This is a genomic window from Streptomyces sp. PA03-6a, assembly GCF_033792765.1.
Taxonomy (GTDB): domain Bacteria; phylum Actinomycetota; class Actinomycetes; order Streptomycetales; family Streptomycetaceae; genus Actinacidiphila.
This window is the reverse complement of record NZ_JARAVK010000037.1, coordinates 1-49,614: the sequence shown is the minus strand read 5'-3', so window position 1 is coordinate 49,614 and position 49,614 is coordinate 1. Positions and strand designations below refer to the sequence as shown.

The window sequence follows — 49,614 nt, the reverse complement described above, 5'->3', positions numbered from 1 at the left end:
CAGCCCGCCCACCCGACGAAGCCGCCGACGGAGCTCAGGTTGACGATCCGTCCGGAACGCCGGGCCCGCATGACGGGCAGGACGGCACGGGTCACGGTCAGCAGTCCGAAGACGTTGGTGTCGAACACCGCGCGCGCCTCGGCGTCGCTGGTCTCCTCCACCGCGCCGAGCAGGCCCCTGCCCGCGTTGTTGACGAGGACGTCGATGGTGCCGAAGCGCTCGACCGCCGCCTGGACGGCGGCCCGGGCCTGCTCCTCGTCGTTCACGTCGAGCGGTACGGCCAGCAGCCGGTCCGCGTGGGCCGCGAGGGCCTCCTCCACGGCACGGGGGGTACGGGCGGTGGCCACGACGTTGTCGCCCCGCTCGAGGGCCTGCCGGGCGATTTCCAGGCCGAACCCGCGGGATGCGCCGGTGATGAACCACGTCGTCATGGTGATGTGCTCCTCATGATCACTGGGGGTCGTTCTGTCGACGTGTCCCAGCGTGTGCCCGCGGCGAAGGGCGGGCCAGAGAAGGATCAACCGTAGGCGACGGCTTCCTGGGACCGGCAGTACCAGCCAGTTCCGGTCACGGGCGCACGGCGGCGGGGCTCGCCGACCAGGTGGCCAGGAAGCGCAGGGCCTCGTGGGCGGGGGTGCCGGGCTGCGCGGTGTAGACGAAGACGGTCTGGTCCGGGTCGTCGCCCACGACGAGGCTCTGGAAGTCCAGCGTCATGGTGCCGGCCACCGGGTGCCGGAAGGTCTTCTGCCCCGCGGCCCGGGTCCGCACCCGGTGGTCCGACCACCAGCGGCGGAAGTCGGCGTCGGCCTCGGAGAGTTCCTGCACCAGCGCCTTCAGCCGCGGGTCCTGCGGGTCGCGCGCCGCGCCCATGCGGAGGTAGGCGACGCACTCGCGGGCGACGGTCCGCCAGTCCACGTAGAGCTCGCGGAAGGCCGGGTCCAGAAACGCCATGCGCACCAGGTTGCGTTGCGGCTCCGGAACGGCGGCGAAGTCGGCGATCAGCGCCGCGCCCAGCGGGTTCCAGCCCAGGACGTCCAGCCGGTGGCTCAGCAGCAGGGCCGGGTACTCCTGCAGCCCGTCGAGCAGGGTCTGCGTCTGCGGCCGGATGCGCGGCGGCGCGGAGGCGGACGGTTCGGCGCCGGCCGCGGCGACCCGCAGCAGGTAGTCGCGCTCGTCGGGCCGCAGGCGCAGCGCCCGCGCGAGCGACTCCAGCACCGCCGTCGAGACGTGCACCGTACGCCCCTGCTCCAGGCGCACCACGTAGTCCACGCTCACGTTGGCCAGCTGCGCCAGCTCCTCCCGGCGGAGTCCCGGCACCCGGCGGTGCCGCCCGTCGTCCGGCAGGCCCACGTCTCCGGGGTTCACCCGGGAACGGCACGCCCGCAGGAAGTCACCCAGCGTGGTGTTCGAAGCGTTCCGCTGACTCATACGTCGATTATCGACGCTGCGCGTCCATACCGGGATGTCCGCCGGCCGCAGGCCTGCGTGCGGAGTCCCGGGCGGGTCCAGTCTCAGGCCGTGTCCGCGCGGCCCCGGCGAACAGCACCGCGACGTCCTCCCGCCCGGAGCGCCCGGCGACGGCTCGGACCCGGTCCGGCGCCCGACCGTGACGGCGCAGCCGGTGCCGGAGCGGCACCGGCTGCGCACGGTGGTCAGAAGGTCAGGCTCCAGCGGTCGAGGTAGCCGGGGTCGACGGTGAAGATGCCGGGGGTGTTGTCCGTGACCCGCAGCTTCCAGGTGCCGTTGGCGGGGACCGCCGAGGCGTCCACGGTGTACGTGGCGTGCACCTCGCCCTCGCCGGTGTCCCAGTACCAGGGCTTCACCGGGATCTCCGTACCGTTCTCGGCGACCAGGGTGACGATCTGGCCGCCGACCCACGGGTGGACGAGGTCGATCGTCACCTTGAGGTCGCTGGACGCCTTGCCCTTGCGGCCGGTCACGATCAGCGGCGACTCGATCGTCTTCCAGTTGGGGATGTCGTAGCGGGCGGGGTTGACGAAGAAGCGCCCGCCGGAGGCCAGGACGGGCCAGTCGATTCGCACCGTGCGCTTGGCCTTGTGCTGCGCGGTGTTCTCGACGGTGATGGCCGTCTTGTAGGTGCCGGCCTTCTTCGGCGTGCCGCTGATCAGGCCGGTGCGCGCGTTGATGGACAGGCCCTTGGGCAGCTTGTGCGCGGAGTAGACCAGCCGCCCGGGGCTGGAGCCCACCGCCTCGATCTGACGGGTCATCGGCTGACCGACGGCCACGGGGCGGGTGGAGGGGGTCACGATGGCGATGTGGTTGACGTAGCGGGCGCCGACGTTGACCGCCGCCCAGGCGTTGCCGACGGCCTCGTAGGTGTCGCTGCCCTGCCCGAACAGGTCGGCGGCCGCCTGGAGGGTGGCGCTGCGGGCGCCGGCGTAGTCGGTGCTGCTGGTCATGTAGGTCGTCAGCGCCCGGTACCAGATGTCGGTCGCGTTGTCCCGGCCGATGCCGGCGACCGGCAGGCCGTCGAAGGTGGGGCTGTCGTAGGCGACGCCGTTGATGGTCTTCTTCCCGCTGCCCTCGGAGAGGAGGTAGAAGAAGTGGTTCGCCGGGCCGGAGCTGTGGTGGACGTCCTCCTTCTTGAGCTGCGGCGTCCAGTAGTCCAGCGACGTGCCCTTGACGGGGTCGGCGTCCTTGGACGGCTGGTCCATGTAGCGCAGCGGCTTGCCGGTGCCGCGGACGTCGGCGAGTTCGCCCATCATGTAGTCGGGGACGTCGGCGGGGTTGTCGGCGGCGAACTCCACGGCCGTGGCCATGATGTCGCTGGTCGCCTCGTTGAGGCCGCCGGACTCCCCGATGTAGGTGAGGTTGGCGGTGGCGAAGGTGACGCCGTGCGTCATCTCATGGGCGGCGATGTCGAGTTCGGTGAGCGGGTGCTCGTTGCCGCGGCCGTCGCCGTACGTCATGCAGAAGCAGCCGTCGTCCCAGAAGGCGTTGGCGTACGAGTCGCCGTAGTGGACGCGGGAGAACGCCCCGACACCGTTGTCGGCGATGCCGTTGCGGCCGAAGCGCCCCTTGTAGAAGTCCCAGGTCTCGCGCTGGCCGTAGGCGGCGTCCACGGCGGCGGTCTGGCGGTCGGCGACCGTCCCGTCGCCCCAGACGTCGTCGTCGTCGGTGAGCAGGTTGCCGATCCCGCCGACGCCGGTCAGGTCGTACGTCTTGTGCCCGCCTCGCTCGGTGTCGGTCAGCTCGTAGACGCCGCCATTGTTCACGGTGCCGATCTGCACCTGCCCGCTGTACTGGCTGTTGCCGGTGCCCGAGCGGATCTCCTCGACGCTCTGGAGCTCCTTGCCGGTCGCGGCGTCGGTGACGACGTTCAGCCGGCTCGGGGTCCCGTCCTGCTGGGTGCCGGTGACGGAGGACTGCCAGGCGAGCGTGGGCTTGCCGTCGCCGAGGAAGACGACCAGACGAGGGGCGCCGTCCGCCGCCGGGTCCTGGGTCCGCTCGCTCTTGGCGGCGGAGAGGGCGGACTTCTTCGCCTTCGCGGCGCTGACGGCGGCCTTCGTCGTCGGCACCGTGACCCGGGCCGGCGACGCCTTGCTGACGGTGCGTGCGCCCGCCCGCTCGTGGACCACCAGGTCGCCGCCGACGACCGGGAGCCCGGCGTAGGTGCGCTCGTAACGGGTGTGCACCGTGCCGTCGGCGTCCTTGATGACGTCCTTGGGTATCAGCGCTTCCTTGTCGCCCAGTTGGAGGGCGCGGGCGGTGGTGCTGCGCCCGTCGGACGCGGCCTTGAGCAGCTGCTTGCGCTGCGCGGCGGAAAGGGCGACGGAGCGCGCCCCGGGCCGGGACTCCGCGACGATCTTGCGCGGTGCCGTCCCGTCGCCCTCGGGCACGGCGGCGGCGCCGGTGGCCGGGAGGAGGGGGGTCAGCAGAGCGGCCAGGGTCACGGCGGCGGTCGCCGCGACGCGGCCGCGTGCTCCGCGCGCACGGCGGGTGGGAGAGGGATTCGGCGGTGAACTGGCGCCCGTGACAGCGGGATGGTTCGTCACTCGTGGAGCTCCTTGTGCCCGGCCGCGTGAACGGCCGTTGGGGACGGGAACATTGGAGGCCCTTGATGCCTCCGCGAGGTGACGTGCGAGTGATGCCCGCACGACCTGGGGGATCGTTTCAGCATGTTCGTCCACTGTCATCACTGCGGAGATCATTGTCCGAAAGTCGGTCAGCCACTCATCGTGGGAGCGGTCCCACGGCGAGCCGACCACGTGCGGATTTACGGTGCGGCAACAGTGAAGTGACGAAGCCGAGCGATCAGTTTCAGCCACGGTGGCGGACACGCCACACCGCCCGGATGATGCGGATCTGCGGACCTTTTCCCTGATCAATGCGGGGCCGGTGGGGCCGTCGGCGGCGTCGGGCGGCTCAACTCGGCGGTGCCGCCGAAAATTTCGAGCCAGCTCCCCGCGGGCCGCGGGGCGGGGCCGCTACTCCTCCTCGGCGGCCGGGACGGCGTATCCGGGCACGGACGGCCAGCGGACGGTCAGCACCGTCGAGTCCTCCTCCGCCACCCACGAGTGGTCCACGCCCTTGCCCCAGACGACGTAGTCCCCCTGACGCGCCAGCACCACGGACCGCCCGGGGAAGTCGACCCGGAACCGCCCGCTGACGAGGACCTGCAGCGCCGTCCGCTCCTCGCCGCGCACCCACTCCCCGCGCTCGTCCCCCGCCGGATGGACGCCCCACTTGATCTCCACGGCGTCACTGTGCCGGGGGTCGCCCGCCTCCTTGAAGTGCCCCAGCAGCCACCCCTTGTCGAGCGGCGCGTCCTCACCGGCATTGCCCACGTAAACGCTGTCGTCCATGGCCGGGACGCTAACACCGCGGCGCGACCGTCCCCGGCGCCCGGCGGCGTGCGTGCCTCAGTCCGCCTCGCGGGGTTCGCCCATCGCCATCTCGGCCGTCACGGCCCACCGTTCGTGGCCCCGCCAGGCGCCGTCCAGGTACTGGAAGCGCGGGGAGTACCCCTCGCGCTCGAAGCCCAGCCGCTCCACCAGCCTGATCGACGCCACGTTCGCGGGCTGGATGTTGGCCTCCAGCCGGTGCAGGCCGAGGTCGCCGAAGGCGTACGCCATCACCAACCGCAGCCCCTCCGTCATGTAGCCGCGACCCGCGGTCGACGCGTACGCGACGTAGCCGAGGGCACCACTCTGAATGGTGCCCCTGACGATGTCGTTGATGTTGACCCCGCCGACGATGGCGCCGGTCCCGGGGAGGCAGATCACGAATCCCTCGTGCGTCGGGTGGTCGAAGCGCCCGACCCAGGCACCGAAGGACTCGGGCGTGTGCTCCCACGCGGGCACCCAGGGCGCGTGCAGTGCGGCGCTCTCCCGGGAGAGCGCGCCGATCTCTTCGTGGTCCCGTGCGGTGATCCGCCGGATGGCAACCCGGGGGCCGTGCGTGAGGAAGGTGTCGTCAGCCATCGCGCGATCGTAGTGCCGCCGGCCCCCGTGGTACCGCTTCCCGACGAACGGCGTTCACCCGCGGGCCATCTGTGCGTGGACGCCCGCGGTGCGCGCCGGAGGGCCGGCCGGCCGCCGGTCTGCCGCTGTCGTCGTCGCCGTTTCCGGGGGAAACACCCTCACGTTCAGAGCGATTCGCCGGGCCGCAGGTACCGGTAGCCGTGGTCGGTCCGTTCCGCGAGCCAGCCGTTGACGCTACTGAGGCCGCGCTCGTTGATCTGGCCGTCGTGGATCCCGAACGCCCGGCGCGGTGCGACCGCGTTGACGAAGCCGATCGCCTCGGTCGTCTTCAGCCAGGAGGCCTGGAGCGGAACCATGAGCGTCTCGATCGGCTGCCCGGGCACGTGCAGGGCGTCACCGGGGTGGTAGACGGCGTCGTCGATGACGTAACCGAGGTTGGCGCAGGCGGGCCGGCCCGCGTGGACGGGCGCGTGACGGCCGCCGACCGCGCGCACGCGGAAACCCGCGGCGGTGAACTCCGCACCGGGGCTGACCCGGATCGCCTCCAGCCGGGGGACGTCCGCGTCGGCGGGGGCGTGGACCGGTACGCCGAGCCCGGCCAGGCGCAGGACGTCGACGTGGTCGATGTGCTCGTGCGTCACGAGTACGGCGTCCGCCCCGGTCAGCGCGGCCGGCTCGCTCCACGTCCCGGGGTCGACGACGAGTACGCGCCCCTCGTGCTCGATGCGCACGCAAGCGTGGGTGTACTTGGTGATCCGCATGGCCCGAACGTAGCGGAGCCCGGACGGCCGTGTGGTTGGATCGCACCGCACCGCATCCGAGCACCCGCCGGGAGGGCACGATGGGGACCCGCGCCGTTCTCTTCGCCTTGGACGAAACCGACTCCGCACGCATTCTGGCCTGCGAGGACGACGACGCGCTGGCCGCGGTCGTCGAGGAGATCGAGGAGCGCTGGGACAGCGACCACCTGTGCGAACTCGACTCGTCATGGGACGCGTTGCACCGGTGCTTCACGGACGGTGACCTGAGCTTCGACAACGGCGAATTCCCCCTGTCGCACGTCATCCTCGGCGGGGTACCGCTCCACGAAGAGGACGACTACATCGTCTGCCACGTCACCGCGGACCAGGTTCGAGGGGTCGCGGCGGCCCTGGAGCCGCTGGACGCCGCGTGGCTGCGCGAGCGCTTCGCCACGCTCACCTTCGAGGCCTACCAGGGCACCGGCGACGCGGAGGACCTGGCCTACACCGAGGCGTTCCTGCCCGGGCTGAAGGACTTCTACCGGGCGGCGGCACGGGAGGGCCGTGCCGTGATCTTCACCGTCGACCAGTAGGCGTCGAGGAGCGGGCGGGGCGGGCTGGGCGACCGGTGCGCCGGGCCCCCTCGGCCAGGCGCCGCGCGGCGGTCCGCGCGCCGTCCGTGCGGACGGTGCCGGCGACGGACCGGGCCCGGTCGGCCACCTCCGGGGCGAGGGCGGCGCGAAGCGCCGTGCGCAGCGGCTCCGCTGCGGGGGCGCCGGCGGGAGGGGCGCTGCCGATGCCGAGCCGGGCGACGCGGCCCGCAAAGTAGAACTGGTCGAACATCTGCGGGAGGACGACCTGCGGTGTCCCCGCGGCCGTCGCCGCGGTGGTCGTGCCGGCGCCGCCGTGGTGCATCACCGCGGCGACGCGCGGGAAGAGCGCCCGCTGGTTCACCTCGCCGATCGTCAGGCAGTCGGGACCGTCGTCCACGGGCGCCAGATCGGCCCAGCCCCGGGACACGATGACGCGTCGTCCGAGCGCGCGGGCGGTGCCGATCACCGTGCCGGCGACGCCGTCCGGTGCGCGCACGCTGCCGAAGCCGCAGTAGACGGGTGGCTCCCCGGAGTCCAGGAACGCCTCCACCTCGGGGGACAGCGGCCGGTCGTCCGGGAGCAGCCAGGCGCCCGTCTGGAGCACGTCGAGTGCTGCGGACGGCTGGGGCCAGGGGGCCAGCACCGGATCCGCGGCGAGCCACGGGGAGGCGGTGAAGATGTGGGCGCGCACGTCCTCGGCCGGCGGCAGTCCGGCGGCGGCGCGGCGGGCGTTGAGGGGGCCGGCCCACAGGGCGTTCCAGCGTGCGGCGTCCTCGGCCCAGAGCGCGCGGTGGTCGGCGTTCCCGGCCGCGGGTTGCTGCCCGAGCATGCCGAAGACGGGCGGTGCGTGCCGCTCGGAGGGCAGGGTGACGGGGGCGAACGCCGCGTACACGTAGCCGATGCCCCGCTGTTCGGCCACCGAGCGGGCGGCGACGGCCAGGGCCCCGCCCGCCACGACGGCGTCGCAGCCCTCGGCGGCCGCGCCCACGGCCTCGAACTGCGTGGCGACCGTGCCCTCGATCATCAGGCGCCGTTGCTCCGGCGTCGGAACGGCTCCGGCACTCTGCTTCGCGGTCCCGCGCAGTTCGGGTCCGACGGGCACGTACGTGATTCCCAGGGATCCTGCCCACTCACGGAAATCGGGAGGCGCGCACACCACCACCTCATGCCCCATGGCCTTCAATTCCACCGCCAGCGCGACCAGTGGCTGGACTTCGCCGCGCGTCCCGATCGTGGACAACAGAAAACGCATCTCGCTCCCGTCCTGCGCCATTCCCCGGCGCGTGAGGAGCGATTTTCGCCCCCTGTGGGGGCCTTGCGGCAAGACCACCCGTGCGCTATACGGTGGAAACGCGGGAAGGGGACGCCATGCGTGCCGGATTTCATCGGGTCCCTCCCGCACGGCGGATTGCGCCGCACCTTCCCGGCGACCTCGGAACCCATCGCGACCACGTGCTCGCCATCCCTGCCTGAAACGTTCTCATCTCACGGTCCGCACCCGCCGCGGAGGTCCGGCACAGGCCGTGGCACGCCTGCTCCTGACGGCGGCGCAGGCCTCCCCCACCACACCCGTCGAGGTTCGCGGCCGCCGGGACCTTGCCCCCACCCGGGACCTCGCTGTAGCCTCCGCGGAGATTGAAACGGTTCAATGCAAACGGTTCGATCAGCAGCGCGTTGCATCTCGGCACTGATCACTCCGGGATGAAAGGCACCTCCACCTCTCACTCCGGGGAGCTACGGAACCATGCACGACGACAGCAACCGCCCCGAGGCCGGCGGGGTTTCCCGTCGCAGCCTCCTCATCGCCACCGCCGTCGCGGGAACCGCGGCGGCCCTGGCCCCCGCACTGCCCGCTGCCGCCGCCGAGGCGCGGACCGGGACGGCGGGCGCGGGCGGCGCGGCGGGCGCGTTCGCCGCGCCGGGGAGCGCGGTGCGGCCGAAGTTCCGCTGGTGGTGGCCGGACGGGCTGGTTGACCCCGACGAGATCAGACGCGAGGTCGACCAGATCGCCGACGCCGGGTTCGGCGGCGCCGAGATCGCCGCCGTCCACCACAGCGTGAAGGACACCTCCGTCCTGGACACCGAGCACCACGGCTGGGGCAGCCCCGCCTGGGTCGCCGGCGTCCACGCGGCCCTGGACCAGGCCCGCCGCAGGGGCGTCACCATCGACCTCACCATCGGCCCCAGCTGGCCCGCGGCCGTCCCCGGGATCACCCCCGACAGCGATGCCGCGGTGCAGGAACTCGCCCTCGGCGCCGTCACCGTGGCCGCCGGAACGGCCTACTCGGGCCCCGTGCCGGCCCCCGCCGCGGCCCCCGCGTCCGGGGTCACCCGGCAGCGGCTGCTGGGCCTGCTGGCCACCCGGATCGCCCCCGAGAACGCCACCCGCAAGGAGACCGGCCTGGACCGCGCGAGCGTCCAGGACCTCACCGAGCACGTCGCCGACGGCGCCGTGGACTGGACCGCGCCCGGCGGGGGCGACTGGGTGCTCACCGCCTTCTGGCAGCGCGGCACCGGGCAGACCCCCGAGGGCGGTCCGCACACCTCGCCCACCGCGTACGTCGTGGACCACTTCAGCGCGGCCGGCACCGCCGCCGTCACCGGTTTCTGGGAGCGCAACCTGCTCACGAAGGAGATCAGGGGCCTCCTCAAGAGCGCCGGCGGCGTCCTGTTCGAGGACTCCCTGGAGATCGAGACCAAGGCGCTGCCCTGGACCCCCGGGCTGCCCGCCGCCTTCGAGGAGCGCAACGGCTACCCGCTGCTGCCCGTCCTGCCGGTCATCGCGATGAGCGGCGGCAACCAGGTCTACGCCTACGACGCCGTCGCGACCCGCCAGATACGGCACGACTTCTGGGACACCGTCAGCGACCTGTACAACACCCACCACCTCACGGCGCTGCGCGGCTGGGCGCACTCGCTGGGCCTGGGGATGCGCGCGCAGCCGTACGGCCTGCAGACCGACGCCATCCGGTCCGCCGCGCTGCTGGACATCCCCGAGGGCGAGTCGCTGGGCTTCAAGAACCTCGACGACTACCGCTGCCTGGCCGGCGGCCGGGACATGGCGGGCCACACGGTGCTGTCCTGCGAGGCAGGCGCCTACACCGGCTCCGCGTACAGCACCACGTGGGAGAAGTTCCTGCGCACCATGGGCGGCGCGTACGCGGCCGGCGTCAACCAGACCGTCGTGCACGGCTTCTCGTACGCCACGCTGCCCGGGGTGAAGTGGCCCGGCTACGCGGCCTTCACCCCGTACAACGGCACCGTCGGCTACGGCGAGTCCTGGGGCCCGCGGCACCCGACCTGGCGGCACGTCACCGATGTGTCCGGGTACCTGTCCCGGGTGCACCACGCCATGCAGCGCGGCACCTCCCGGATCGACGTCGCCGTCTTCCGGCAGACCGGCTACACCGCGACGGGCATCGGCGCGTCCTGGTTCACCTCGACGGGCGTGCCGCTCGGCTGGACCCACCAGTTCCTCAGCGGGCCCCTGCTGGACCTTCCGTCGGCGAAGGTCCGCGACGGCCGGCTGGCCCCCGACGGCCCCGCCTACCGGGCGCTGTTCGTCGAGGGCGACTTCTTCTCCGGCTCGGCGGTCACCCTCACCCTCCCGGACGCGCGCCACCTGCTGCGCCTGACACGGGCCGGGCTGCCGGTCGTCCTGCTCGGCGACTGGACGACGGTCACGACGCCCGGCGTGGAGGACGACTCCACCCTGCAGCAACTCCGCGCGCTCGTCACCGAGTTGCTGGCTCAGCCGCGGGTCCGGCAGGTCACCGACAAGACGGCGGTGGGTCAGGCCCTCACGGACCTCGGTCTGGTGCCCGACGTGAGCTACGCCGTGCCCTCGACGCTGCTCACGATGCACCGCTTCGACGAGGGCGTCGACTGGTTCTACCTCGTCAACGGCAAGCACGCCGAGACCGTGAAGCCCCCCGTCGCCGCGATCGACCACGCCGTCACGGTACGCCGCACCCGCTCGGGCGCGGTGCCGTACCTGCTGGACCCGTGGACGGGCGAGGCCCGGCCGCTGGCCCTGTACGCGCAGGACGGCGACCTGTTCACCTTCCGGGTGGCGCTGCAGCCGGCCGAGTCGATGGTCGTGGCCTTCGCGCCGCCGGGACGGTTCCACGGCAAGCCCGGCCGTACCCACGCCGTCACCACGGACGCGGACGACGTGCGCTTCGACGACGGCCGGCTCGTCCTGCGCGCCCGCGCCGCCGGCACCTACACCACGACGCTGTCGCGCGGGGGGTCGGTCGGCACCGTCGTCGGGGAGGTGCCCGCGCCCCGGGAGCTCACCTCCTGGACCCTGGACGCGGAGGACTGGCGTCCCGGCGCGGACCCGGACCGCACCACCGTCGTCCGGCACCGGATCGCCCTCGCCGCCCTGGCGCCGTGGAACGCCATCCCGGAACTCACGGACGCCGCCGGCATCGGCCGCTACCGCGCCACCGTCGAACTCGACCGGTCCTGGAGCGGCGACCTCGGCGCCCTGCTCGACCTCGGCGAGGTCACCGACACCTTCCGGGTCAGCGTCAACGGGCGGCCGACACCGGTCACCAGCCACATCAACCCCGTGGTGGACCTCGGCGGGCTGCTCCGCCGCGGCAGCAACACGATCGAGGTCGAGGTGGCCACGCCGCTGCTCAACCGGCTGCGCGTCAGCGACCCGTCCGTGTACGGCGGTGCCGCCTCGCAGCGCACCGGGCTCGTCGGGCCGGTGCGGCTGGTCCCCTACGCCCAGGCCGTGGTGGGCCGGGACTGACGGGTCCCGGTCCCGTCCCCGGGGTTCCCTGCCGGCCGCCGCACGACCGGCAGGGCACCCTGGGCACCTGGTTCAATGGCCGCGGAGGTGAGGGACCATGGTGTCCACCGACCGGCTGCTCGCGTTCGCGGCGATGTCCCTGCTCGTCATCGTCATCCCCGGGCCCAGCGTGCTCTTCGTCATCGGCCGCGCCCTGGCGCACGGCCGCCGCACCGCCCTCGCGTCGGTGCTGGGCAACTTCATCGGCTCGTACCTGCTGGTGGTGGCCGTGGCGTTCGGCCTGGGCTCGCTGATCGAGCGGTCCCTGACGCTCTTCCTGGTGGTGAAACTGGCCGGCGCCGCCTACCTCGTCTTCCTCGGCGTGAAGGCGTTCCGGCACCGCCGGGAGCTGACGGTCGGCGCGATGGACGCCCCCGACCGGGCGGCCCGCGGCAACCTGCGGACCGTCGCGGACGGCCTCGCGGTCGGGGTCACCAACCCCAAGGGCATCGTCTTCTTCGCCGCCGTGCTCCCCCAGTTCGTGGACCACTCCGCCGGGTCGTTGCCCGCGCAGATGCTGCTCCTCGGCCTCGTCCCCATCGGCATCGGCCTCGTCAGCGACACCCTGTGGGGCCTGACCGCCTCCGCCGCCCGCGTCTGGCTGGGCCGCTCCGACCGCCGCCTGTCCGCGATCGGCGGCGCCGGCGGGCTGGCGATGATCGGCCTCGGCGTGACCGTGGCCGCGACCGGGCGCGCGGACTGACGGGCCGGTACCCGGCCCGTTCAGACGTGAGCCCTGATCTGCCGGACGGGGTGGCCGAGCGCTTCACCGACGGCGGCCAGTTCGTCGTCGCCGAACCAGTCATGGCGGGGGTTCCACACGGCGATCTCGAAGCGCGCGAACCCGCACGGCCAGTCGTAGTGCAGTTCGTCCAGCAACGTGGCACCCCCGCAGTACGGGACGTCGACCGACAGCGTCACGAAGCCTTCGTCCCGGTGCGCGTCCAACACCTCCGACCACCAGGCGGTGTCGACGGGGCCACCGCACAACGGGCACCCGATGGCGACCAGATTGCCGCCGCACTCGACCGGCGTGATGGTGTCGTACCGGCTGACCTCGATCTCGATGTCCGCACCGTCGGGGTCCTCGGGTTCCAACGAGGCGACGAGGGCGACGGCACGCTCTGCCGCATCAGGGTCGGGCTGCCACCGGGGGTCGGTCGGTATGACCGACAGGACGTCATCGTTCACGGCTGTCGCTTCCTGCTTCCGGGCTCACGGGATCCCGCGGGGGACACGTGAACGCTATCGGCCGCCCCTGACACAACCGCGTTGCCCCGGTCCGGCGCCGTGGACCACAATCCGCCCCATGACCTCCGCAATGCGCCACATCACGATCGACTGCGCCGACGCCCACCGTCTGGCGAGCTTCTGGTCCCTCGTCCTGGACCGTCCGCTCCACGAGGACGACAAACCCGGTGACGAGGAAGCCCTGATCGAGGTCGCCGGCGGCCCCGGCATCCTCTTCGTGACCGTTCCGGACCCCAAGACCGTCAAGAACCGCGTGCACCTGGACGTCCAGCCGCAGGACCGCACGCGGGACGAAGAGGTCGAGCGCCTCCTCCTGCTCGGCGCGACGCAGGTCGACGACCGGCGCCGCCCGGACGGCACGGGCTGGGTGGTGCTCGCCGACCCGGAGGGCAACGAGTTCTGCGTGGAGCGCAGCGCGGCGGAACGCGCGGGCTGAGCCGGCCGGCGTTTCGGCCATCATCGCCTCGCGAGGAGTGCCGATACACCAAGGGTCGGTGTACGGCACAAGCGCCGTGCCCCCGACGCGACAACGCCCCCATGACGGCCGAAAGCGGCCCGGTCGTCGGGCCCCTCCTGCTCGTTGGACCCGGTGGAACGGCCCTTGCCCGGCCCGCCCGTCACCCACGAGACAGGAGTGTTCCGTTGGCCTACACGAGCCGGACAGCATGGGACGAGCACTACACCGCGGGGCGGGATTTCCGTGGGCTCACCGCAACGGAACGCGACCTGCTCGCCGAGCACGTTCCGGCCGTGAGCGGGTCGCGCGCGCTGGACGTGGGCTGCGGCACCGGGGAGCTGGCCCTGCACCTTGCGGGGCTCGGGTACGCGGTGGACGGCGTCGACTTCACCGAGAGCGCCCTGCAGAGGGCCGCACAGCGTGCGCACGCCTCGGGGGGCGTGCGGTGGTTGTGCGGCGACGTCGAGCGCGAGGCCCCCGCCGAGCTGGACGAAGCCGGATACGACCTCATCACGCTGCGCCTGGTGCTCGCGTTCCTCCGTGATCGCTCCCGCGTACTGCTTCGTCTCGCGGCCCGCCTCCGCCCCGGGGGTGCCCTGGTGGTGATCACGCCCCTGGCCGCGAACACCCCGCAGGAGCGGAGGAGCATCGCCCTGGACGAGGACGAGATCGGCGTCCTCGTCGAGGGATGGGCCTCGGTGGACCGCTTCGACGCCGAGGGGCTCGCCGTGCTCGTCCTGCGCGATCCGTGCCCGGTGTTCACGGCCGTGGAGAAGGAGGGCGAACCGGACGCGGCGGCGGTCGCCGGTGCGTGCGTGGTCGTCACGGACGGCTGCGGCCGCGTGCTCCTGGGGCGTTCCGCCGAGGGCATGTGGGAACTGCCCGGCGGCCGCGTCGAACCGGGCGAGACCTTCCCGGAGACCGCGGTACGGGAACTGGCCGAGGAGACCGGCCTGTCCTGCGGGACGCAGGACGTCCATCTGGTGGCGATCCTCCACGACGACCGCGGCCGTGTCCGCCGCCTCTCCGCCGTCGTCCGGGCCGTCTCCTGGTCCGGCGAACCCACCGTGCGCGAGCCGGACCGCTTCCTGCGGTGGGAGTGGCACGAGCTGCACGCCCTCGCCGCGCTCGGGCCTGTCTTCGCGCCGTCCGCACAGGCCCTCGCCACCGTATGGCCCGGTGTCGTGCCGGACCAGCCGTCCATGACGACCTATGGGACGGCCGGCCGGCAACCCCCGGTCGAGGGCGAGCCGGCACCGGCGGCGCGGTTGCGCGGGCGCATGGCCGACGACGTGGTCCGTGGCGGCTGGGCCCCCTCGCCCCCGGTCCAGGAGGCCCTCCGGTCCGTGCCGCGGCACAGGTACGTCCCCGAGAGCCCGCCGGCCACCGCGTACGACCACGATCTCGCCGTCGTCACCCGGCGCACGGCGAGCGGGGAGTCCGTCAGCTCCGTCTCCGCGCCGTGGCTGCAGGCCGACATGCTCGAGAAGATGCGTCTGGAGCCGGGCATGACGGTGTTCGAGGCCGGATCCGGGGGGTACAACGCGGAACTCATCGCCCACGTCGTCGGTCCGGCAGGACGGGTCGTCACGGTCGACGTCGACCCGTACGTGGTCCGTCGCACCAGGCGCCTCACCGCGGAGGCAGGGAGCGGCCGCGTCACCGTCGTGCTCGGCGACGGCGGGCACGGGGCGCCGGGTCACGTCCCGCGGGGCGGTTTCGACGCGAGTGTGATCACCTACCGGACCTGGGACGTCTCCCCCGAGTGGGGCCGCCAGCTCGCCGACGGGCGGTATCTCGTCCTGCCCCTGGAGATCCACGGCTACACCCGCGCCATCGCCCTCCGGAAGGAGGGTGAGGTGCTGCGCTCCCGCGGATGGACGTACTGCGGATTCGTCCGCGACCGCGGGGCCGCGGCACGGACCCTTCCGGTGGTCGACCTTGCCGGCGCCGGGCTGCAACTGTGCTTCGGGGACGGCACCGTGCCGGACACGGCCGGCGTCGGGGACACGCTGCGCGGCGGGCGTCACGAGTCGAGGACCGGCGTCACCGTCGCGGCCGAGGAGTCCCTGGAGACGCTTGAGCTGTTCGCGGCCACCACGTTGCCCGGCTTCTGCCGCCTGGTGCGGGGCGGTTCACGGCGTCCAGGGCGCGTGGCCCTTCCCAAGAGCGGGAACGCCGCCGCCGTGGTGGCGGACGGCTCCCTCGCCCACCTCACCTACGTTGAGGTCCCGGGCGGGCCGGAGGTCCGGGGGCGGCGCCTGGAACTCGTCGTCCACGCCTACGGCGCGGCCGGGCCCCTGTCGGCCGAGCGCCTGGTCGCGTGCGTCCGCGCCTGGGACCGGCACGTCCGCGGCACCGGGTATCCGGCCCTGTCCGTCCATCCCGCGGGCACCCCGGACCACGAACTCCCGGCGGGACACGTGATCGACAAGGTCTTCACCCGCCTGGTCCTCCGATGGCCCGGCACCGCCGCGGACGCCTGATCCGGCGTCCTCACCCCGCCACGGCCGCCCGCGCGAAGTGGTCGTGGTCGTCGAGGACTTCGGTGATGACGTGCCGGTTGACCTCGGCGCGGGCCGGGTCGGTGGTGAGGGTGTCGGCGAGCACGAGCAGTGACTTCCACAGGGCCCAGCCGCGGGCGCGGGCCCAGGTGGCGGGGTCCTGGCGGACCGTGCGGCGGAACGCCTCGCGGCCGGCGCCGGAGAACATGGTCCAGGCGATGACCAGGTCGCAGGCGGGGTCGCCGACGCCGGAGGTGCCGAAGTCGATGACGGCGGCGAGTTCGCCGTCGCGGACGAGGAGGTTGCCGGAGGCGATGTCGCCGTGGAACCAGAGGGGTCGGCCGTGCCACTCGGCGGCGAGGGCGGCGTCCCAGACGGCGCGGGCGCGGGCGGTGTCGACGTGGCCGTCGAGGAGGGCCAGGCAGCGGCGGGTCTCATCGTCGTAGTGGGCGGGTGAGGTGCCCCGGTACCAGCTGTGGCGGCCGGCGGCCGGGCCGCCGGTGGGGTCGCAGCCTTGGAGCGCGAGGAGGAACTCGCCGAGGTCCACGGCGAACCGGCTGAGGTCGGCGATGCGTTCGGGGGCGGCGGTCCCGCCGGGCAGCCAGCCGCGTACGGACCAGGGGAAGGGGTAGCCCTCGCCCGGGTCGCCCATGCCGAGCACGGACGGGACGGCGACGGGGAGCGAGGGCGCGAGCCGGGGCAGCCACTCGTTCTCCTTGGCCACCGCGGGGACGTAGCCTTCGGCGGTGGGCAGACGGACCGTCATGGCGTGCCCGAGGCGGTAGGTGCGGTTGTCCCAGCCGTCGGCCTCCACCGGGGTGACGGGCAGGTGGCCCCACTGCGGGAACTGTGCCGCGAGCAGGCGCTTGACCAGTGACGCGTCGATTCCGGCGCGGCCGTCGGGCGGGGTCGTGATCATCCCGCGATGATCACCCGCCGTGTCGGCCCGCGGCAACGGGTTATCGGGGACGTGGGGCGCCGGCGGGCCGGGAGGGGGGTGGCCCGGCCCGCCGGCGGAGCGGAGTGTGGTCCGCTACGGGGTGATGGTCCAGTTCTCGATGTAGCCGGTGTCGAGCGCGACGGCGTCGCGGACGCGGAGCTTCCAGGTGCCGTCGATCGTCTCGGCGGAGGCGTCGACCGTGAAGGTCTGGTCGACGTTGTCGGCGGACCCGCCGGTCTGGTTGAGCAGCGGGTAGGTGCTGCCGCTGGGCCCGAGCAGGTCGACGACGAGGTCGCCGCGCCAGGTGTGGACGATCTTCACGTGGACCTGGGTGACGGCGGAGGCGTGGCCGCCGCGGCCCGTCACGGTGATCGGCGACTCGACGGCGGCGCCGGCGTCGGGGATGTCGACGCGGGTGCCGTTGCCGTAGACGTAGGCGACCGTCCAGGTGAACCCGGTGGAGGCGGTGTCGCCGGTGCTGTCGGTGACGGTGACCGTGACCTCGTGGGTGCCGGTGGAGTCCGGTGTGCCGGAGATCAGGCCGGTGTCCCGGTCGATGCCCACGCCGTCGGGCAGCCCGGTGGCCTCGTACTCCAGGGTGGCGCCGGCGTTGCTGGTGGTCGCCTCGACCTGCAGGGAGACCGTCTGGCCGACGCCGCTGATCTGGTCGCCGGGCGGGATCAGGTCGATGCCGTCGACGATGCGGCGGCCGACGTTGATGGCCGCCCAGGTGTTGGCGACGGTGACGTACGCCGGGCTGTAGGCGCCGAAGAGGTCGGCCGCGGCCTGGAGGGTCGCGGTGCGGGCTCCGGCGTAGTCGGTGGTCGAGGTCATGTACGTGGTCAGTGCCCGGTACCAGATCGCGGCGGCGTTGGCGGCGCCGATGCCGGGGACCGGGACGCCGTCGTAGGTGGGGCTGTCGTAGGCCACGCCGTTGACGGTCTTCGGGCCGCTGCCCTCGGCGAGCAGGTAGAAGAAGTGGTTGGCCGGGCCCGACGAGTAGTGGACGTCGACGCCGCCGAGCGAGGACGACCAGTAGTCGCGCGAGTCGCCGTCCTTGGAGGGCTTGTCCATGTAGCGCAGCGGGGTGCCGTCGCCGTTGATGTCGATCTCTTCGCCGATGAGGTAGTCGGGGGTGTCGGCGGCGAGGTCCGCGTGGAACTCGACCATGGTGCCGAAGATGTCGGAGGTGGCCTCGTTCAGGCCGCCGGACTCACCGCTGTAGTTGAGGTCGGCGGTGGCGCTGGTGACGCCGTGGCTCATCTCGTGCCCGGCCACGTCGATGGCGGTGAGGGGGTGGGTGTTGCCCGAGCCGTCGCCGTAGGTCATGCAGCGGCAGGTGTCGCTCCAGTAGGCGTTGACGTAGTTGCTGCCGTAGTGGGTGCGGCTGTAGCGCCCGTCGCCGTCGTTGTAGATGCCGTTGCGGCCGAAGGTGTCCTGGTAGTAGTCCCAGGTCGCGCCGGCACCGAAGTGCGCGTCCACGCCCGCGGACTGGCGGTTGGCGACGGTGCCGTCGCCCCAGACGTCGTCGGCGTCGGTGAAGAGGGTGCCGGTGCCGGAGGAAGTCGTGTTGTTCAGGTCGGTGGTGTAGTGGCCGCCCCGGGTGCCGTCGCGGAGTTCGTAGGCACCGCCGGCCTCCGTGGTGCCGAGGGGGACGGTGCCGACGAAGGCGCCGGTTCCGGTGCCGGTCTTGACGCCTTCGGAGCGGGAGAGCTCCTTGCCCGTGCGGGCGTCGGTGACGACGTGCAGTTCGCTGGGGGTGCCGTCGGCCTGGGTGGCGGTGACGACGGTCTCCCAGGCCAGTGCCGGCCTGCCGGTCGCGGCCCAGACGACGAGCCGCGGTTCCCCGGCCGTACGGGGGTTTCCGGTACGGGGCGCGGCGGCGAGGGCCTTCTTCCCGGCGGTGGCCGCCGCGACCGCGGGCCGCGTACCGGGCACGGACAGCGTCGCGTCGGTGGCGCGGTCCTGGGTCAGCCGGTTGCCGTCGCGGTGGACGACGAGGTCGCCGCCGAGCACGGGGAGTCCGGCGTAGGTGCGTTCGTACCGTGTGTGCACGGTGCCGTCGGCGTCCTTGACGACGTCCTTGACGACGAGTCTTTCCTGCTGCCCGAGGCGCAGCACCTTGGCGGTCGCGGGCGCCGCGGAGCCGGCCTCGCGGATCAGCGAGGCGCGGGCGGACGGGGACAGGCGCACGGGGAACGCGCCGGTGTGGGGGGATGCGACGATCGTCGTGCTGCCCCGTCCCTGGCCGGTGGCGAGCGCCGGGCCTGAGGGAAGGGCCGCGCCGAGCAGTGCGGCGGCGGCGGTCAGGGCGACGGCGGTCGCCCTGGCGTGACGGGGCAGGGTGCGTAAGTGGGACAAGGAGTTCTCCTCCTGCGGCGGTCGGCTGACGGTGGCCGTGCGGACCCGCCGGCGGAGTGGGCCGGGCGGGGCGGAGCTCGCAGTGCGGGATGACGCCGTCCGTGTGCGGGTGCGGACACAGCGTGACATCGGGATGACATCATTGTCATGGCGGCAACAAATCTTGTCCGAAATCGATCAGCGTTCCGCCCGCTCCCCGGACAGCGGCGGGCGCGGGCCCCGGTGGCGGGCCGGTGGCCACCGGCCCGCCACGGACGGGACGCCCCTCAGGTCGCCGTGGCGGCCGCCGCCGCACGCCCGGCCTGACGGCCGGAGAAGAGGCAGCCGCCGAGGAACGTGCCCTCCAGGGAGCGGTAACCGTGGACGCCGCCACCGCCAAAGCCGGCGACCTCACCGGCGGCGTACAGACCCGGCACCGGCTCCCCGGCCGCGTCCAGGACCCGGCCGGACAGGTCGGTCTGCAGACCCCCGAGCGTCTTGCGGGTGAGGATGTTCAGCCGTACCGCGATCAGCGGTCCCGCGGCCGGGTCCGTGATCTTGTGGGCCGTGGCGGTGCGGCTGAGGAAGTCGCCGGGGTAGGCCAGGGCGTTGCGGATCCCCATCACCTGGGCGTCCTTGGTGTACGGGTTGTCGATCTCGCGGTCGCGGGCGTCGATCTGCCGCTTGAGGTCGGCCAGGTCGATGAGGTCCTCCCCGGTCAGCCTGTTCATCCCGGCGACGAGCCCGGACAGCGAGGAGGAGACCACGAAGTCGACGCCGTTCTTCTTGAACCGCTCGATGGGCTCCGGGGTCTGCCACAGACGGGAGAGGGTGAGGGGGATGTCCTTGTTGGTGAGGTCCGGGTTCTGCTCCGAGCCGGAGAGGGCGAACTCCTTCGCCAGGATCTTCTGGGTGGTCACGAACCAGGAGTAGTCGTACCCGGTACCCGTGATCGTCTTGAGCGTGCCGAGGGTGTCGTACCCGGGCAGGTCCGGGGCGGAGAAGCGCCTGCCGGTGGCGTCCAGCCACAGCGAGGAGGGGCCGGGGAGGATGCGGATGCCGTGCTTGGCCCAGATCGGGGCGTAGTTCTGCAGACCTTCGGTGTAGTGCCACATGCGGTCCGGGTTGACGATCCGCCCGCCGGCCCGCTCGGTGATGGCGAGCATCCGCCCGTCCACGTGTTCCGGCACCCCGGAGATCATGTTCTTCGGCGGTGCGCCGAGCCGGGCCGGCCAGTTCTGGCGCACCAGGTCGTGGTTGGCGCCGATGCCGCCCGAGGTCACGATCACGACCGGGGCGCGAAGCTCGAAGTCTCCGACGGCGGTGCGCGAACTGCGGGTGCCCCGGGGGGCGTTGCTCGGCTCCAGGAGGGCTCCGCGGACCCCGGTGACGACGCCGCCGGTGCGTACGAGCTCGTCGACGCGGTGCCGGAACCTGAAGCTCACCAGCCCCCTGGCGACCGCGGCGCGTACGCGCTTCTCGAAGGGCTCGACGACGGCCGGGCCGGTCCCCCAGGTGACGTGGAAGCGGGGCACCGAGTTGCCGTGGCCGTCCGCGAGGCCGCCGCCGCGCTCGGCCCAGCCGACGATCGGGAACCAGCGCACGCCCTGCTGGTGGAGCCAGGACCGCTTCTCCCCCGCGGCGAAGTCCACGTAGGCCTCGGCCCACTTGTAGGCCCAGTGGTCCTGGCCGTGTGGGTCGGTGACGTCACGGTCGAAACCGGCCGCGCCCTGCCAGTCCTGCCACGCCAGGTCGCGGGAGTCCTTGATGCCCATCAGCCGCTGCTCGGCGGAGTCGACGAGGAACAGCCCGCCGAAGGACCAGAACGCCTGGCCGCCCAGATTGGTCTCCGGTTCCTGGTCGAGCAGGAGCACCTTGCGTCCCTTGTCGGCCAGTTCCGCGGTCGCGACCAGGCCCGCCAGACCGTGGCCGATGACGATCACGTCCGCGTCCTGGGAGGCGGCCGCGTGGGCCGGGGCCGCCTGCGCCAGGGCGGTCGCCCCGGCGAGCACACCTCCCGCCGCCGTCAGGACGCGGCGCCGGCTGGGCATGGCGGGGTCTGTCTCTGTCTCCATGGCGTGCCTTCCGGAGGGTGCGGGGGGATGCGCGAAGGGTGTTGCCCGGATGACCTTGCTGTTACCTTCGGTAGCCGACAGGTAATCAGGTGGTCATGACAATGCGGTAGTGGCCGGCCGCCAATGCGCCCGCACCCGGTTGTCGCCCGGCCACAGCGTTCGCTCGCGGAAGGGGCGAGGCTCTTGACGGTCACCCACCAGCCCGAGCCCGTCGCCGGGATCCTGCGGGACATGGCCGGCGACCCGGACGTACGGGGCCAGCTCGTGCACGCCGCGCGCACCCACTCCCCCGACGTCGCCCGGCTCGGCGAGGCGGAGACCCGGCGGCACGTCACCGCCATCGTCGCCGCGGCCGGACCGTGGCTCGGCACCTTCGGGCGCGTGGACGGCCAGGACTTCGCCGCCGCCCTGCTGCTCGGCACCGACCGGGCCGAACAGGGCGTCCCCATCACCTCGGTGCTCCACGGCGTCCAGGCGGCCCTCACCCGCACGGTGGAGATCACCGTCGACCGCAGCAGGTCGGCCGGAGTGCCCGACGGCATGCTGCTCTCGGCGGTCCTGCGGCTCAAGGAGTACGGCGACGCCGTCGAACGCCACGTGATCAACGGCTACCGCACGGCCGAGCAGGAACTGCCGCCCGCCTCCGACGGCCTGCGGGCGCGGGTGCTGCGCCGGCTCCTGACGGGCGGCACCCCGCCGCCGGCAGCGGACCTGGCGCGGGCCGGGCTCCGGCCCGGCGGCACGTACCACTGCCTCGTCGCGGACGGCCTCGACGCCGCCGGCGCCCGCCGCCTCACGGACCGGATCACCGCGCTGCGCGGGATCGCCGGACGGGTCGAGGGCCGGCCGGCGGGCCTGCTCCCCCGGATGCCCGCGCGCGGGGAACTGGGGCCGGAGGCGGCCGGCGTGCTCGTCGTCCTCTCCCCCGCCGTTCCGCCGGACGAGCTGCCGCCCGTCCACCGGCTGTGCGTCCGCGCGCTGACCGCCGGCGGCCGGCGCGGACGGCGCGGGGTGCGGGAGCTGACGGACCTCGCCGGTGAGATCGCCACCGGGGAGCACCCGCTGCTGGGCTCGTTCCTGGCCGGCAGGCTCCTGGGCGCCCTGGATCCTTCGGACGCCTTCCACCGCCAACTGGCCCTCACCGCGCTGGCGTTCCTGGACCACGGACGACGTCTGGACCAGACGGCGGCCGCACTGTTCACCCACCCCAACACCGTGCGCTACCGGCTCGGCCGGCTCCGGCAGATCACCGGCGAGCCGCCCGCGGACGCCACGTCCGGGCCGCTGGACGCCCTCCACTGGTGGTGGGCCCTGACGACGTGGCTGGGGCCGGACCGGGAAGCCCCCTTCACGGACTAGCCGGGGGCGGCCCCTCCGCAGGGTCGGCAGGCCGCTTCCGGCGGCGCGTCAGCAGGTGCCGCGTCGCCGCCTCGCCGGCGAGGATGCCGAGCAGCCCGGCGAGCGAGATCCACGGCGGGGCCGGCGACATGACGCCCATGAGCCAGTACAGGACACCGGCCAGGGCCCCCACGGAGAAGGAAATGAGGCACCGCGAGAGCAGGGACCTCACGCGAGCCACTCCGGCACGGAGGAGCCGATCAGGATGCCGGCCAGGCCGACGAGACAGATGAACGGCGGCGCGGGGGACGGGACCCTGAGGAGGCCGTACATGATGCCGACGACCAGGCCCGCTCCGAAGGACGCGGCGTAGCCCACGCCGACCCCCCTTTCCTTTTTTACCGATATGAGAATTTACGTCCCTTTCTAGCAGCACGGATGGCGCCCGGTCGTGCAGCGCGGCGTCAGGTGACCCCGTCAGGACGGCGCGGCCACCGGCGCGTGCCGCCGACGCCTCGGCGCCCGCCGGGCTCGCAACGGTGCGCCGCGCCCTGGGTCCGGCCGGCAACTTCCGCACGTGGGGGCGGGATTGACGACCCCAAACCCGTACGGTCGCGATGCGGACGTGGGAAAGATCACCTCGCACGCCCTGCCCCCGTCCCCGGGTTTGGGGCCAGGATGCGACCGCCCCCACCGGGGCAGTCCGAACCGTCGGCGGGCCGACCCCGGCCCCACGGAACAGCCAGGGAATCCCTTGAGACCATCACCCAGACGCTGGGGCGTGCTCGCCGCCGCCGGCGCCGCCCTCCTGTCGATGGCGCAACCCGCCGCCATGTCCGCCGCCCAGGCCGCCTCGCCCGGGAGCGCCGGCGCCGACGCCCCGGCGGCGCGGGGCAACGTGCCCGCGGGCGTCCACACGGTCACCCTGATCACGGGTGACATCGTTATCACCCGGCAGTCCGGTACCGCCGGAGGCACCGTCGAGGTGCGCGGCGCCAATGGGTCCGAGACCCGCGCGCACATCATGGAGTCCCGCGGGGACCTCTACGTCTATCCGGAATCCGCCCTCCCCTACGTGGCGGCGGGCACCCTGGACCGGCGCCTGTTCAACATCAGCAAGCTCGTCGCGGACGGCTACGACGACGCGCACCTCGACCACCTGCCGCTGATCGTCTCCTACGGCACCGCCGCGGGCCTGCGCTCCACGACGCCGCGCGGTGCCACCCGGGTCAGGGACCTCAGCAGCGTCCAGGGCGCCGCCCTCACCGAGGACAGGGACCGGTCCGCAGACTTCTGGCAGGCCGTCACCTCCGCGCCCGGGGCCGGATCGCGGGCCGCCAAGACCACCCCGGGCGACACCCCCGCCTTCGGCTCCGGCATCGCCCGCATCTGGCTCGACGGCAAGGTCGAGGCCGATCTCGCCGACACCACCGCCCAGATCGGCGCCCCGCAGGCGTGGTCGGCCGGCGACACCGGCAAGGGTGTCGACGTCGCCGTCCTCGACACCGGTGTCGACACCGGGCACCCCGACCTGTCCGGCCGGATCACCGCCACCCGGACCTTCGTCCCGGACGAGGACGTGACGGACCGCAACGGACACGGCACCCATGTCGCGTCCACCATCGCCGGCACCGGGGCCGCCTCGGACGGCAAGGAGAAGGGCGTCGCCCCCGGCGCGGACCTCCACGTGGGCAAGGTGCTGGCCGACTCGGGCTCCGGCCAGGACTCCTGGGTGCTGGCCGGCATGGAATGGGCCGCGGTGGACCAGGACGCGGACGTCGTGAGCATGAGCCTGGGCTCCGACACCCCGTCCGACGGCACGGACCCCCTCAGCGCGGCGGTCGACCGCCTGAGCGCGCAGACCGGCGCGCTGTTCGTCATCGCCGCGGGCAACATGGGTACGCCCGGCAGCATCGGCGGGCCGGGAGCGGCGGACGCCGCCCTGACGGTGGGAGCCGTCGACTCCTCCGACGACGTCGCCTGGTTCTCCAGCCAGGGTCCGCGCGTCGGCGACGGCGGTCTCAAGCCGGAGATCACCGCGCCCGGCGTCGACGTCCTGGCGGCCCGCTCGCAGTACGCGCCGGAGGGCGAGGGCAGCTACCAGACGCTCAGCGGCACCTCGATGGCCACACCGCACGTCGCGGGCGCGGCGGCCCTGCTCGCGGCCGCGCGCCCGGGGCTCACCGGCTCCCAGCTGAAGGACCTGCTGGTGAGCAGCTCGAAGCAGACCCCGCAGTACGACGCGTTCCAGGCCGGCAGCGGCCGGGTGGACGTGCCCTCGGCGCTCGGCGCCGAGGTGTTCGCCTCGGCGACCGCGTTCACCGGTCAGGCCGAGGCCGGCGGCGGTGCCGCCGCGGTCGAGCGTCCGGTCACGTACACCAACACCGGGGGCTCCCCGGTGACGCTGGCCCTGTCCGTCCAGGCCCCGAACGCCCCCGCCGGGCTGTTCGCGCTGTCCGCGTCCCGGGTCGTCGTGCCGGCGCACGGCACCGCCGAGGTCACCGTCACCATCGACGGCTCGAAGGCGACCGGGAACGGCCGCTGGTCAGGTCAGGTCGTCGCGGCCGACACGGCGGGGAGGACGGTCACCCACACGGCGGTGTCGCTGGGCGACGCCGCCCACAGGCTGACGATGGTCCTCAAGGACGGCGAGGGCAAGCCCATGTCCGGGGTCGTCGAGGTGCTGCGCTCCGGCGACTTCGACCCGGCGTTCTACCTCGTCGACCAGACCGGGCGGCTGGAGACCTGGCTCCCGGACGACGTCTACTCCGTACTGTCCTTCAAGGACGTGCGCGGCGTGCACGGCCCCCACTCGATGGGCATGGCACTGCTCGGCGACCCCGAGGTCGTCATGGACGGCGACCGCACGGTGATGCTGGACGCGACGAAGCTCGAGCGGGTCGACATGACGACACCGCAGCCGACCGAGGTGACCTACCAGCGCCTGGAGTACAACCGCGCGATGGGCGGCGGCAGCTGGCGCGACTACATGGAGACCCAGACCAGCTACGACAGCCTCTGGGCCCAGCCCACCACGCACGAGGTCACCCACGGCGACTTCCACCTCGGCGCCCGCTGGCGCAAGGAGCAGCCGGCGCTGTCCGTCAGCGCGGGGAACGACGCGTTCACCGACGTCCTGCGGCAGGCGGACGTCACCGCGCTCGCCCAGGGCCACTACGCGTTCCCCCTGGTGGCCGCCGGTGACGGCGCGAGCGCGGACTACGCCGGGCTCGACGCGCGCGGCAAGGCGGTGGTCGTGCGCCGGGGCGGCGCCGTGGGCGACGCCGAACAGGCCGCCGCGGCGGTCGCGGCGGGCGCCAGGCTCCTGCTCGTCGTGAACGACCAGCCGGGACGCCAGCTGCGGAGCTACACCGACGACCCCTTCACGCCCGCCCGGATCGACGTGGCGCTGCTGAGCACCGACGAGGGCGAACGGCTCCTGCGCCGCGCGTCGGCACGGGGCGCCGTGCTGAAGGTGGGCTCGCAGCCGGTCAGCCCGTACGTCTACGACCTCATGTGGACGTGGCACAACGAGATCCCCGGCCACCTCGTCGTCAAGGGCGGCACGAAGAACCTGGCCCGGGTCGACGTCACCTTCGACAGCCCCGACCCGGCCCAGGGCGGCGGCGAGTTCCGCTTCGACTGGCCCGTGTACTCCAACTGGGGCATCGGCCTGACGATGCGGGAGCCGGTGAACTCGCGGCGGGTCGACTGGGTCTCCACCGGACCGGGCTACTCCTGGGGCCAGGAGGCGTACGTCGACGGTCTGCTGTACGAGGTCGAACCGCGCACCACGTACCGGGCGGGCAGCCGGCACAGCCAGGAGTGGTTCAAGCCCGTCGAGCGGCCGTACCTGAACAACAATTACAAGCTGCCCACCCGCAGCGGCAGCTGGCTGGCCTTCGACATCCCCGCATGGGGTGGCGCGGACCACGTCGGCATGTCGATGGACTACCAGCGCACACGGCAGACGCTCACCCTCTACCAGGGCGGCACGCGCCTGGGCCAGAGCACGACCAACACCAGCATGGGGGGCACCGCCCCCGGTACGGGCCGGCTGCCCTACCGCCTGGTGCTGGACGCGAGCCGTGACGCCTCGGTGAGCCCCTACTCCGCCACCACGCACACCGAGTGGGAGTTCACGTCCAAGGCCTCGGCGGGCGACGACGCGGCAGTGCTGCCGCTGCCGCAGATCGACTACGGCATCGCCACGGACGCGGACGGCAGGGCCGCCCGGAACGACGCGCTGTCCGTCACGGCCGCCCACCTCCCGGGCGCCGTCGGCGCGGGCTCCCTCTCGGCCGTCTCCCTCGAGGTGTCCTACGACGACGGGCGCACCTGGCGGAAGACCGCCTGCGGGCACGACGGCCGCTTCAAGCTGTCCGCCCCGAAGCAGGCCCGGTTCGTCTCGCTGCGTGCGGGGGCGCACGACTCCGCGGGCAACGCGGTCACCCAGACCGTGATCCGGGCCTTCGGCCTCCGCTGACGCGGGACGCCGGGACCGCGCGGGCGACGGCCCGCGCGGTCCCGGCGTGGAAGGTGGGGCTCAGGCGGCGACGCCGGCACCGGCCTGGGACAGCTGCTCGATGACCTGGGTCAGCCCCTCGACGACCTCGGAGTCGTCCGCCGGGTGCGTCTGCGCGAAGCGGGTCACGGAGCCGGGGATGGAGAGCTTGGCGTCCGTGAGGACGGAGGCACCGGCGATGCCCGCGGCCTTGCGGGCCTCGTCCTGGGCCCACACGCCGCCGTACTGGCCGTAGGCGGTGCCGACCACGGCGACCGGCTTGCCGGACAGGGCGCCGGCACCGTGCGGGCGGGACAGCCAGTCGATGGCGTTCTTGAGGACGGCCGGGATGGTGCCGTTGTACTCGGGCGAGAACAGCAGGAACGCGTCGACGGCGCCGGCGGTGGCGCGCAGACGGGCGGCGGCCTCGGGCACCGCACCCTCGACGTCGATGTCCTCGTTGTAGAAGGGGACCTCCGCCAGACCCTCGTAGAGCGTGATCTCGACGCCCTCGGGAGCGTGCTTGACGGCGGCCTCGGCGAGCTGGCGGTTGTGCGAACCGGCGCGGAGGCTGCCGACGAGGGCGAGGATGCGGACGGACATGGGCGATCTCCCTGCTAGGAACTGAAAGCGGACCGTGGTCCGGTTACATGTTGTACCAGGCAAACGGACCGCGGTCCACTTCTATTCCCACCGCTACGCTGTGGCCATGACCGAGCCGCACCGCGCCGTCCTCCCCGTGCGCGACGCCTCCGCCGGACCCGCGGGCCTCACCCTCACACCGGCGGGCGAGCCACCACGGCTGCGTGCCGACGCCGCACGGAACCGCAGGCGTCTGCTGGAGGTCGCGGCCGAACTCGCCGCCGAGCACGGAGCGGCGAACGTGACCATGGAGGCCGTCGCCGCCGCGGCCGAGGTCGGCAAAGGGACGGTCTTCCGGCGTTTCGGCGACCGCACGGGGCTGATGCTCGCGCTGATCGACCACATCGAGCAGCAGATCCAGGCGGCCTTCCTCACCGGTCCGCCGCCCCTGGGACCGGACGCCCCGCCGCTGGAGCGGCTGCGCGCCTTCGGTCCCGCCGTGATGCGCCACGAGCACGCCCACCGCGACCTGTACCTCGCCGCGCGCCGGGAGCAGAGCCGCCGCTTCAACCCGTCGTACCAGCTCAGGCTCACGCACCTGACCCTGCTGCTCCGGCAGGCGGGCGCCCCCGGCGACGTCGAACTGACCGGGCACACGCTGCAGGCCTACCTCGACACCGTGCTCGTGGAGTACCTGCTCACGGCCCGGGGCATGCCCATCGAGCGGCTGGACGCCGGCTGGCACGACCTCGTCGACCGCCTCGGCACACCGCGGTAGCGCCGTCGCCGGACGTCACCCGGGCCGCGGTGCGGCGCCCGGGCGCTCCGCGCGTACGTCCGGCCCGCCGCCGTGACGGCGGGCCGGTGAGCGGTCAGGGATTGCAGCCGGGACCGGTGGCCGGGTTGACGCAGGCATCGGTGCCGGGTCCGCCGTCGTTGGTGTTGATGCCGGGACCGCCGGAGAGGGCGTCGTTGCCGGCGTCACCGAAGAGGGCGTCGTCGCCGTCACCGCCGGTCAGGGCGTCGTTTCCGTCACCGCCTTCGATGCGGTCGTTGCCGGCCCCGCCGGTCAGCGTGTCGTTGCCGGCTCCGCCGCAGATCAGGTCGTCGCCGCCGCGGCCGTCGGGAGAGTCGTAACTACGCACGAGGTCGGCGACCTTCGGCCGATCCGCTCGCTGGGCCGTCCGTGGCCCCACGGACACGCCGCCACCCCTGGCACGAGGGCCTCCCGCACGCACCCGGCCGCGGAGCCGGTGGCGGCCACCGCACAGCCCGGGCGGCAGCCCGGCGCAGGCGGTGGAGCGGCACCGCGAGACCGCGGAACGGGGCGTCCACGGATCACGGTCTCGAGATCGGCCGCCATGAACCGTGCTACGTCGAGAAGGAGTTATCGGCACGCGCGGACGGCGTTCGCCACCGCGCCCTTCACGGCGCCGGCGGCCGGGGGTCCCACCCTGTCGTGATCCCGACAGCGGGCGGAAAGACGCCGCTGTGCTCCTCTCGTTTCCCGGCCCGTTGAATCGTTTAACTCGCTAGCATGCGGCGGACATTGGATGGATCTAACGTGAAGGATCCCCTGTGAGACCGCTCTTCCCGGGCCGAAACGGCCTGCCGATCGTCGCGGGTGTCGCGGCAATGCTGATGGCGATCCCACCGGCGTCTGCCAGTGACCACGCCACCCCCTCCTCCTCGACGGACGACGTGGTCGTGACCGGCCGGGCCCACTCGGGCTCCAGCCCGCGCACCGTCACCCTCATCACCGGCGACCGGGTCACCGTCACGCCGGGTGGCGACGGCCGTGCCTCCGTCACCGTGCAGGGCCCCGGCGGCCACCGCGCGGACGCCCGCGTCACCACGCAGAACGGCGACACCTACGTCTACCCGTTCGCCGCCGAGCGGTACGTGGCGACCGGACTCCTCGACACCGACCTCTTCAACGTCACGCGGCTCATCGCCGACGGTTACGACGACGACCGCTCCAAGGGCCTTCCCGTCATCCTGACCTACTCCTCCGACGCCCGGCGGAAGCTGGCGGCGCCGTCCCTCCCCGAAGGGGCCACCGGCGCACGTGCGCTGACCAGCATCGACAGCACCGCCACCACCCAGGACCACGACCAGGCGGCGGAGTTCTGGGCCGACCTGACCGGCCGGGCCACCCCGCAGGCGGCCGCGAAGGCCACGGCGAGCGGCCCCGCCCTGTCCGGCGGCGTACGCAAGGTGTGGCTCGACGGCAAGGTCAAGGCCGACCTCGCCGACAGCGTCGCCCAGATCGGCGCCCCCGAGGTGTGGGCCGGGGGCGACACCGGCCAGGGCGTGGACGTCGCCGTCCTCGACACCGGTTACGACACCGGCCACCCCGACCTCGACGGCGTCGTCGCCGACTCCCGCAGCTTCGTGCCCGGCGAGGACGTCGACGACCACCACGGCCACGGCACCCACGTGGCGTCCACCATCGCGGGCAACGGCGCCGCGTCCGGCGGCAAGGAGAAGGGCGTCGCCCCCGGCGTGCGGCTGCACGTGGGCAAGGTCCTCAGCAACGCGGGCAGCGGTTCCGACTCCTGGATCATCAGCGGCATGGAGTGGGCCGCGCGTGAGGCCAAGGCCCGCGTGGTCAGCATGAGCCTCGGCAGCGACCAGCCCACCGACGGCACCGACCCGATGAGCCAGGCGGTCAACGAACTCAGCGCCGAGACGGGCGCGTTGTTCACCATAGCCGCCGGCAACGCCGGCCCGTACGAGGGCACCGTGGCCGCGCCCGGCGCCGCCGACGCCGCGCTCACCGTCGGCGCCGTCGACTCCTCCGACGCCATCGCCGACTTCTCCAGTCGCGGCCCCCGCTTCCGGGACGACGCGATGAAGCCGGAGATCACCGCCCCCGGTGTCGACATCCTGGCGGCTCGCTCCCAGTGGGCACCCTTCGGGACGGGCTCGTACGCCACCCTCAGCGGCACCTCGATGGCCACCCCGCACGTCGCGGGCGTCGCCGCCCTGGTGGCGGCCAAGCACCCGGACTGGAACGGGGCCCGGATCAAGGACGCCCTGGTCTCCACGTCCGTCGCGACCCCGGACATCCCCGCGGACTCCGGCGGCAACGGACGCGTGGACGCGGTGGCCGCCACCGGCGCCACCCTCGTGGCCACCGCCACCGCCGACGCCGGCATCCACCCCCCGGGCGGCGCTTCCGGCGGGACCGTCACCCGTACCGTGGAGTGGGCCAACTCCGGTGACACCGCGGTGACCGTGACCCCGCGGGTGGACGCGCCGGGGGCACCCGAGGGCCTGTTCGCCGTGACGGACCGTCAACTCACCGTGCCCGCCCATGGCACCGCGTCCACCACCGTGACCACCACGCTCGACCGGGCCCCCGCGGGATCCCGCTTCACCGGGCACGTCGAGGGCGTCGTCGGCGGCAAGGCCGTCACGCGCACCCTCCTCGCGGTCAGCACCCGGGACGAGTACCACCACCTGCGCGTCCACGTCACCGACCGCGCCGGCGACCCGCTGGTCGGCCTGGTGATGTACCAGCGCAAGGGTGACGAGTTCGCCCAGGCCCTCTACACCGACCTCGACGGCGTGCTGGACACCGTCGTCCCGCCGGGCACGTACACCGTCTGGACCTGGGGCGCCGTCCGCGGCGTCCACGGCGAGTCCTCCTTCGGCCGGGCGCTGCTGGCCCGTACCGGCGTCGTGGTCGCGGACGCCGACACCGACGCGACGCTGGACGGGACGAAGCTGCGCAGGACCCAGGTCGTCACGCCGAAGACGTCCACGGACAGCGACATCCGCATGGACTTCAGCCAGTCCTTCAAGGACGGCTCCCCGGCGATCACCGACACCGCGACCGTCGGCGACGGCTTCGACAGCGTGTGGGCGCTGCCCATGCCGAAGGCCTCCGGGGGCGACCTGGCGTACACGGTGCGCTGGCGCATGCAGCAGCCGCTGCTGGCCCTGTCCTCCGGCGAGCAGGTCTTCGACGACCTGTGGCTCCAGCCCGGTTCCGGGCGCCCGGCCGAGGGCGCCAGGAACCTGCCCGCCGTGTTCGCGGGCAACGGCACCGCGGCGGAGTACGCGGCCGCTGGCGCCAAGGGCAAGGTGGCGGTGGTCCGTTTCGTGGCGGACGACGACGACCGGGTCGCCGCCGCGGCGGCCGACGACCAGTTCACCGCCGCCCAGAAGGCCGGCGTCGCGCTGCTGGTCGTGGTGAACGACCAGAACGGCCGGCTGCGGGAGCCCGTCCGCCGCACCGACCTGGTCATCGCGGGCATCTCCCGGACCGAGGGCGAGACCCTGATCGGCCGTATCCAGGACAGCCGTACCGGCTCGGTGCCGATGCGCGTCGTGGGCCACGCAGAGACGGACTACCTGTACGACCTGGTGCACACCTGGCACGGCACGATCCCGCAGACGCAGACCTACGCGCCCGCCGAGCACCGCCTGGCCAGGGTCGACGTCGGCTTCCGCAACGAACCCGGCACGGAGGTCGACGAGTTCCGCTACGACATCCAGCCCTACCTCGGCGTCAAGGTCGGCGGCACCCGGCTGTCGACGGCGGGCGCCGAGCGCACCGACTGGGTCACCCCGGCCGGTGAGGCGACCTGGATGGAGGAGGCCGCCAACGGCATCCGCTCCATCCAGTTCTCCGGGCTGGTCGACTACCCGGCGGGACGCACCACCGACGTCCAGTGGTTCGGCCCCGTCGAGCACCCGCGCCTCAACGAGAGCCAGTGGCTGCCCCGGCGCAGCGGTGACGCGCTCGACGTGACCATCCCGGCCTGGGGCGACGGCGGCCGCGACCACGCGGGTGTGGTCGGGCCGGGCACCACCTCCCAGGTGAACGAGCTCTACCGGGGCGGCGATCTGGTCACCCGCACCGAGGGCGGCTGGCTGGGCGGGGACGTCCCCGCGGCCTCGGGCCGGTACCGGCTGGTGACGTCCACCGAGCGGACGGAGGGGTACCCGTACTCGACCGCGACCCGCACCGAGTGGGGCTTCACCTCCGCGACGCCGCGCACGGAGGACCCGCAGGTGCTCCCGCTGCTGCAGCTCGACTACGGGATCCGCACCGACGCGGGCGGCGCCGCGCGACGCGACGCCGAACTCACGGTCAGCGCTTCCCCGTTGCCGGGTGCGTCGGCCGGGCGGGTCAGCACCGACGCGGTGGAGGTCTCGTACGACGACGGCCGGACGTGGCACAAGCTCGCGCTGCGCGGCGCGGACGACGGCGCCGCCCGGGTCCGTCTGGACGCGCCGCGGCGGGCCGAGTTCCTGTCGCTGCGCGTGCGTGCCTCGGACAAGCGGGGCGACACGGTGACGCAGACGGTGATCCGGGCGACCGGTCTGGCCTGATCCGCGTCCGCACGAAGCGCGGCCGGTCCCTCCGCACGGAGGGGCCGGCCGCGTCGCCTCCGCCCCGGAGCTCCCTCGTTGCCCTGACCCGGCAATCCTGCGCGTCCCACGCTGCCGGTCGCGGGCCTGAGCGGCCTACGGCACGGCGTGGTCGGATGGGCACGCGGGGGTCGCACGGGGGTGGGGAGACGCAGTGGGATCGGCGGAACGGAAGTCACCGGCCGGGATATGGCTGCTGATCGCCCTGGCGGCGCTGGCCATAGGGGTGGCGATGGTCTTCCTGACGCGCGGTGCGCTGCAGCGGGAACGGGAGTTCCGTGCGGCGCCGCCGTGCGTCTCCGTGCCCGTCGAGGTGTCGGACTGCCGGTGGGAGCAGTCGTTCACGGTGCGGTCGGTGGACACGCACAGCGGTAAGCGGGAGTCGCCCGAGGCGGAGTTGTCGCTGCCGTCCGGCAAACCGTGGCATCTTACCTTCCGTTGGCCCGGTCCCGTGCTGTCTCAGTTGGAGCCGGGCGACAAGGTCGTCGGCCTGATCTGGCGGGGGCAGGTCGTCGAGGTGCGGAACGCCGCGGGGACGCGGCAGGAGACGAGCGACGGGCCTCTGGAGTGGCCCGAGGACCGCCTCGGCGGCGCGCTCGCCGGCCTCTCGTTCGGCCTGGTGGGGCTCGTCGGGGCGCTGTGGTCGCTCTTCGCGCCGGGGCCGCGCCACGCGAACGCGGCGAAGGCCGTGCGGTGGCACGGCGTCGCCATGGGCGGCACGGCGATCGTGACGCTCTGGGTGCAGTCGGCCAGCGACTGGCCGATGTGGTCGATCCCGGCGGTCTGGGGGCCGCTGGCACTGGCGCTGCTGGCCTCGGCGGTGGCCTTCGCCGTGTCCGCCCTGCGCGGGACGACGGAGGACGGCACCCCACCGGCGCCGAAGGGTCTGCCGGGCGGGGTCCCGGGGCCGGGAACCGTGCGTCCCTGATCCGGCTGCCCGCCGGCACCGTCGTGTGCGGTCGCGTCGTCACCGGTGGCGCCGCGGCCGGACGGGACGCCGTGGTGGGGCGCTGCGGCCGGCGCCCCTGGCTGGATCTGATCCATCCTGGCGACACATCGCACCGAACCGATCACAAGCGGCCAAGTGCACGCGGAGCGGGCCGAGTCGGGTCACCATCGGTCCATGAACGCATCTGCGACCGCCGCCCTCACCCCGCTCCCCGACGGAGTCTGGTCCACCCTGTCCGCCGCCCGCGCGGCGTACCACGCCGCGGTCCCGGCCGCGTACGACGAGGTGCTGACGGAGGTCGCGGAGCGCGCCCGGGACACCGGCAGCCTGGGCAAGACCGACATCGCCGCGCTGGTGGTGTGGAAGCGGCTCCAGGCGAGCACCGCGTGGGTGGTCGAGCTCATGAACCTGCGCGACGCGGAGGTCCGGACCGTCACCGCCGAGGCCGTGCACGCGGTCCGCGACCAGGACGCCCCGCGCGGCGCGGCCGCCCGCCAGGGCCGCAAGGCCCTGCTCGGCCTGCCCGGCTGCCGCCACGGCGACGCACTGGCCTCGGCGCTGCTCACGGCCGCCGCGCCGGACCGGATGGCCGTCTACGACCGCCGCGCGCAGTTCGGCCTGGAGCGGCTGGGCTACCAGCTGACGCCGGCGCCCGGCCGTTACGGCCGCTACATGGACCTCCTCGACGACCTCCTCGTCCGCTCCGGCCCCGACGCGGCCGGCTGGACCGCCCGCGACGTGGACACGGCCCTGTACTGGCTCGGCCGTCAGGCCACGGCCCCCGGGGACCCCGAGGAGGAGTAGGGGGACCGGCGGCGCGTCGCCCGCCTCGGTCGGCCCCCTCGCGCCACCGTCGGTGCCCGGCCCTACGGTGTACCGGGTGATGACCACCTCGTCCATCCTCGGGCAGTTCGACCTGTGCTCGGATCAGTCCACGTTCCCCGACCTGTTGAACGGCTACTACCACCCGGTCGACGCCCGGATCCACCTGTTCGGCGACTCGACTCGGTGGGCGATGGTGGCCGAACTGCTGGGGTACTGCCCGCGTGCCGGCAACCTCACCGACGTCGTGCACCGGTTCGGCAACTGCCTGACCCGTGGCGAGCCGGGGTTCGGCGAGTTCCTCGACCGGGTGGACAACATGGAGGAAATCACCCTCGGCGACGACGAGGTGTACGCCGGAGGGGTTCCGGTGATGGTGCGCGGGCAGGCACTTCCGGTCGCCGCCCCCGCCGGAACACCACTGGAGGAGGTGTTCCGGCTGCTGGCGCCCGCGCACCGCGCGCTCTTGCTGGCCGACGACGCCGAACTGCACACCGGTGTTCCCGACGACCTGCCGGTGCTGCTGCGGCTGGACGAATGGCACCAGCCGGAGGACTTGGGGGACGTCATGCCCGCAGGGTGCGAGGCGTTCCGGATGATGGCCGAGGTCCTGGACTCCGGCGACCCGTCCCGCTACCGGCCGACGCTTCCCCCCAACACCCACTGGTCCCACTGGCCCGACGCCGGAACGCTGTAGGGCGCCGACGGCACCGGGCCGGCACGGCGGGCCGGGGCGCAGGCCCGTTCAGTCGGCCTGCCGTACCTCGATCAGGAGGGCCTGCTCGGGGTTGAGTTGCGGCATCGGCAGTCCGGCGGCGGTGAGCAGCGTGCCGGGGAGGGCGAGGCGGTCGTCGATCGCCTCGGTGAGCCAGGCCGGGCCGCTCGTCTGGTGGAAGGACGGCAGGCCGAGGTCGGTGCGGACGCGCACGCGGTAGCGGAGGGCGGGGGCGAGGCCGGGCAGCGGTACCCGGCCGGACTGGCCCTCGGGGGAGGTCGCCACGCGGGCCCAGCAGTAGAGCGCGGCCGTGGCGTCGTGGGCGACGACGCCGTGCAGCAGCGTCGCGTCCCCCGGGAGGTCGGCGCGGACGGTGCGCCCTCCGTGCAGCAGCGGGCGCAGTTCCCGGTACAGGGCCGTCCACGCGGTGAGCCGGGCCAGTTCCTCCGGGGTGCAGCGGGTGATGTCCTGTTCGATGCCGGGGTGGCCGAAGAGCGCGGTGGCCAGGCGGAAGGTGTCAGAGCCGACGCGTGCGGTGGTGTGGCTGGGGGTGGGGCCCACGTGGGCGCCGACCAGTTCGGGGGGCAGCAGCTGGCCCGTCCAGCGCTGGATGGACTGCCGTTCCACGGGGTCGTTGCAGTCGGAGGCCCACACCCGGTCGGTCCTGGCGAGGACGCCGAGGTCGACGCGGCCGCCGCCGCTGGCGCAGCTCTCGATCTCCAGGGCCGGGTGGCGCCGCCTGAGGGTGTCCAGCAGCAGGTAGAGCGCCTCGACCTGGGCGTGCGCCACCGGGCGGTCGGCCGGGCCGCCCACGGCCTCGTGCACCTCGCGGTTGTGGTCCCACTTGAGGTAGGCGATGCCGTACTCCTCGATCAGGGCGTCCAGCGCCCCCAGCAGGTAGGTGACGACGCCGGGGTGGGAGAGGTCGAGGACGTGCTGGTGGCGGGCCGACGGGCCGGCGCCGCGGGCGGGGGCGAGGACCCAGTCGGGGTGCTCGCGGGCCAGGTCCGAGTCGAGGTTGACCATCTCGGGTTCGACCCACAGGCCGAACTCCATGCCCAGGGAACGCACGTGGTCGGCGAGCGGCGCCAGCCCGGCGGGCCACACCTCCCGGTCGACCCTCCAGTCGCCGAGCCCCGCGCGGTCGGAGCGGCGGCCGCGGAACCAGCCGTCGTCCAGGACGAAGCGTTCCACGCCGACCTCGGCCGCGCGGTCGGCGAGCCGCAGGAGGCGTTCCGGGTCGTGGTCGAAGTAGACCGCCTCCCAGCTGTTCAGGATGACCGGGCGCGCGCGGCGCGGGTGACCCGGGCGGTCCCGGAGCAGGGTGTGGAAGCGGTCGGCGAGGCCGTCGAGCCCGGTGCCGGACCAGGCGTAGTGGCACACGGGGGTGCGGTGGGTGTCGCCGGGCGCGAGCCGGACCTCGCCGGCGCGCAGCAGTTCGCCGCCGCCGAGCACGGCGGCGTGGACGCCGGCGCCCTCGGGCAGTTGCTCGACGAGGTAGCGCTGGTCGCCGCTCCAGGCGACGTGCAGGCCCCACACCTCGCCCTCGCGGAAGCCGAACCCGGGCACGCCGACGGCCACGAGGTAGGGCGAGTCCAGGCCGGGCTTGCCCCGCCGGACCTCGCGGGCGTACGTGCCGTGGGCGAGGGGGCGGCGTTGCGGGGAGCGTTCCCGGCTCCACTTGCCGGTGAAGTCGAGGATCTCGCCCGCCCGCCGGGGCAGCGGGAGCAGCGCGGTGACCTGCGCGAGGTCGTACGGGGCCGGGTCCGCCGTCCGCTGCCGGGTGATCTCGCTGTGGACGGCGAGCACTCCGGAGGGCTGCAGCCGGTAGGTGATCGTGATGTCGAGCCCCGCCGCGGCGTCGGTGAGGGAGACGGCCAGTTCGCCGCCCTCGGCGTCCTGGCGGACGGCGGTGCCCGTCGTGACCAGGCGGGGGGCGGCGGCACCGCCGTCGAGGTGCCCGTGGTGCGCGGGGGTGCCGGCCCAGCCGTCCGCCTCGGTGGGCCACACGGTGAAGCGGCGCGGGGTGTCGGGGGAGTTGTTGAGGACGGCGGGCTCGGCGGTCAGGCTGAGGGCGGCGAGGTCGTCGGCGGACAGCGGGCCGAGGTCGGCCCCCCAGTGGAGGACCCTGGGCACCGGCTCGGTGAGTTCGACGACGAACGCGGTGCCGGCCGCGCGCAGCGGGACGATCCGCGCGGTGGTGTCTGCCATGAGGGGGGAGTCCTTTCGGTGTGCCCCGCCGCCGGACGGCCCCGGGGTCGGGGCCGTCCGGCGGCGGGGGCTCGGTTCGCTGCCGGTGGCTCAGTTCTTCGCGAGGAGGGTCTTGCTCTGGTCCTGCATGTCCGCGAAGACGGAGTCGTCCTTCTGTCCGGCGAAGTAGGCCTCGAACAGCGGGTTCAGGGCGTCCTGCACCGCGGCGCCGTTGCCGTAGACCGGGGACGGGTAGAGGACCTTGTCCTTCAGCATGCTGGTGAAGACCGACAGGTCGACGCCGTCACCGGCCAGGGCCTTCGTCGCGGCGTCCATGGAGGCGGGGATCGACGGGAAGAACGTGCCGGTGCGGGCGGCCTTGGACTGGCAGTCCTCGGAGCCCATGTAGGACACCCACTTCCAGGCCAGCTCGGGGTTCTTGGTGCCCGCCCAGATGTTGTTGCCGTTGGAGTTGCTCATCACCGCGCGGGTCTTGCCGTCGGGGCCGTACGGGGGCGCCGCGACGCCGGTCTTGACGCCGGGGATCTTGGCGAAGGTGGAGGCGGACCAGGAGCCGCCCATCTCCATCGCCACCTTGTGGGAGGAGAGCAGGTCGACGTCGCTGACGCTGGAGGTGAACTCGCCGATCTTCGGCGCGTACCCCTTCTCCGTCAGGGAGCGGGCCCAGTTGAGCGTCTTCACCAGGCGCGGGTCGCCGTAGTTGAAGACCGTCGGCCAGCTCTCCTTGTCGCCGAGCCGCCACCCGGTGCTGGAGGCGAACGGGCTCCAGGAGGTCTGGCCGATGAAGTCCTTGGCCGCGATCTGGCCGAAGCCGAAGGTCTTGACGTGGGCCTTGTCGAAACCGGGCTGGTCGCCGCGACGCCCCTTCTCGTCGACGGTGAGGTGGGCGATCATCTTGCCGAACTCGCCGCCGTCGTCGGGGTTCCACGTCACGGAGTCGACGTCGCTCTTGCTGTAGCCCGCCTTGGCCAGGGCGTCCTGGTCGTAGTAGAGGCCGGCCGCGGCCCAGTCCAGCGGCAGCGCGTACTGCTTGCCGTCGGTGAACTTCCAGGCGTTCACCCCGACGGAGAAGCGGGACAGGTCGAACTTTTCCTTGGCGATGAAGTCGTCCATCGCCAGCAGCTGGTGCTGGCCGGCGTAGGCCTGGAAGAACTGGACGCTGTTCTGGAAGGCGTCGGGGGCGTTGCCCGCGACGAAGCCGGCGGTCAGCTTGGTGAAGTAGTCGTCGACGTTGTACTGCGAGATCTTGACGGTCGTGCCGGGGTTGGCCTTCTCGAAGTCCGTGGCGCAGGTCTTGTACGCGGCGGCCTGCTTGTCGTCCCAGGTCCACCAGTTGACGGTCTGCGAACCGCCGCCCGCGGAGTCCGAGCCGGAGGAGCAGGCGGACAGCACCGCGGCGAGGGTGAGCGTGGCCCCCAGCGCGACGACTCTGCGAATTCTCATGATTCCTTCTTTCGGGACGGTTCCTGGTGAGGGTGGTGGGACGACGTCTTGAGGAGCGCGCGGAACACGCTCAGGGCGAGGACCAGGTCCTCGGGGCCGCCGGCGTCGTGGCCGTTGAACTCCCACAGCCGCATCTGCTTGGGCCCGCCGTAGAGGTGGTAGGCGGCGAGGGTGGTGGCCGGCGGGCAGACCTCGTCGCGCAGTCCGGCGGAGAACCAGGCGGGCGCGGTGGCACGGCGGGCGAAGGCGAGGCCGTCGAAGTAGCCGAGGGTCCGGAAGGTCTGTTCGACCCGGTCCCGGCGGGCGCCGAGGTAGCCGATCAGCTCCGCGTACGGCTGCTCGCCGGTGAGCCGGGTGGCCTGCCGGACGTCGCACAGGAACGGCGCCTGGAAGTGCGCGGCGCGCAGTCCCGGCAGGAGTCCCGCGACCGCCAGGGCGATGCCGCCGCCCTGGCTGGGTCCGGTCACCGCCACGCGGTCGGGGTCGGCGTGCGGCGAGGTGTGCAGGGCCTCGACGGCGCGGACGGCGTCGGTGAAGACGCGGCGGTAGACGTAGGTGTCCTTGTCCTCGATGCCGCGGGTGAGGAACCCGGGGTGCGAGGGGCCGCTGCCGACCGGGTCGCCGGTGGCGCCGCCGCCCGCCCAGGCGCCGCCTTGGCCGCGGGTGTCCACCAGCAGGTGGGCGTACCCCGCGGAGGCCCACAGCAGGTCCTCGACGGGGGCCCCGCGTCCGCTGCCGTAGCCGTGGAACTGCACGACCGCGGGCAGGGGGCCGCTGCGGTGGCGCGGCAGCCGCAGCCAGCCGTGCACCGGATGGCCCCCGAAGCCGGGGAACACCGCGTCGAAGACGTCCACGGTCTCCAGGTCGGTGTCGACCGGGGTGAGCTCCAGCCGGGGCTCGTGGACGCGGGCGGCGTCCAGGGTGTCCTTCCAGAAGGCGTCGAAGTCGGCGGGCTCGCGGTAGCTGCTGCGGTAGGCCCACAGTTCGGGGACGTCGTTCTCGGTCAGCACGGCCGGGCCTCCCCGCACGGGGTGAGGTCGGCGTCGAGGGTGACGGCGGTGCCGGTGGCGACGCGTACCCGGACGGCGCGGTCGCGGTGACGGACCGTCACGGGCTCGGCGTCGTCCCCGGCGTGCCGGCGCAGCGTCACGGAGGTGAGGGCGCCGTCGCGCCAGGCGAAGTCGGCGGCCAGGCCGCCGCGGCAGCGCAGGTCGGCGGCCTCGCCGTCGGGCCACTGCGCCGGGAGCGCGGGAAGCAGGTGGACGGTGCCGTCGTGGCTCTGCAGCACCATCTCGGTGAGCGCGGCCATGAAGCCGTAGTTCCCGTCGATCTGGAACGGAGGGTGGGTGGAGAACAGGTTCGGGAGCAGTCCGCCCCACTCCGAGCCGTCGACGGGCGCGTCGGTGTCCGGGTCGCCGTCGAACGGGCGGGTCGCCTCCAGGAGGAGCGAGCGGGCCGTGGCGGCGTCGCGCAGCCGGGCGCGCAGGGCGATCTTCCACGCCCAGGACCAGCCCATCGCGCCGGGTCCGCGGCGGTCCAGCAGGGCCGTCGCGGCGGCGGCGAGTTCCGGGGTGCGGTCCGGGTCGACCTGGCCGAGCGGGTGGACGGTGACCATCTGGGACAGGTGGCGGTGCCGGGGGTCCTGTTCGGGGAGGTCGTCGGCCCACTCCTGCAGCCAGCCGCCCGCGGCGGTCCGCGGCGGGTGCAGCTTCGGCAGCGCGTCGGCGATGCGGCCGCTCAGCGGGGTGTCGATGCCGAGGAGCGCGGCGGTGCGCGCGGTGCGTTCGAGGACGGCCCGGGTGAGTGCCATGTCCATCGCGGAGGAGCGGGTGAGCGAGGCCATGGAGCCGTCGGGGGTGAGGTAGTGGTTCTCGGGCGAGGTGGAGGGGAGGGTGTCCAGCCGGCCGGTGCCGTCGTCCACCAGCCAGTCGAGCAGGAACTCGGCGCAGCCGCTGAGCAGCGGCCAGGCGCGTTCGCGCAGGAAGGCGGTGTCCTGGGTGAACTCCCAGTGGTCCCACAGGTGCTGGGCCAGCCAGGCACCGCCCATCTGCCAGATCGCCCAGGACGCGGCGCCGTGGCCCATGCCGACGGGCAGGGCCCAGCCCCACATGTCGGTGTTGTGGTGGGCGACCCAGCCGCGGGCGCCGTACAGCTGCTCGGCGACGTCCCTGCCGTGTCCGGCCACGCGGTCCAGGAGGTCGAACAACGGCTCGTGGCAGGGGCCGAGGCCGGCGGCCTCCGCGCCCCAGTAGTTCATCTGGGTGTTGATGTTGATGGTGTAGTTGGACGACCAGGCCGGGCGCAGGTCGGCGTTCCAGATGCCCTGGAGGTTGGCGGGCGGGCCGGCGTGCGGGCGGGAGGCGGAGGCCAGGAGGTAGCGGCCGAGCTGGAACAGCACGGTCGCGGTGAGGAGTTCGTCGTCGCCGGAGAGGATGTCGCGGGCGACGTCGTGGGTGCCCGAGCGGCGCGGTCCGATGCGCAGCGAGGTGCCGCCGAGGAGTGCGCGCAGGTCGCTCTCGTGGGCCTTGAGCAGGTTCTCGGTGCCGCGTTCCGCGGCCCGGGCGGCGCTGTCCGCTGCGGAGCCGAGGTGGGCGGCGCGGTCGGCGGGGGCGTCCAGGCCCCGCCAGTGGCGCAGCGCCTCGGTGGAGCTCGCCACGACCGCGAGGAGCCGGGTGGCGCCGGTGACGCGGAGGGCTCCGCCGTCGGCGGTGACCTCCCCGTCGGTGGCCACGCGCAGGGCGACCGCGCCGAAGGGGTCGTAGCCGTCGACGGGGCCGTCCGCGTACCGCAGCGGCTCCGGTACGTCCGGTTCGTGGGCGGGTGCCCCGTCGACGGGGATCTCCACGCCGAGGACGACCCCTTCGGGGCCGGCGGTGCGGTGCACCTCCCGCAGGGGGGTGGTCAGTTCCAGGCGCAGGTCCACCGTGCCGCCCCGCGCGGCCAGGTCGGTGCACAGGGTCCCGTCGGCGGCGCCGGCCCAGGTCCGGCGGCGGACCGAGGTCCCGGAGGGCAGGTCGAAGGCGTCCTCGGCGATCCCGCTGTCGAGGTTGAGGGTGCGGCCCCGGTACGTCGCGTCCTGCGCCCCGGACACCGTCAGCCACAGGTCGGCGTAGGGCAGGTACTCCTGGCTGTACGGGCCTTCGAAGGCCATCAGGAGTTCCTCGGCGCGGTACGGGTCGCCGGCGCGGAGCGCCTCGCGGACCTCCGCGAGCCGCCGCGGGCCGGCGCCGGCGGCGACGACGTCGGCGAGCGCCTTCGCCGGTCCGCCGGGGGTGCCGGACCACACGGTGGAGTCGTTGATCTGGATCCGGGCACGGTGGGTGCCGCCGAAGACCATCGCGCCGAGCCGGCCGTTGCCGACCGGAGCGGCCTCGTTCCAGTCGGCCGCGGGCGCGGGCCAGCCGAGCAGCAGGTCAGTGGAGTTCATGGGGTGCCGTCCTGGTGCGCGTGCGCGGTCACTTGAGCCCGGAGAAGCCGATGGAGTTGACGATCCGCTTGCCGAAGGCGAGGAAGAGCAGCAGCATCGGCAGCGCCGCGATCAGGGAGGCGGCCATCAGCCCGGCCCAGTCGGGGGCGGCCTGCGGCGAGGACTGCTTGAAGACGCCGAGGGCGAGTGTCAGCGGCTGCACACTGGCGTCGTTGGTGACCAGCAGCGGCCACATGTAGTCGTTCCATGCGTTGACGAACATCAGCAGCGACACGGTGGCGATCGGCGCCGCCGACATCGGCAGGATGATGCGGTAGAGGATCCGCAGCGGTCCCGCGCCGTCGATGATCGCGGCCTCCTCGATCTCGCTGCTCAGGCCGAGCATGAACTGCCGCAGGAAGAACACCGTGAACGCCTGGAAGAGCCCGCCGGGGAGGATGAGACCGGCGAAGGTGTTGGTGAGGCCGACGTCCTTGATGAACACGAAGTTCGGCAGCAGCGTGAAGACGCTCGGCACCATCAGCGCACTGATGAGGATGCCGAACACCAGGTTGCGGCCGCGCCAGTGCAGCCGGGAGAAGGCGTAGGCCGCACAGGAGGAGAACAGCACGATGAGCACGGTCTGCACCGACGCGTAGATCAGCGAGTTGCGCAGGTACAGGGCGATGTCGAGGGACGCGCCCGAGCCGCCCTGGGCCTGCGCCTCCGCGATGGATGCCAGGCCCAGCGCCCGTTTGAAGGCGCCGAAGGTGAAGCCGACGGGCAGCGGCGAGGAGGGGTCGGTGGCCAGCCGGTAGTTGTTGGACAGCGCGGTGCGCACGATCCAGTAGAAGGGGAAGAGGGTGATCAGCGACACGAGGCCGAGGTAGGCCCAGGCCACGATCCGGCCGGGGGTCGCCTTGCGGGTGCGGGGGCGCCGCACGGTCTTCGTACGGGGTGCCAGGGTGACCGTCATCGGGGCCTCCTTCAGTTCAGGTCGGATTCGTCGGCCCGCGCGAGCCGGAGTTGGGTGAAGGTGACCGTGATGAGCAGGGCGAACAGGGCCAGCGACATGGTCGCGGCGTAGCCGAAGTCGAACTGGCGGAAGGCCTTGTCGTAGATGTACATCTGCAGCACGTTCGAGGCGTTGGCGGGGCCGCCCCTGGTCGTGACGGCGACGATGTCGAAGACCTGGAAGGCGTTGATCACCGTCAGGACGACCACCATCACGAGGATCGGCCGCAGCAGCGGCACGGTCAGCCGGCGGAACATCTGGAACTCGCTCGCGCCGTCCACCCGGCCGGCCTCGTAGATGGTGGACGGGATGGTCTGCAGCCCCGCGAAGATCAGCAGGGAGTAGTAGCCCATCCACTTCCAGACGCTGATGGCGGCGAGCGAGGGGATGGCCCACGGACCGCTGCCGAAGAAGAGGACCGGGTGGCCGATGACGTGGTCGAGCACGATGTTGATGACGCCGAGGTGCGGGTCGAGCATCCACTGCCACACCAGGGCGGCGATGACGTTGGAGATGAGGAAGGGCAGCAGCATCACGCCGCGCAGCATCGAGGAGTCGGTGACGCGGTGCAGCACGACCGCGGTCACCAGGGAGATCAGGGTGCCGAAGACGACGGACAGGACCACGAACCAGAGGGTGACCAGGAGGGAGTGCCAGAAGACCCCGTCGCCGAACATCTCGTGGAAGTTGGCCAGTCCCACCCAGCGCGGCGGTGTGAGGACGTGGAACTCGGTGAAGCCGAGGTAGATGCCGCGCAGGGTCGGGTAGGCGTAGAAGATCGCGAACCCCACCACCGCGGGCAGGATCAGCAGCAGCGCGACCGGCAGGTCCCGCCGCCTGGCCGCCGCGGACCGGGTCGCGGTCACGCGCCCGGGCCTGCGGCCGCCGGTGTGCTTGCGGGCCTTCAGCGGCCCGCGGGTCCCCGGGGTGGAAGAGGCCGTGGTGGCCCCCGCGCCGGCTGCGCCGGACGGTGGTGCCACCGGCGTCGTGTGGTTGTCCTGCGATGTGACCACCACGGCACTCTCCTTTGCGTGCGTCGGGTCGGACGGGTGGATGGGTGGGACGGTGTCCCGATGCCGGACCGGCCGTCGGTCAGACGGTGATCCGGTCGACGTCGGAGACGTAGTCGGACGGGTTGCCGAAGGCGATCGTGTTGGCCCCGGCCTTCAGGTGGACGGGCACGGTGACCGACCGCGGGCGGCCCCAGTCGTTGTCGTTGCCGCCGTGCAGCGGGAGCTGGAAGGCGGTGCCGTTGACGGTGACCACGGCCGTGCGCCCCGAGGAGCCGTCGGTGAAGTCCACCTCCATCAGGTAGGTGCCGTCCTTCGGCGCCGTCACGTCCTTGATCGTCACGGAGGCGTCGCCGCCCAGGTTGCCGACCTTCTTGCCGCCGGAGCAGCGGGAGCAGTCGCTGACGCTCGCGTTGCCGGTGCGGGGGTTGCCGGACGCCTCGGCCTCGTAGGAGGTGGGCCCGTCGGCCGCGGGGGTGGTGAGGGGGACGGCGTTGCTCGGCGCGGACGTACGGCCCCGGGCGTCGCGGGCGACCACGGTGAAGGCGTAGCCGGTGGCGGCCTGCAGCCCGGTGACGGTGGCGGAGGTGCCGTCCACCGTGGCGACCTTGGCGGTGCCCGCGTACACGTCGTAACCGGTGGTGGCGGTACCGGTGTTCACCGCGTCCCAGGTGAGCGAGACGCTGCCGGCCGTGGAGGCGGTGGCGTGCACGCCGAGCGGGACACCGGGCTTTCCGGTGACGTTCGCCGGGGTGACGCGCAGCAGCCGGGAGCCGTGCGGCGGCAGGTTGTCGGTGAAGCCGTCGGCGACCTTGCCGAGGTTCTTGCGGCTCCACAGGTCACGGACGGCGGGCTTGCCGCTGATGCCCAGCTCGCTCCAGTCGGCGGTCACGTCGGAGTAGCCCTTGCCGAGGTTGAACAGGGCCACCGTGTAGCTGCCGTCGGCGTTGCGGGCGTACCAGACCTGCTGCGGGCTGTCCTGGCTGAGCGGCTTGGCCGGGTTGCCGGCCTGGTCGACGGCGATGACCTCGTCGTTGGTGAGCAACGACAGGCCGTACGGGTCGAGCTTGGTGAGGTCGTCGCCGATGTAGAGCGGGGCGCTCTCGATGGCCCAGAGCGTCATGTGGCTCTGCCGCTCGACCTCGTTGAGGCCGTCGAGCGGGCCGGCGCCGACGTCGAGGGAGTCGAGGTTGTTCCAGTGCCCCGGCCCGGCGTCGTCGATCCAGGGGACGACGTCGTTCCACCGCTGCTTGACCGAGTTGTTCCAGGTCACCAGGGTGTCGCAGTAGCACTCGACGTCGGTGTCCACCCGCCAGCCGTTGGAGTTCTCCTTCCAGACGTCGGCCTTGTCGTGGCTGAGCGACCAGGAGAGGATGAACTGGATGGGGCGGCCGGTCCGCTGCAGCGCGGCGTGCCAGGTCGTGACGTCGGGCACGTTGTCGTGCGCCGCGTCGCCCTGGTTGGAGCCGGGGCCGACACCGTCCATCTTCAGGAAGTCCACGCCCCAGCCCGCCAGTTGGTCGGCGACGGACTGGATGTACTTCTCGGTGCACGGGCTGGCGAAGTTCAGCTGGTAGGAGACGTTGTCCCAGCCGCTGGTCTTGCGCAGGTCGGGGTAGACGATGTCCTTGGTCGTGCACCCCGGCGCGCCGTGGATCGGCGTCCTGCCGTCGTTGTACGTGTCGATGTACAGGCCGACCGCCAGGTAGAGCCCGAACTTCAGGCCCTTGGCGTGCAGTTGGTCGCCGAGCCACTTCATGCCGTGCGGGAACTTCACGGGGTCCGCGACGGGGCGGCCGTACTCGTCGGAGAGGCTCTTGTTCGTCTCGCTGCCGACGTTCCAGCCGGCGTCGACGTTGACGTACTCGTAGCCGTGCCGCTTCAGCTTGGAGGCCAGGATGTCGGCCTGCTGCAGCACATGGGGCTCGGTGAGCCAGGACCCGCCGTAGCCGGGGAAGTTGGTCGACTCCAGGCTCCAGCTGCTCCACCCCATGTAGGGCTTGGCGGCCACCACGGGGGCGGCCTGGGAGCCGGCGGCCTCCGCCGGGGACGCGGCGGAGGCGGAGGACACGGGCGCGGCGGGCGACGCGGCAGCGGGTACGGCGAGGGCCGTGGCGAGCGCGGTGGCGGCGAGCGCGGGCAGGGCGGCCCTGCGCATGCCGCCGGGCCGACGCGGCACGGGCCATCTGAGACGTGCGAGTACAGCTGAACGAGCCATGGGGGCACTCCATCCCGGCGCGACGGCGTCCGCTTCGAGTGGGCAGGGGGTACGGGAGGCAGGGGGCGTCCTCGGTGGCGGTCGTCCCGGAACACCACCGAGGGCGGGCGTGCTGCGACCGGGGGGAGGCTCCGGTCGCGCTCCTCGGCGGGGGGCGCTTCGTCCGCTCCGGGCGAGGAGTGCGGCGAATGTAGCCAGGGTTTCCTTCCAGCGTCAACATATCCAGCGGCAAAAATCCGATGTCTGCTGCACCAAGCTGCGGTCTTCGCCGGAAAATCTTCACCGGAGCCCGAACCTCCGCACCCAAAGATGGGATGAGTGGGCCCCTTCCTTACTTTCCCTTGGAAAGGTATGGTCCGGCCATGAGCCTTGCCGACCAGCCCCCCGCCGCCGTCCTGGTCTTCCAGACCCTGCTCGTCCACGGCCCCCTCACCCGGGCCGAGATCGGGCGGCGCACGGGCCTGTCGGCGGGCGCGGTGACCAAGGCCGCCACTCCCCTGCTGGCGGACGGCTGGATCACCGAACTCGGCAGGCCGCAAGGGGAGCGGGCCAGCGGCCGTCCCGCGACGCCGATGGCCGTCCGCGCCGACCGCGCGCGGTTCGTCGGCGTGAAGGTGACCGGCGACGAACTCATCGGCGTGCTCACCGACCTGACCGCCCGGCCGCTGGCCTCCCGGCGCGCCGCGCTGGACTCCCGCGACGTGGGGACCGTGGTGCTGGCGATCTCCCGGCTCATCGGGCAGTTGCGCGCCGCCGCGGGTGCGGAGGGGGACGACGCCGTCCACAGCGTCGGCGTCACGATCTCCGGCGACGTGGACGGGCAGACCGGCACCGTGCAGTACTCGCCGTTCCTCGACTGGCGCCGCGTCCCGCTCGCGCAGCTGGTCGAGTCGGCGTCCGGCATCCCGACGGTGATCGAGAACGACGTGCGCGCGTTGACCGTCGCCGAGCAGTGGTTCGGCGCCGGGGTGGGGCTGTCCTCGTTCGCCCTGGTCACGGTGGGCGCGGGCATCGGCTGCGGGCTGTCCATCGGCGGCCGGGTGGTGTCGGGGGCCCACGGGGTGTCCGGCGAGGTGGGGCACCTGCCCGTCGGCGGCACCGACCGCACCTGCACCTGCGGCAACACCGGGTGCGTGGAGACCGTGGCCTCCACGCACGCCATCACCGAGCAGGCCCGGCAGGCCACCGGCGACCCCGCGCTGACGATGGAGGAGGCCGTACGGCTGGCGCACAACGACAACGCCGCCGTCCGCGCGGTCTTCTCCCGCGCCGGGCACGTGATGGGTCTGGCGATGGCGTCGGTGGCCAACCTCATCGGCCCGGAACGCATCATCATCTCCGGCGAGGGCGTGGCCTCGTACGACCTGTTCGCCGACCAGATCCGGCAGACCTTCGCCGACCACGCCTTCGGGGCCGCGGCCGACTGCGACCTCGTCGTGCGTCCGCTGCCCTTCGAGGAGTGGGCGCGCGGCGGCGCGGCCGTCGCCGCGCAGCGGGTCTTCGCCCCCGCGAAGTGACCTCCCCCTGTGTGAACCCCCCTCCTCCGGAAGGCTGGTGGCCGTCATGAGCCGGATCACGAAGGCCGAGTGCCGCATGGTCTTCCTCGAACCCGAGGTGCTGCGCACCGACGCCCTGCAGACCTTCGTCCGCCAGGAGACGGTCCTGGTCTCCCTCACCACGGACGACGGCCTCACGGGCACGGGGTACGCGTACACCATCGGCACGGGCGGCAGTTCGGTGCTCGCCCTGCTCCGCGACCACCTGGTGCCGCTGCTCACGGGCGCCGACGCCCGCTCCGTCGAGGCGCTGTGGCAGCGGCTGCTGTCGGTCACCCGGGCCACCTCGGTCGGGGCCATCACCTCCCTCGCGCTGGCCGCGGTCGACACGGCCCTGTGGGACCTGCGGTGCCTGCGCGCCGGCGAACCCCTCTGGCGGCTCGCGGGCGGCGCGCACGAGCGGCTGCCGCTCTACGACACCGAGGGCGGCTGGCTGCACCTGACGCCCGACGAACTCGCCGCCGGGGCGCTGCGGGCGAAGGAACGCGGGCTGCGCGGCGCGAAGGTCAAGGTCGGCAAGCCCACGGTGGGCGAGGACGTGGAACGGCTGGCGGCGGTCCGCGCCGCGGTCGGAGCGGACTGGGTGATCATGGTGGACGCGAACCAGTCGATGACGGGCGCCGAGGCGATCCGCCGGGCGCGCGCGTACGAGCCGTACGACCTCGCCTGGTTCGAGGAACCGCTGCCCGCGGACGACCTGGCCGGGCACGTCCGGCTGGCCGCGTCGACCTCGATCCCGGTCGCGGTCGGCGAGTCGCTCTACGGGGTGGGCCGGTTCGCCGAGTACCTGGCCGCGGGCGCGGCGGGCATCGTCCAGGTCGACGTGGCGCGCGTCGGCGGGATCACCCCGTGGCTGAAGGCGGCGCACACCGCGGAGGCCTTCAACGTCCAGGTGGCCCCGCACTTCCTGATGGAACTCCACACGAGCCTGGCCTGCGCGGTGCCCCCGGGCATGTACGTCGAGCACATCCCGCAGCTCGACGCCATCACCCGCACCCCCCTGACGGTCGTCGACGGCCACGTGGTGCCGCCCGAGACCCCGGGGCTCGGCATCGACTGGGACGAGGACGCCATCGAGGACCTGCGGGTGGCGTGACCGGGCCGGGCTGCCGAAAGCACCGGCCGAAGCCGCGTTCGGCCCGGCCCACCTTCGGCCTCACCCATCGCCGCAGCCCGCCCGCACGGCCCCGCACCGGCAGTGCCGTCCCGGCACCGGTCACGGCGTCAGGCGAGCGCGACCGTTCGGCCGGCCGTACCTCCGGCACCCGGCCTCACCCATCGCCGCAGCCCGCCCGCACGGCCTCCCCCGCAG

The 49,614-nt window shown here is 73.1% G+C and carries 36 protein-coding genes; 14 read left to right on the top strand and 22 right to left on the bottom strand.

What is annotated here, in order from left to right:
• The 6 genes from PV350_RS12195 to PV350_RS12170 form a co-directional block, all read right to left on the bottom strand.
• Positions 1–431: SDR family NAD(P)-dependent oxidoreductase (locus PV350_RS12195; protein ID WP_500333680.1), on the bottom strand; the 431-nt coding region annotated here is incomplete at its 3' end.
• A gap of 136 nt (positions 432–567) precedes the next feature.
• Positions 568–1,428, bottom strand: a complete 861-nt coding sequence (locus PV350_RS12190; RefSeq protein ID WP_499515819.1) for a helix-turn-helix transcriptional regulator — start codon at positions 1,426–1,428, stop codon at positions 568–570.
• Between the two features lie 224 nt (positions 1,429–1,652).
• Positions 1,653–4,016: a M4 family metallopeptidase gene (locus PV350_RS12185; protein WP_500333678.1), complete on the bottom strand. Its 2,364-nt coding sequence runs from the start codon at positions 4,014–4,016 to the stop codon at positions 1,653–1,655.
• A 432-nt stretch (positions 4,017–4,448) separates the two neighbouring features.
• On the bottom strand, positions 4,449–4,826 hold the full coding sequence (locus tag PV350_RS12180; RefSeq protein ID WP_499515817.1) for a cupin domain-containing protein: 378 nt from the start codon (positions 4,824–4,826) through the stop codon (positions 4,449–4,451).
• 57 nt (positions 4,827–4,883) lie between these two features.
• A complete protein-coding gene (locus tag PV350_RS12175; RefSeq protein WP_499515816.1) occupies positions 4,884–5,444 on the bottom strand; it encodes a GNAT family N-acetyltransferase in 561 nt (186 codons plus the stop codon).
• A gap of 164 nt (positions 5,445–5,608) precedes the next feature.
• Complete coding sequence (locus tag PV350_RS12170; protein WP_500333676.1) at positions 5,609–6,205, bottom strand: MBL fold metallo-hydrolase; 597 nt, start codon at positions 6,203–6,205, stop codon at positions 5,609–5,611.
• A gap of 80 nt (positions 6,206–6,285) precedes the next feature.
• Between PV350_RS12170 and PV350_RS12165 the strand changes: the two genes are divergently transcribed.
• Positions 6,286–6,777, top strand: coding sequence for a YfbM family protein (locus PV350_RS12165; RefSeq protein ID WP_499515814.1), 492 nt, complete (start codon positions 6,286–6,288; stop codon positions 6,775–6,777).
• Here PV350_RS12165 and PV350_RS12160 read toward each other — a convergent pair.
• Positions 6,761–8,029, bottom strand: a complete 1,269-nt coding sequence (locus PV350_RS12160; RefSeq protein WP_500333674.1) for a glycosyltransferase — start codon at positions 8,027–8,029, stop codon at positions 6,761–6,763. The genes PV350_RS12165 and PV350_RS12160 overlap by 17 nt on opposite strands.
• A 492-nt stretch (positions 8,030–8,521) precedes the next feature.
• On the opposite strand from PV350_RS12160, the gene PV350_RS12155 reads away from it, so the two are divergent.
• Positions 8,522–11,542, top strand: a complete 3,021-nt coding sequence (locus PV350_RS12155; RefSeq protein WP_500333672.1) for a glycosyl hydrolase — start codon at positions 8,522–8,524, stop codon at positions 11,540–11,542.
• A gap of 97 nt (positions 11,543–11,639) precedes the next feature.
• On the top strand, positions 11,640–12,284 hold the full coding sequence (locus tag PV350_RS12150; RefSeq protein ID WP_499515811.1) for a LysE family translocator: 645 nt from the start codon (positions 11,640–11,642) through the stop codon (positions 12,282–12,284).
• Between the two features lie 20 nt (positions 12,285–12,304).
• Here the strand turns inward: PV350_RS12150 and PV350_RS12145 are convergent, their stop codons facing one another.
• Positions 12,305–12,772, bottom strand: a complete 468-nt coding sequence (locus tag PV350_RS12145) for a hypothetical protein (RefSeq protein ID WP_500333669.1) — start codon at positions 12,770–12,772, stop codon at positions 12,305–12,307.
• 118 nt (positions 12,773–12,890) lie between these two features.
• On the opposite strand from PV350_RS12145, the gene PV350_RS12140 reads away from it, so the two are divergent.
• On the top strand, positions 12,891–13,268 hold the full coding sequence (locus tag PV350_RS12140; protein WP_499515809.1) for a VOC family protein: 378 nt from the start codon (positions 12,891–12,893) through the stop codon (positions 13,266–13,268).
• Between the two features lie 206 nt (positions 13,269–13,474).
• On the top strand, positions 13,475–15,775 hold the full coding sequence (gene fxlM, locus PV350_RS12135) for a methyltransferase, FxLD system (protein ID WP_499515808.1): 2,301 nt from the start codon (positions 13,475–13,477) through the stop codon (positions 15,773–15,775).
• A 10-nt stretch (positions 15,776–15,785) separates the two neighbouring features.
• Here fxlM and PV350_RS12130 read toward each other — a convergent pair whose 3' ends face one another.
• The 3 genes from PV350_RS12130 to PV350_RS12120 form a co-directional block, all read right to left on the bottom strand.
• Entirely contained in the window at positions 15,786–16,712 is a 927-nt protein-coding gene (locus PV350_RS12130) for an aminoglycoside phosphotransferase family protein (RefSeq protein WP_500333667.1), read from the bottom strand.
• 114 nt (positions 16,713–16,826) lie between these two features.
• Entirely contained in the window at positions 16,827–19,094 is a 2,268-nt protein-coding gene (locus tag PV350_RS12125) for a M4 family metallopeptidase (protein WP_500333665.1), read from the bottom strand.
• 266 nt (positions 19,095–19,360) lie between these two features.
• The gene (locus tag PV350_RS12120; RefSeq protein ID WP_500333663.1) at positions 19,361–21,148 is read right to left on the bottom strand and encodes an FAD-binding dehydrogenase; all 1,788 of its coding nucleotides are present in this window, start codon (positions 21,146–21,148) and stop codon (positions 19,361–19,363) included.
• Positions 21,149–21,331: 183 nt separating this feature from the next.
• On the opposite strand from PV350_RS12120, the gene PV350_RS12115 reads away from it, so the two are divergent.
• On the top strand, positions 21,332–22,507 hold the full coding sequence (locus PV350_RS12115) for a helix-turn-helix domain-containing protein (protein ID WP_499515804.1): 1,176 nt from the start codon (positions 21,332–21,334) through the stop codon (positions 22,505–22,507).
• On the opposite strand, the gene PV350_RS12110 is transcribed toward PV350_RS12115, so the two are convergent.
• Both PV350_RS12110 and PV350_RS12105 read right to left on the bottom strand, forming a co-directional pair.
• Complete coding sequence (locus PV350_RS12110) at positions 22,497–22,718, bottom strand: DUF1427 family protein (protein WP_499515803.1); 222 nt, start codon at positions 22,716–22,718, stop codon at positions 22,497–22,499. The two genes, PV350_RS12115 and PV350_RS12110, sit on opposite strands and share 11 nt — an antisense overlap.
• Positions 22,715–22,864, bottom strand: a complete 150-nt coding sequence (locus PV350_RS12105) for a DUF1427 family protein (protein ID WP_499515802.1) — start codon at positions 22,862–22,864, stop codon at positions 22,715–22,717. The genes PV350_RS12110 and PV350_RS12105 overlap by 4 nt, the downstream gene beginning before the upstream one ends.
• 376 nt (positions 22,865–23,240) lie before the next feature.
• Between PV350_RS12105 and PV350_RS12100 the strand changes: the two genes are divergently transcribed.
• Positions 23,241–26,972, top strand: a complete 3,732-nt coding sequence (locus tag PV350_RS12100; protein ID WP_500333662.1) for a S8 family serine peptidase — start codon at positions 23,241–23,243, stop codon at positions 26,970–26,972.
• Between the two features lie 60 nt (positions 26,973–27,032).
• On the opposite strand, the gene PV350_RS12095 is transcribed toward PV350_RS12100, so the two are convergent.
• On the bottom strand, positions 27,033–27,593 hold the full coding sequence (locus tag PV350_RS12095; RefSeq protein ID WP_499515800.1) for an NAD(P)H-dependent oxidoreductase: 561 nt from the start codon (positions 27,591–27,593) through the stop codon (positions 27,033–27,035).
• Positions 27,594–27,699: 106 nt separating this feature from the next.
• Between PV350_RS12095 and PV350_RS12090 the strand changes: the two genes are divergently transcribed.
• Positions 27,700–28,350: a TetR/AcrR family transcriptional regulator gene (locus tag PV350_RS12090; protein ID WP_499515799.1), complete on the top strand. Its 651-nt coding sequence runs from the start codon at positions 27,700–27,702 to the stop codon at positions 28,348–28,350.
• Positions 28,351–28,444: 94 nt separating this feature from the next.
• On the opposite strand, the gene PV350_RS12085 is transcribed toward PV350_RS12090, so the two are convergent.
• On the bottom strand, positions 28,445–28,717 hold the full coding sequence (locus PV350_RS12085) for a calcium-binding protein (protein WP_500333660.1): 273 nt from the start codon (positions 28,715–28,717) through the stop codon (positions 28,445–28,447).
• A gap of 433 nt (positions 28,718–29,150) precedes the next feature.
• On the opposite strand from PV350_RS12085, the gene PV350_RS12080 reads away from it, so the two are divergent.
• The 4 genes from PV350_RS12080 (at position 29,151) to PV350_RS12065 (ending at position 35,425) form a co-directional block, all read left to right on the top strand.
• Entirely contained in the window at positions 29,151–32,918 is a 3,768-nt protein-coding gene (locus PV350_RS12080) for a S8 family serine peptidase (protein WP_500333658.1), read from the top strand.
• A 193-nt stretch (positions 32,919–33,111) separates the two neighbouring features.
• Complete coding sequence (locus PV350_RS12075; RefSeq protein ID WP_500333656.1) at positions 33,112–33,885, top strand: hypothetical protein; 774 nt, start codon at positions 33,112–33,114, stop codon at positions 33,883–33,885.
• A gap of 195 nt (positions 33,886–34,080) precedes the next feature.
• A complete protein-coding gene (locus PV350_RS12070) occupies positions 34,081–34,710 on the top strand; it encodes a hypothetical protein (protein ID WP_500333654.1) in 630 nt (209 codons plus the stop codon).
• Between the two features lie 79 nt (positions 34,711–34,789).
• On the top strand, positions 34,790–35,425 hold the full coding sequence (locus tag PV350_RS12065) for a DUF7003 family protein (protein ID WP_499515794.1): 636 nt from the start codon (positions 34,790–34,792) through the stop codon (positions 35,423–35,425).
• Between the two features lie 48 nt (positions 35,426–35,473).
• On the opposite strand, the gene PV350_RS12060 is transcribed toward PV350_RS12065, so the two are convergent.
• The 7 genes from PV350_RS12060 to PV350_RS12030 all read right to left on the bottom strand — a co-directional run bounded on the left by PV350_RS12060 (position 35,474) and on the right by PV350_RS12030 (position 46,686).
• The gene (locus PV350_RS12060; protein ID WP_499515793.1) at positions 35,474–37,654 is read right to left on the bottom strand and encodes an alpha-galactosidase; all 2,181 of its coding nucleotides are present in this window, start codon (positions 37,652–37,654) and stop codon (positions 35,474–35,476) included.
• A 90-nt stretch (positions 37,655–37,744) separates the two neighbouring features.
• Positions 37,745–39,097 carry an ABC transporter substrate-binding protein gene (locus PV350_RS12055; RefSeq protein WP_500333652.1) on the bottom strand — a complete coding sequence of 451 codons (1,353 nt, stop codon included), beginning with the start codon at positions 39,095–39,097 and terminating at the stop codon, positions 37,745–37,747.
• Positions 39,094–40,107 carry an acetylxylan esterase gene (locus PV350_RS12050; protein ID WP_500333650.1) on the bottom strand — a complete coding sequence of 338 codons (1,014 nt, stop codon included), beginning with the start codon at positions 40,105–40,107 and terminating at the stop codon, positions 39,094–39,096. Before PV350_RS12050 ends, PV350_RS12055 begins: the two co-directional genes overlap by 4 nt.
• Positions 40,101–42,524: a glycoside hydrolase family 95 protein gene (locus PV350_RS12045; protein ID WP_500333648.1), complete on the bottom strand. Its 2,424-nt coding sequence runs from the start codon at positions 42,522–42,524 to the stop codon at positions 40,101–40,103. Before PV350_RS12045 ends, PV350_RS12050 begins: the two co-directional genes overlap by 7 nt.
• A gap of 28 nt (positions 42,525–42,552) precedes the next feature.
• A complete protein-coding gene (locus tag PV350_RS12040; protein WP_499515789.1) occupies positions 42,553–43,479 on the bottom strand; it encodes a carbohydrate ABC transporter permease in 927 nt (308 codons plus the stop codon).
• A gap of 11 nt (positions 43,480–43,490) precedes the next feature.
• Positions 43,491–44,534 (bottom strand): carbohydrate ABC transporter permease, encoded by a 1,044-nt coding sequence (locus PV350_RS12035; protein ID WP_500333646.1) that lies wholly within the window; start codon positions 44,532–44,534, stop codon positions 43,491–43,493.
• Between the two features lie 76 nt (positions 44,535–44,610).
• Entirely contained in the window at positions 44,611–46,686 is a 2,076-nt protein-coding gene (locus PV350_RS12030; RefSeq protein WP_500333644.1) for an alpha-galactosidase D, read from the bottom strand.
• Positions 46,687–47,108: 422 nt separating this feature from the next.
• Here PV350_RS12030 and PV350_RS12025 point away from each other — a divergent pair, with 422 nt between their 5' ends.
• Positions 47,109–48,263, top strand: a complete 1,155-nt coding sequence (locus tag PV350_RS12025) for an ROK family protein (protein WP_499515787.1) — start codon at positions 47,109–47,111, stop codon at positions 48,261–48,263.
• 46 nt (positions 48,264–48,309) lie between these two features.
• Entirely contained in the window at positions 48,310–49,398 is a 1,089-nt protein-coding gene (locus PV350_RS12020) for a mandelate racemase/muconate lactonizing enzyme family protein (protein ID WP_500333642.1), read from the top strand.
• Positions 49,399–49,614 lie beyond the last annotated feature (216 nt).

What these genes read in the sequence shown, in the direction of transcription:
- PV350_RS12190 (WP_499515819.1), bottom strand. Translation starts at nt 1,428, where the DNA reads ATGAGTCAGCGGAACGCTTCGAACACCACGCTGGGTGACTTCCTGCGG.
- PV350_RS12180 (WP_499515817.1), bottom strand. Translation starts at nt 4,826, where the DNA reads ATGGACGACAGCGTTTACGTGGGCAATGCCGGTGAGGACGCGCCGCTC.
- PV350_RS12175 (WP_499515816.1), bottom strand. Translation starts at nt 5,444, where the DNA reads ATGGCTGACGACACCTTCCTCACGCACGGCCCCCGGGTTGCCATCCGG.
- PV350_RS12170 (WP_500333676.1), bottom strand. Translation starts at nt 6,205, where the DNA reads ATGCGGATCACCAAGTACACCCACGCTTGCGTGCGCATCGAGCACGAG.
- PV350_RS12165 (WP_499515814.1), top strand. Translation starts at nt 6,286, where the DNA reads ATGGGGACCCGCGCCGTTCTCTTCGCCTTGGACGAAACCGACTCCGCA.
- PV350_RS12160 (WP_500333674.1), bottom strand. Translation starts at nt 8,029, where the DNA reads ATGCGTTTTCTGTTGTCCACGATCGGGACGCGCGGCGAAGTCCAGCCA.
- PV350_RS12155 (WP_500333672.1), top strand. Translation starts at nt 8,522, where the DNA reads ATGCACGACGACAGCAACCGCCCCGAGGCCGGCGGGGTTTCCCGTCGC.
- PV350_RS12150 (WP_499515811.1), top strand. Translation starts at nt 11,640, where the DNA reads ATGGTGTCCACCGACCGGCTGCTCGCGTTCGCGGCGATGTCCCTGCTC.
- PV350_RS12140 (WP_499515809.1), top strand. Translation starts at nt 12,891, where the DNA reads ATGACCTCCGCAATGCGCCACATCACGATCGACTGCGCCGACGCCCAC.
- PV350_RS12130 (WP_500333667.1), bottom strand. Translation starts at nt 16,712, where the DNA reads ATGATCACGACCCCGCCCGACGGCCGCGCCGGAATCGACGCGTCACTG.
- PV350_RS12120 (WP_500333663.1), bottom strand. Translation starts at nt 21,148, where the DNA reads ATGGAGACAGAGACAGACCCCGCCATGCCCAGCCGGCGCCGCGTCCTG.
- PV350_RS12095 (WP_499515800.1), bottom strand. Translation starts at nt 27,593, where the DNA reads ATGTCCGTCCGCATCCTCGCCCTCGTCGGCAGCCTCCGCGCCGGTTCG.
- PV350_RS12090 (WP_499515799.1), top strand. Translation starts at nt 27,700, where the DNA reads ATGACCGAGCCGCACCGCGCCGTCCTCCCCGTGCGCGACGCCTCCGCC.
- PV350_RS12070 (WP_500333654.1), top strand. Translation starts at nt 34,081, where the DNA reads ATGAACGCATCTGCGACCGCCGCCCTCACCCCGCTCCCCGACGGAGTC.
- PV350_RS12065 (WP_499515794.1), top strand. Translation starts at nt 34,790, where the DNA reads ATGACCACCTCGTCCATCCTCGGGCAGTTCGACCTGTGCTCGGATCAG.
- PV350_RS12060 (WP_499515793.1), bottom strand. Translation starts at nt 37,654, where the DNA reads ATGGCAGACACCACCGCGCGGATCGTCCCGCTGCGCGCGGCCGGCACC.
- PV350_RS12055 (WP_500333652.1), bottom strand. Translation starts at nt 39,097, where the DNA reads ATGAGAATTCGCAGAGTCGTCGCGCTGGGGGCCACGCTCACCCTCGCC.
- PV350_RS12045 (WP_500333648.1), bottom strand. Translation starts at nt 42,524, where the DNA reads ATGAACTCCACTGACCTGCTGCTCGGCTGGCCCGCGCCCGCGGCCGAC.
- PV350_RS12040 (WP_499515789.1), bottom strand. Translation starts at nt 43,479, where the DNA reads ATGACGGTCACCCTGGCACCCCGTACGAAGACCGTGCGGCGCCCCCGC.
- PV350_RS12030 (WP_500333644.1), bottom strand. Translation starts at nt 46,686, where the DNA reads ATGCGCAGGGCCGCCCTGCCCGCGCTCGCCGCCACCGCGCTCGCCACG.
- PV350_RS12025 (WP_499515787.1), top strand. Translation starts at nt 47,109, where the DNA reads ATGAGCCTTGCCGACCAGCCCCCCGCCGCCGTCCTGGTCTTCCAGACC.
- PV350_RS12020 (WP_500333642.1), top strand. Translation starts at nt 48,310, where the DNA reads ATGAGCCGGATCACGAAGGCCGAGTGCCGCATGGTCTTCCTCGAACCC.